Below are 53872 nucleotides of genomic sequence, written 5' to 3'. Positions count from 1 at the left end.
GTTAAGGTATACTTCGTCCCGGCCATAATCCCCGTCCGCAAATGGGGGTACTTTTTCTTTCGGAAGGACGGGTGATTCAGTTCGGTAATAAACATGGTAGGCACACCGTGCAGGCCTGTACACTTTTCCTTTTCCACGATCTCCAGCACTTTTCCGGCATCAAAGGTGATCAAGGGAACCAAGGCCGCCCCGACACTGAACCCGGCAAGGGTGCCCAAGACGCACCCGAAGCAATGAAAAAAAGGCACCGGAATACAAAGGCGGTCTTTCTCCGTCAATTTCATGCACTCTGCAATATTGCGCCCGTTGTTGATGATATTGTGGTGAGACAGCATCACGCCTTTCGGAAATCCGGTGGTGCCGGACGTGTACTGCATGTTGATCACATCATCCGGATGCAAAGATGCCTGCCGGGCTTTGACTTCCTCTTCCCGGACCTCCCGCCCCATTTCAACAAGGTCCTTCCAGCAAAACATCCCGGGAGCCGGTTTGTCATCGAGCAGTATGACATTTTTTAATTTAGGCAATCTTTTGGATTTTAAACGGCCGGGCGGGCAATCTTTTAACTCCGGGCATATTTCATAAAGCATATCAACATAGGATATGCCTTTTACTTCCCTTTCCAAAATCAGCGTCTCCGTGTCCGATTGCTTCAGCAGATATTCCAGTTCGCGCACGCGGTAATTGGTGTTGACCGTAATCAAAACCACCCCGGTCATGCCGGTGGCAAATTGGGAAATCAACCATTCCGGTTGGTTTAAAGCCCAGATGGCCAGGTGGTGTCCTTTGCCCAGCCCCAGCTTGATCAATCCTTTGGCGGCTTCCATCACCTTTTCCTGAAAGTCCTCATAAGTCCAGCGAATGCCTTTTTCCGGATAAATCACCGCTTCTTTTTTCCCGTGCAGCTTCACTTGTTCGTCCAGCAAATCCCCCAGCGTGTAATGAACCAGTTCCGCCAAGATATGACCTCCCTTTTCAACAGCCGATTTCACGTGCAATGATATTGCGCTGAATCTCCGAGGTTCCTTCCCCGATCTCGGTCAATTTGGCATCGCGGAAATACCGCTCCACTTTATAATCGTGCATATATCCCCAGCCGCCGTGAATTTGCACCGCTTGATTGGCGACTTCCATGGCCACTTCCGAAGCAAACAATTTGCAGATGGAAGCTTCCTTGGTAAACCGTTTTCCCTGATCCTTCAACCAGGCAGCTTTATATACATAAGTCCGGGCCAATTCAATTTTCATGTGCATATCCGCCAATTTATGTTGAATCGCCTGAAACTTGGACAGGGATTGGCCAAATTGTTTCCGTTCTTTCGCATACTTCAAAGCCAATTCATAGGCCCCTTGCGCGATACCGACCGCCATGGCCCCGATTCCGATGCGGCCCCCGTCCAAAGTGATCAAAAACTGTTTAAACCCCTGTCCCCTTTCCCCCAGAATGTTTTCTTCCGGAACATGCACATCCTCCAAAACCAATTCGGTGGTATTGGAACTGTGTAACCCCAACTTCTCATAATGATCAAGCACTTGAAACCCGGGAGCATCCGTCGGAACGATAAACGCAGTGATTTCTTTGCGGTCCCCGGATTGACCGGTCACGGCGGTCAAGGCCAGATACTTTGCATAACTGGCATTGGTGATGAAACATTTGCTGCCGCTGATGACCCACTCGTCCCCTTTTTTGACGGCGCGGGTTTTGGTTCCTCCGGCATCGGAACCGGCATTGGGTTCAGTGAGTCCAAAAGCTCCCAGGGTCTTTCCTTCACACAACGGAACCAGATATTTCTCTTTTTGCTCTTTGGTTCCAAAGAGATAGAGTGGAGCACATCCCAATGAGATGTGAGCAGAATAAGTGATTCCGGTGGAAGCACAAACCCGGCTCAATTCCTCCACGGCAATGGCAAAGCTGATCGTGTCCGCACCCGCTCCCCCGTATTCTTCCGGAAAAGGCAACCCCATTAATTTAAGATTGGACATTTTCTGAAAAATATCCTTGGGAAAGCGCTTGCTTCGATCCCTTTCATCCGCTCCCGGCGCCACTTCTCCTTCGGCAAAGTCACGCATCAAAGATCGGATCATTTGTTGCTCGGATGTCAATTCGTAGTTCATGTTTCCCCACTCCTTCGGTCCGAATGACAGCGTTTTCATTTTTATTATAAATTTTTTTATTCTATTTATTCAATCATTTTCGGTTATTCGCCCCAAACCGGCCCAAAATTGTCCGAAACTTATTTGCAATGAGGGTTGAAAAGGGATAAAATTGAATCAACAAAAAAGAAACGCACCCGGTTGGGTGCGTCAAACCATCAAATTTATTCGAGGAAATCTTTTAAACGTTTGCTGCGGCTTGGATGACGCAATTTGCGAAGAGCTTTGGCTTCAATCTGGCGAATCCGTTCCCGAGTCACGCCAAAGACTTTCCCGACTTCTTCCAACGTGCGGGTGCGTCCATCATCCAATCCAAAACGTAAACGCAAAACATTTTCTTCCCGTTCCGACAAGGTATCCAACACATCTTTCAACTGTTCTTTCAACAACTCATAAGCCGCGGCATCCGCTGGTGCTTGTGCATCGTCATCCGGAATGAAATCGCCCAGATGGGAATCATCTTCTTCTCCGATCGGCGTTTCCAATGAAACCGGCTCTTGGGCAATTTTCATGATTTCCCGTACTTTTTCAGGGCTCAACCCCATTTCTTCGGCAATTTCTTCCGGTGTCGGCTCCCGGCCGAGTTCTTGCAACAATTGACGGGACACGCGAATCAATTTATTAATGGTTTCCACCATATGAACCGGGATCCGGATGGTGCGGGCCTGATCGGCAATGGCGCGGGTGATGGCTTGCCGGATCCACCAGGTTGCGTACGTGCTGAATTTAAATCCTTTACGGAAATCAAATTTTTCAACGGCTTTGATCAGCCCCATGTTTCCTTCCTGAATCAAGTCCAAAAACAACATTCCCCGTCCGACATACCGCTTGGCGATACTCACCACCAGGCGCAAGTTAGCTTCAGCCAGCCGCTGTTTGGCTTCCTCATCCCCCTGTTCAATCCGTTTCGCCAATTCGACTTCTTCTTCCGCAGTCAGCAAAGGAACACGGCCAATCTCTTTTAGGTACATCCGGACAGGGTCATTGATTTTGACTCCCGGCGGAACATTTAAATCATCATCCACAAACTCTTCGTCATCAACCTCGGTTTCATCAAAATCAGCGTCGTCTTCTTCATTGACCACTTCGATTCCCTGATCGTGCAGGTGTTCAAAAAACTCATCCATTTGTTGGGAACTTTGGTCGAAAGGAGACATTTTTTCCATGATCGTTTTATAAGATAAAACACCCTGCTTTTTGCCTTTTTCCACCAATTGTTCTTTGGCTTGATCCAAAGTTAGTTCCATTTCATTTTGTTTGTTCGCCAAGTTCCTTTCCTCCTCCTTTCTGATGAACTCGTTTCCTAAATCCGCATATGCAACTGATTACGCAACTGCGTAACTTCCTTTAACAACTTTGCGGCTTTGACGGGTTCATCAGCACGCGATAGTTGTTCAATCTGTCTCTCCTTTTCTTCAATCTGTTTCAGGAGAGGAACATCTCGTATATGGTGAACACAATCCCTCAATTCCTTTTCCGAAATCTCATCGGGCAACTCCATGAAAGCAAGTTTTGCCGCCACTGATTCCAGTTCGGGATCGGTCAAGGTACGGATAAAGGCCCCGGGATCTTCCGGACTGTCCCGGTCATAGTAAGAATAAAGATAAGCTGCCAAGACGGCATAAATTTCTGTATTGAAATCAGCTCCCAAATGGGTTTTTACCCATTCCGTCACTGATCTGCTTCTCATCATATGGGCAATCAGGTACATCTCCGATTTCTCGGCAATCGACCGGGGTTGGGCACCTCCGATCAAATGTTTGCCAATCTCCTGATACCCATTATTCCACTTGGAGCCATCTTTATCCCTTTTGCTTTTCTGCTTTATCCGCTTTGCTTTCCGCAGTTCATCTTTCAGGGCATCCAATGAAAGATGAAACTCTCCGGCCAACCGGCGAAGATAGTGATCCTGTTCAATGGCTTGAGGCAACCCGGCAATGACACCGACCGCTTCGGCCAAATATTTCATGCGTTCGTCTTCATCCTGCAAATCATATTTTTTCTTTAGGATTTCCAATTTAAATGCCGTTAATGGCATGGCCGCCGCCAAAATCTCTTCTTTAAACGCCGTTTTCCCGAACCGCCGGATGTATTCGTCCGGATCCAATCCCACGGGCATTTGCGCGACTTTGACCGTGCATCCTTCATTTTTTAACAGCTCGATTCCTCTGAAAGCCGCATTCTGACCGGCTTCATCGGAATCGTAACTCAAAATGACATGATCTGAATTTCTCTTCAGGATTCGTGCTTGGGTTTCGCTCAGAGCCGTTCCCAACGTCGCAACACCATTTAGAACCCCTGCCTGCCAGGCAGAGATCACATCCATGTATCCTTCAAACAGAACGGCTTTGGAATGTTTACGTATGTGAGAACGTGCACGATGAAGATTATATAAATGATTCCGTTTATGAAATAAGATTGTATCAGGACTGTTTAAATATTTCGGTTGTCCGTCTCCCAATGCCCGCCCGCCAAAGCCGATCACTTTTCCCTGGGCGTCATGAATCGGAAACATCAGGCGATGTCGAAAACGGTCATAATATTTTTTATTGTATCCTTGTTCACGCGATGTGATTAATCCAACTTTTTCGAGGATCTCTTCGGAAAACCCTCTTTTTTTAAGGAATGACAGCAGAAATTGAAAAGATGAAGGTGCATAACCAAGTTGAAACTCTTTGACAGCCTCCGGCTGAATTTCCCGTTGCTTGAGATATTCTCTGGCAATGCGGCCATACTTTGTGGAAAGGAGCACATAATGATACAACTTTGCAGCCAGATCGAGAGCTTTTCTCATTTGCCGGCGCATTTGTTCCTCTTCATCGGAAAGATCTTCCGCCACCGGCTTGGGAACCGGAATACCGGCTTGTTCAGCCAAATGCGTCACGGCTTCGACAAACGTGTATTGCTCCAGCTCCATGACAAATTTGATCACATCTCCGCCTTTGCCGCAACCGAAACAATAAAAAATCTGTTTATCAGGCGCGACTGAAAAGGAAGGAGTTTTCTCTGAATGAAAAGGGCACAATCCAAAATAATTCTTACCGCTTTTTTTCAGGGAAACGGTCTGTTCAATCACATCGACAATATCATACTCTTTTCTGACTTGGTCAATGACTTCATCAGGAATCCTTCCTTTCATATCCATCACTGCTTTCTAAAGAATTCCTAATAAAAGGTATGGATGGATTGATTCCCCTGCACGAATGTTAACTATTCGCCAACATTCGGCAAACTCCTCCTTCAATCCTCTTTTTATAAAATGGCAATATCTGCAAATAGTGCTGTGACCTTTCCCTATCCCCTTATTCTACATTAAAAATCGCTTCTCCTTCTACGTGCCTTCTTTTAAAAATCAGGAGGATAAAAAACCAGGGGAATGAATTCATCATCATATCATTGCATTTTATTATAATTTTGTAAAGAAATCTTTTTAAAGAAAAAATACCCAACGTGTGGGTATTTTTTTAAATAAATTTATTCTAGTACTACTTTCATATTCTTGCAAGCTTATTTCTCCAAAAGGACGGCTTGTGCGGCGGCAAGCCTGGCCAACGGAACCCGGAAGACTGAACAGCTGACATAATTCATCCCGACTTCATGGCAAAACCGGATGGATTCTTTTTCTCCGCCGTGCTCCCCGCAAATGCCGGTCTTTAAGGCAGGTTTTGTTTTTCTTCCTTTTTCCGTCCCGATGCGAACCAGCTGCCCGACACCTTCTATGTCAAGGCGGATGAACGGGTTATCCGGCAGGATTTTCTGATCCACATAGGTATGCAAGAATTTGCCTTCCGCATCATCCCGGCTGTAACCAAACGTCGTCTGGGTCAAATCATTGGTTCCGAACGAGAAGAAATCGGCTTCTTCCGCAATTTGGTCTGCCGTCAAGGCAGCTCTCGGAATCTCGATCATGGTCCCCACCTGATATGAAACGCTTACATTTTCATCGGCCATGACTTCTTCCGCCACTTGTTCAACCAAGGCACGCATCCGCTTCAATTCCTCCACATGCCCCACCAGCGGGATCATGATTTCCGGCTGTACCCGGATGCCTTCTTTGACGGATTCCACTGCCGCTTGGAAGATCGCTTCCGCCTGCATGCGGTAAATTTCAGGATGAATGATCCCCAGTCGGCATCCCCGGTGCCCAAGCATCGGGTTAAACTCATGGAGGGAACGCACTTTTTTCAGCAAATGTTCTTTTTGGCGATACGCTTCGGTGCCTTCCTGTCCGGCCACTTGCATTTTGGTGATTTCCACCAACAAGTCCTCCATATTCGGCAGGAACTCATGCAGCGGAGGGTCCAGCAACCGGATGTTGACCGGTAATCCGTCCATCGCCCGGAAAATTCCTTTAAAGTCTTCTTTCTGCATGGGCAAAAGTTCATCGAGGGCCTGTTGTCTTTCTTCCTGGTCATCGGCCAGAATCATCCGTTGCACGATCGGAATCCGTTTGGGATCCATAAACATATGCTCCGTGCGGCACAATCCGATTCCTTCCGCACCCAGTTCCCGTGCTTTTTCCGCATCTTCCGGATTATCGGCATTGGTGCGCACCTTCAGCCTTCTGATTTCATCCGCCCATTTCAGCAATTCCCGGAACTCGGGAGTCAATTCGGGATCCTTCATCGGAACTTCGCCGATAAACACTTGCCCGGTTCCTCCGTCGATGGACAAAACATCCCCTTCCCGGAGGGTCACATCCTCCACGGTCACCGTTTTTTGACGCAGATCGATTTTCAACTGTTCACATCCGCATACGCAGGCTTTTCCCATTCCCCTGGCGACCACGGCAGCATGGCTTGTCATCCCGCCGCGGCTTGTTAAAATTCCTTGTGCCGCCAAAACACCGTGAATATCTTCCGGCGTCGTTTCCGGCCGGACCAACAACACCCGTTTGCCCTCTTTGGCCCAGGCTTCCGCCGTGTCCGCGTCAAAAACAATTTGTCCGGAAGCCGCTCCGGGCGATGCGGGCAATCCTTTGGCCCATGCAGTCAACTTGGCATTGTGGTCGATCCGGCGGTGTAACATCTGTTCCAATTGTTCCGGTTCGACCCGCATCAGGGCCTCTTCGCGCGAGATGATTCCTTCCCCGGCCATCTGAACGGCAATTTTCACCGCGGCTTGCGAGGTTCTTTTGCCGGATCTCGTTTGCAGAATGTATAATTTTCTATTTTCAATCGTAAACTCAATATCCTGCATATCCCGGTAAGCGCTTTCCAATTGGTTGCAGATGCGGACCAACTGCTCATAAACATCCGGCATCTCTTTTTCCAGATCAGCGATCGGTTTGGGAGTGCGAATGCCGGCCACCACATCTTCCCCTTGCGCGTTAAACAAAAACTCTCCGTATAACTCTTTCTCCCCGCTGGAAGGGTTTCGGGTGAAGCAAACCCCCGTCCCTGATTCATTCCCCGTGTTCCCGAAGACCATGGTTTGCACATTGACGGCCGTTCCCAAATCATCCGGAATTCCGTTCATTTTCCGGTAAATTTTGGCCCGGTTGTTATTCCATGAAGAAAACACGGCCACAATGGCTTGTTTCAATTGCTCCATCGGCTCCTGGGGGAAAGGATGTTTGGTTTCCTTCCAAATCAATTCTTTAAACGCGCGAATCACTTCCTGCCAATCCTCTGCATCCAATCCGGTATCCAGTTCAACCCCTTTTTTCTCTTTCACCTTTTGGATGACTTGTTCAAATTTGTAATGATCCACGCCCAACACGACATCCCCGAACATTTGGATAAACCGACGGTAACAATCATAGGCAAAGCGGGGATTGCCGGTTTGTTCGGCCAGGCCGGCTGCCGTTTGGTCATTGAGCCCCAGATTCAAAATCGTATCCATCATGCCCGGCATGGAAAATTTGGCGCCAGAACGGACCGAGACCAGCAACGGGCGCTTGGGGTGGCCCAATTTTTTGCCGGTTTCTTGTTCCAGACCGGCTATCGCTTCTTTCACCTGTTCCATTAATTCTTCTTTTAACCCTTCCCCGCTTTTCAAAAAGTCATTGCACGCTTCGGTGGTAATGGTAAATCCAGGCGGAACGGGCAGACCGACTCGGGTCATGTCGGCCAGATTCGCCCCTTTTCCCCCCAACAAATCTTTCATGTCCCTGTTTCCTTCGTGAAACCGATAGACCTGTTTCAAACCCACGGCTATTGTCCTCCTTTTTGAATGATGTCCAGAATGAGATTTGCTGTTTCTTCCACGGCTTTGTTGGATACGTTAATCACCGGGCATCCCAGGCGGCGAATCACCCGTTCTGCATAATCCAGCTCCTCCAGGATCCGCTCCATGCTCGCATAGTTGGCACCGGAAGCCAGCCCCAATGCTTTCAGCCTTTCCGTCCGGATGTGATTCAATTGTTCCGGATCAATGGTCAGGCCGATAATGCGATGTGAGGGAACTTGCAGCAGTTCTTCCGGCGGTTCCACTTCCGGAACGAGCGGGACGTTGGCCACTTTAAAGCGCTTGTGGGCCAAATACATGGACAGCGGTGTTTTCGAGGTCCGGGAAACCCCCACCAAAATGACATCGGCTTTCAACAGGCCCCGCGGATCTTTGCCGTCATCATATTTCACGGCAAATTCGATCGCTTCCACTTTGCGGAAATAATCTTCGTCCAACTGATGGATCAGCCCCGGCTTGTATTTGGGTTCATGCTGAAACAGCTCAGACATGCCTTGAATCATCGGCCCCATGATATCCACATAAGGGACTTTTTTGCGTCCGGCCTCTTCAATCAGGAGCTTTTGCAATTCCGGAACCACCAAAGTAAAAGCAATCAGCGCATTTTCCTCTTTGGCGGCTTGTACCGTCTCCATGACGGTATCCGCATCGTTCACATAAGGGATGCGGCGGATTTCGATTTCTCCCCCGTTAAACTGGCTGGAAGCAGCTTTGACCACCAGTTCTGCTGTCTCTCCCACGGAATCGGAAACGACATATACGACTCGTTGTTTTTCTGACATATAAGGTCATACTCCCTCCCTTAATTTCTTCAAGGTTGTCCAAGCTCAACGAAAACTTTGACCAGCGTCGTCTTGCTGATCCGGCCGATCACTTCCAGTTGCTGTTCATCCCCGTCGATCGGGCGAACCACCGGCAAAGAATCCACTTCATGGCGCATCATCTGTTTCGCCGCATAGTAAAGGGTATCTTCCGGCTTGCAAGTGACGATATTCGGCATCCGGGTCATCACGACCCCGATGGGCATCGATTGCAAATCTTGCTTTCCCATCGCCGCCTGCAATAAGTCTTTCCGTGACACAACACCGACCAGATTGCCTTCTTTTTTTATTACGTAGAGCGAACCGACATCTTCCAAAAACATGGTACAAATCCCGTCATAAACCGATGTGTGTTCCTGTACGACCACCGGGCGGGATTTGTAATCTTTCACCTGCAAATGGCGGATATGTTCCCCCATCAGTTGGTTCGCGGTCTTTCCCGAGTAAAAATAGCCGACACGCGGTCTGGCTTCAAGAAAACCGGCCATGGTCAAGATGGCCAGATCGGGCCGCAATGTGGCTCTGGTTAAGTGAAGTTTGTCGGCGATATGTTCTCCTGTAATCGGACCCTCTTCCTTGACAATCTCCAGGATTTTCTCTTGACGCTTTGTGAGCTCGATTTTTTCACACCTCCCGTGAAAGCCTTGCTTTTATTAATTGTGACATACTTTTGATCAAAAATCCATGTTTAGTATATAACATTTTTCATTCTTTTTACCAGTGTAATTTTTATTGCTTTTTGAGTTAACATAAGGGTAGATTTGAAACCCGATGATGGAGGACACACCATGTTATTCAACCATCCGATTGCAGTCAGTTGTTCGTGTGATTATTCTTGTTTTCATCATGCCAAAGCCCGTGATGTACGGTACATTGAAGTTCAACTTCCTGAAAAACCCTTTGACCCCGGCCAATTCCGGGACATGATCAGCACCGGCGGACTCCGGCCCGTCGCTTTTCGGATGCCGCCTTCCGCAGGGCTTGGAACGGGGAAATTCAACCCCGGAGACTGGGAAAAATGGCTCCATCTCTTGCATCAATCCACTGATGAAGAAGGACGCCGCCTCATCTGCAGCGGCCGGAAAGTTCCGCTCGGCATCATCTTTGAATACTTGGATCGTCACCCCGCCGACTTTTCCGCACTGCAAGATTTCAAAGATCAATATGTGAAAACCATCGCATCCCAACTGGAAGAGATTCAAAAACTCTGCCGTCCCCTTGGGTTTGAACTGTATTTGGAAAATGCCCCGATGGGGGGAGAACATTACTTTGAACCGGGACGCGCCGATTTATACCCGGCTCTGCGAACCCCCTGCCATTTGCTGGAAATCGCCGAAAACACGGGTGTGCGCCTTTGTTTTGACACCGCCAACGCCTGCATCACGTCCAATGTGCTCACCTACATGCACCGGTCCCGGAGTATGTTTGCAGGGGCAACCGAGCAAGAAATCACCCATGCAACCAACAATTGGGTGGATTTTTATCAACAGATCCAACACCATGTGGGATTGGTCCGCCTTTCTTATGCTCACAGCTGGGGGGACACCAAAACCACGCATCACATCCCGTTCCCTCCGTCTGCTTACGGGGAATTGATTGAATTTGCCGAGCGGATCCGGGAGGAAACCCCGGTCATTCTTCCGGGGGAATATTTGGAGGAAATGATCCAAACCCTCCATCATTTGAAAAAAAGCTGAGCAAAAAAAGAAACAGCTTTGAAGCTGTTTCTTTTTTAAGCGAAAACGATCTGGTTAAAATCAGCAAACCGGTGAATCAACCGGGTGATGTCACTCAGCAAGGCGAGACGGTTTCTTTTGATTTCCTCTTCTTCCACCATCACCATCACCCGGTCAAAGAAGTGGTGAATATCCGGTGCCATTTGCGCCAAGGCTTCATACATGGCACGGAAATCTTGTTGTTTTTCCGCTTTCTGATAACCGGTTTTCACTTCTTCCAACCGGCGGTAAAGCGTTTTTTCGGCATCTTCCCGGAAAAGGGATGGATCCGGCGTGGAATCCCCGGCATTTTTTGCCAATCGCGCAACACGCGTAAACCCTTCGACTTCTTCTTTAAACGCTTCCCGTCCGACTTGCCCCATCAATACCCGGGCTTTTTCCACGACATGCACGGGCCGGGAAAGATCGGAGGCCAATACCGCATCGATCACGTCATACCGGATTTCTTTCTCCTGCAATACCGTACGCAGGCGGAGCGCAAAGAATTCATGCAGCTCTTTTTCCAGTTCACCGGGACGCTTTTGGAGCAAACCGGCTTCTTCCAGCTGCGCCAAGGAAAGTTGCCACAATTGTTTTAAAGAAAGCGCGTGGTAATCTTCGGCCAACAAAATCTGGATGATCCCCTGCGCTTTTCTGCGCAAGCCGTAGGGGTCTTGGGATCCCGTCGGCTGAATTCCGATTCCAAAACTGGACACAATCGCATCCATTTTGTCAGCAAGCGAGAGCAATCCGGCAATTCTCCGGCCCGGGAGGGCATCTCCGGAAAAACGGGGCAAATGGTGCTCATACACGGTTTCGGCCACTTCCGTTTCCTCTCCGGCATTCAGCGCGTAAGTGCGCCCCATGATGCCTTCCAGTTCGGGAAATTCCCCGACCATCTGAGTCACGGCATCAAACTTGCAAATTTGTGCCGCCCGTTTTAATTGAGACCGCTCTTTTTCCGAGAGGCTGATCCTGTCTGCCAGTTGTGCGGCAAGGGCTCCGAGCCGGCGCACCCGGTCCCCCAGGCTTCCCAATTCATCCTGATACACAATCTGATCCAATTTTTGCACGGCGTCGTCCAACGCAAGTTTTAAATCTTCTTCATAGAAGAAGCGGGCATCCGACAAACGGGCACGAAGAACCTTCTCATTTCCTCTGGCCACCGTTTCCAAATACTGGTCGTTCCCGTTGCGGACGGTCACAAAATAAGGCAATAATTGTCCGTTTTTATCTTCCACCGGAAAATAACGTTGATGTTCCCGCATGGTGGTGACCAACACTTCACGCGGCAGAATCAAAAACTCTTCATCGAATTGCCCGTACAACACCGTCGGGTATTCCACCAGATGGGTAATCTCCTTCAACAAGCCTTCTTCTGTCGGAATCACCCAGCCCTTTTCTTCCTCCAACCTTTTCAACTGGTTCAAGATGGCATTTCTTCTCGCCTCCACGTCGGCCAAAACAAATTGCTGATTCAGCACTTCTTCATAAGCACCTGCTTCCGGAATCACCGCTTCGCTTCCCAAAAAGCGATGCCCCCGGGTTTGATTGCCTGCCGTCAATCCTGCCCACCGGACGGGAATGATTTCGTCCCCCAACAGACAAACCAGCCAGCGCACCGGACGAATAAACCGCACCCGCGAATTCCAGCGCATGGTCTTTGGAAAATGGAATTGATTCATTAAAGACGGAATCCCTTCCAGCAGCAACTCGGCCGTCCGTTTTCCGGGTTGGTGGATTTTGGCAAAGACGTAGTTTTCCCCTTTTACTTCTTTGAGAACGAGTTGATCAGGATTCACCCCTTGTTTTTTGGCAAATCCCTGAGCCGCTTTGCTCCAGGTGCCGTCCTCCAGCTTGGCGATTTTTTCCGCAGGCCCTCTCACTTCTTTATACACGTCTTCCTGCCGCTCTGAAACGCCTGTGACACAAACGGCCAACCGGCGCGGGGTGGCATAGGTTTTGCAATGGTTGTATTGAACCCGGTTTTCTTTCAGCCAGCCGCTCAACTTGTCTTTCAGCTGGGCCGCCGCATCATCCACAAACCGGGCCGGAATTTCCTCGCAACCGATTTCCAGCAGCAAATCCTTGCTCATTTGCTTCTTCCCCCTTCTTGTTTTAATAAGGGATAACCCAATTTCTCCCTTTGCTCGACGAAAGCTTTGGCAATTTTCCGGGCCAGATTTCGCACCCGTCCGATATAACCGGTCCGCTCCGTCACACTGATCGCTCCCCGGGCTTCCAGCAGATTGAAGACATGCGAGCATTTCAGCGCATAGTCATATGCCGGGAAAACCAATTGGTCCTCCAAGGCCCTCATCGCTTCTTTCTCAAAGTCATCAAACTGGCGGAAGAGCCACTCTTTATCGGAGACTTCAAAGGTATATTTGGAATGCTCATATTCCGGCTGGCCAAACACATCGCCGTACTTTACGCCATCCACCCATTCAAGGTCAAAGACATTTTCCTTTTCCTGAATGTAAGAGGCCAAACGTTCCAATCCGTAAGTCAATTCCACGGAAACCGGATCCACATCCAGACTGCCCACTTGTTGGAAATATGTAAATTGGGTCACTTCCATCCCGTCCAGCCATACTTCCCATCCCAGTCCGGCCGCGCCGAACGTCGGGTTTTCCCAGTTATCTTCCACAAAACGGATGTCATGCTTGGACGGGTCAATCTCCAACGCTTCCAAGCTTTTCAAATAAATTTCCTGGATGTTGTCCGGTGCCGGCTTTAACAGCACTTGAAATTGATGGTGCTGGTAAAGGCGGTTGGGATTTTCCCCGTAACGGCCATCCGCCGGACGCCTAGAAGGTTCCACATACGCCACGTTCCACGGTTCCGGACCCAACGCCCTTAAAAAAGTCATCGGATTTAATGTTCCGGCCCCTTTTTCCGTGTCGTAGGGCTGGGCGAGGATACAACCATGCGAAGCCCAGTAATCTTGCAATCGTTTGATCATCTCCTGCATGTTCACAGCTTTCCACCTCCGTCAAATTTCCACCTAAAAAACCTCTCATCCCTGACAAAACCCGTGGTTTTCTCATAGGGACGAGAGGTTTTCCCGCGGTTCCACCCTATTTGACCCGGACTTGGTCCAGGCCCGCTTTTTTATCATACAGCGCTTAAGAACTGCCTTCACCAATTGCCCGGACCGGGCTCCCACCATCCCCGGCTCGCTGCTTACACAGACAGATTTGGCTACTCCTTTTCTCTCATCGCGCCGATCTTCAAATTTTAATAATGGTATAGCAAAAATCCTTTCAAATGTCAATATCCATAAAAAAATCCGGAAAACTCACGTCCAGATTTTTTTGAACTGCTCCAGCAGTTGCAAGGATTTCAGCCGGACTGGCAAATACTCTTCAACAAATCCCCGGATCATTTTTTCCAACTGCTCTTTGGTCTCCGGTTTCACATCGATTTTACCGAGCCGGTGCGGATCGACTTGTTGCAGGATCCGCAAGATCCGGATGCTTGCCACCGATACCAAAATCCCGTTTTGGTCCTGATCCTGACAACGTTCGCATAACCAGCCGCCCTGACGGATACTGAAACGGACAGGGTGCCGGCCGGAACCACAAGAAACACACCGGTCTGTCACCGGAGTGTAACCCGCCGTTTTCAACACGCTGAGTTCCAAAATAAAGGTTAAGATATCAGGATCCTTTTTTTGTTCCAAATGCTCCAACAAGGAAGTCAACAAATCGTACAAAAAAGGATCCGCTTCTTTTTCTTCCGTCGTTTTGTCGATCAACTCCAGCCAGTAGGCGCCATATGCCGTCAACAACAGATCGGAACGCAACAAGTGATGAGAAGAAATGAGATCAGCTTGCGACAGCGTCGCGATGTTCCCGTTTCCAAAACTGACAAAATGAGCCCGGGTGAACGGCTCGGTCACGGCTCCAAAACGGCTTTTGGTTTTCTTGGAGCCTCTGGCCATAAATGAAACTTTCCCCTGGTTTTTCGTATAAACGGTTAAAATTTGATGGCTCTCTCCGTAATCGCGAGCTTTCAGGACAATTCCCTCATATTTGTTTAACACCGGTTAACCGCCCTTTCCCGTGTCAGCCGCTTTCCTCCTCATCCCGCTCTTTTTGCGCTTTTTCTTCTTTCTCTTTTATGTTTTCGAGGCTTTTGAGCAAGAGATATGCATCAATACTGCCAGTCACTTCAAAGCAACTCCATAAGAAATTGCGCAACCAGCATCACCCTTTCCGTTGATTACAACTTTAGGATGACCTTTTGAGCGGGAGAGTATAAGAAGGAAAATTTGTCATTTTTTCAGATCTCTTCTTCCGTGTAACCCAGTTGACGCAACATGATGTCTTCGTTGGTCCAGTCTTTTTTCACTTTGACCCACAAATCAAGGAAAATTTTCACACCCAGCAAACGCTCGATTTCAACCCGGGCACGCGTGCCGACTACTTTCAGCAAGGCTCCTTTTTTGCCGATCAGGATGCCTTTTTGCGAAGGCCGCTCGGCATAAATCGTGGCCAACACATCCACGATGTCCTTCCCGGGTCTCCGCTTCATTTCCTCGACGACGACCGCCACCGAATGCGGAATTTCTTCCCGGGTCAGTTCGAGGACTTTTTCCCGGATTAATTCACTGACGATAAACCGTTCCGGATGATCGGTCACCTGGTCGGACGGATAGTATTTCGGCCCTTCCGGCAGATATTGAAAAATCTGTTGAATCAGCGTTCCCGTATTATTTCCGTTCAGCGCCGAAATCGGCACCACTTCCGCAAACGAAAAATCTTTGCGGTATTCGTCAATGAGTGGCAACAAATCATCCGGATGCACTTGGTCGATTTTATTGACCACCAAAAAAACCGGCGTTTTGACATCCTTTAAATGGTTCATGATAAATTCGTCCCCGGGGCCTTTTCCGGCGGACGCATCCACCAGAAACAGGATCAAATCCACTTCTTCCAAGGCATTGTGCGATGCCCTGACCAGCATTTCCCCCAATTTGGATTGCGGTTTGTGAATCCCCGGTGTATCCAGGAAAACAATTTGTCCGTTTTCTTCGGTGTAAACCCCCCGGATCTTGTTGCGGGTGGTTTGCGGTTTGTCGGACATAATGGCGATCTTCTGCCCGATCACATGATTCATCAATGTCGATTTTCCCACATTCGGGCGCCCGATCAAGGCTACAAATCCTGAACGAAATTCACTTCCCAAGACAAATTCCCCTTTCAAAAATTGCTTGGCCCTTCTTGTAAAAGAATGGTTGCCAAGCAATGGTCTTTTTCTTTCTCTATTTTCACCGGAAACAGCCGGTTCTTACAAGAACTGCGCGCCAATCAGCGCCACCAGAATCCCCAGCAAGACGCCAAAGAGCACCGGTACCCGCGAAGAACGGAAACGGAGGCGGGTGCCGATCAACATGGCAAAAAGCACAAGGACCAATAAGGTGATCAGAAAGTGACCGATGACACCAATCAGTAATACTGAAACACAACCGGCAATGGATGCGACCATACTGGGCTCCCAATTTCCGCGATCCACACGTTGCAGCCAGCCTTTGATAAAAAGCGTGAGGAAAAAGTCAAATACAATGATGACCGCAAGACTGATATTGGCCGGGATCGTCTTATGGTTGATGGCCAAGGTGAACAAAGCATCCAGATGCGGATAAAAAACACTGATTCCGATGATCACGGCAAATCCGGCGGTAAGAAGCACCGCACCGGCTGCGACATCTTTGGCCACTTTGGCAAGCGGATGATATTCACCGGTGATCATATCGACAACGGCTTCAATGGCCGTATTGATCAATTCAGCAAACAGGACGAGGACGATTGCGACAAACAAGACCAGCACTTCCACTTTGTTCATCGGAAGCGTGAGGCTCAACAAAAGAACCCCCAATGCCACCAAAAAATGAAACCGCATGTTCCGTTGCGTCACAATCGTGTATTTTAATCCTTCCAAAGCGTAGACAAAACTGCGTAACAGTTTGGTCACTTTCATGAAAGACATCCTCCCTTTTACCGGTGCAACCCTGCTTGCTGTAAGATCTCCTCCTGTCTTTGGAACATTTCTTTTTCTTCTTCCGCCGTTTCATGATCATATCCCAACAAATGTAAAAAGCCGTGTACGGCCAGAAAGCCCAGTTCCCGCTCAATGGAATGGCCGTATTCTTCCGCCTGTTCCTTTGCTTTGGGGTAAGAAATCACAATATCCCCGAGCGGCACGGTTTCTTCTTCTTCCGTGATCACCCAATCCTCTTCCGGTTCCCACAGGGGAAACGACAAGACATCGGTGGGACGGTCCACTTGGCGGTACTCCTTGTTCAATGCATGGATCTGTTCATTGTCCACCACCGTGACCGCCACATCCGCCGGAGGCAGGTTTTCTGCCCGGGCGGCGGCCCGGAGCGCTTTGAATATCACCGAAAGCGACTCTTGTTCGGCTTCGTTTAAAGGAAGTTCCACTTGCAAATCAATGACTAAACTCATTCTTTCTTGACTCCTTTGGTATTTCCTGTTTCATCCGGATATTCGATGCGCGAATGAAAGATTCCCTGCAAGGTTTCGCAAACCGATTTTTCAATCAGGTCAAGCTCCCTCAGGGTCAGGTCACATTCATTGAACTGTCCGTCTTCCAACCGGTCCCGGATGATCTTTTTGACCATGTTTTCAATGCGGGACGGAGTCGGTTTGGACAGCGACCGGACAGCGGCTTCCACACAATCGCAGATTCCGACAATCGCGGCCTCTTTAAATTGGGCCTTGGGCCCGGGGTAGCGGTAATCTTCTTCACGCACATTTTCCATTTGTTCTTTGGCTTTATAATAAAAATACTTGATCAAGGTGGTTCCGTGATGTTGGGCGGCGATATCCTGAATCGGTTTGGGGATCTTGTGGGACTTTAATAACTCCACCCCGTCTTTGGCATGGGAAATAATAATGCTTTTGCTTAAATTGGGCGATATTTTGTCATGGGGATTTTCCCTGGACAATTGATTTTCGATAAAAAATTGCGGACGCTTGGTTTTGCCCACATCATGATAATAAGCCCCCACCCTCGCCAGCAATCCGTTGGCGCCGATTGCTTCGGCCGCCGCTTCCGACAGGTTTCCGACCATCACCGAATGATGGTAAGTCCCCGGACTTTGAATCAGCAACTTTCGCAGCAACGGATGATTGGGATTGCCGAGTTCAATGAGACGCATCGGGGACAAAATGCCAAAAAGCGTTTCCAAATAAGGGAGAAAACCCATGGTCAAAACAGCCGAAAAGATCCCGCCCAACATGGCAAAACCGATCGACTGCAACAATTCATTCAAGGTTCCCTCCACCGGCATCATAAACCAGATGGCCGCCACCGGTATCACGGAAGCCAGCGAAGAAATCAGCCCTGCTTTCAAAATGGCGCTTCTTTTTCGCACATCGCCCAGCGCAAACGCCGCCGTCATCCCGCTCACCAGCGAAACCAGACCGTATCGGAAATCAAACAGCAAATGATTATCCCCGTTAAACAACACACTGCAGAAGATCGACAAAAAGACCGTGCAGATCAAAGACAAGCGTATGTTGAGCAGCAAAGTGATCAACATGGATCCCAATCCGACCGGAACCAGATACCCGATTTTGCTCCATTCGAGATTTTGTCCGTAAGACACCACTTTCATCCCGATCAGCGTGAGCAGCAAAATGCAAAACAGCAACAACAAGTTCCGGTTATTGTGGTGATTATCCGGATCAAAACGGTAAATGTAATAATACAAAAGACCCATGATGGTAAAGACAAACAAAAGGATTCCCAGATGTGTCTGCAATTGGGTGTCTTTTTTCAGCAGGCCCAATTCTTGCAATTTTCGATACTGGTCATCCGTCACCACTTCTCCGTATGCGACGATGATTTGTCCTTTATTGATGGGAATCGGCTTGATCGCTTCCTGCACTGCCTGCTTTTGCTGTTCGGTCTGATTCTTGTCATAAAATTCATTGACAACCAGGCTTTTTTTCGCCAGTTCACTCACCAGGGCCTGCTCGTCATTGTTCAGGGTGTTGACGCTGAGATACAAGGTTTGATCCACTTTTTCCTGCATTTTTTTCAGTTCGTCTTCCCGGACCCCGTCTTGTAAGATTTCAGACACAATCTGGCGGGTGGTCAAACGAATCACTTGCAGTCGGTCCAGCGAAACATTCAGCAGTTTTTGGTAAAACCCGTCCGAAAACTCCAAGGAAAAAGTGGCTTCAAAATCATTTTTTAATTTCTCCCGCTTTTCATCCGCATCCGCCGGATTTTCCAAAATTTCTTTGGCCATCACAAAGATGGAATCAATCTTTCCGATTTGCTGCATGGTAATGTGATCATCTTTGATGTACACCGGCTCCACGGATGCAGCCGCTTTTTTCCTTGCCTGATTGGTCGCATATTCATCCACTTTGGTAACAGGGGACACCACCGTTGCCGGACTGGGCTTCCCGAGGGTGATATCATATTGGTCCGGCAACACATGATGGATTAACAATAAATAGAACGCGATCCCGAAGATCGCGTACATCAGAATCTTTACACGCCAGCTTGTTTTCCAATCCTTTAAATGAAACCAATGGCTCACACCAGAGGTCGGTTCTTTGCTCTTCATTGGAACCGGCTCCTTATCTGTTCTCCTCTTCTTTTGAATCGGCTTCATAAGCATCAATGATTTTCTGTACCAAGGTATTGCGGACAACATCAGCTTGTCCCAAATAAACAAAGCTGATTTCCGGAATCGATTTCAAAATCCGTTCGGCTTCTTTCAAACCGGACTTTTTGCCTCTCGGCAAATCAATTTGCGTCACATCTCCCGTGACCACCATTTTGGAACCAAACCCCAAACGGGTCAAAAACATTTTCATCTGTTCAGGGGTCGTGTTTTGCGCTTCATCCAAAATCACAAACGAATCCTCCAAGGTTCGGCCCCTCATGTAAGCCAACGGGGCGACTTCAATCAACCCCCGCTCCATCATTTTATTCATTTGCTCGGTGCCCAGCATCGTATACAAGCTGTCATAAAGCGGACGCAAATAAGGATCCACTTTTTCCTGCAGATCCCCGGGCAAAAATCCCAGATTTTCTCCCGCTTCGACAGCCGGGCGGGTTAAAACGATCCGTTTCACCCGATGGGCTTTCAGTGCCGACACGGCCATCACCACAGCCAAGAACGTTTTACCGGTTCCGGCCGGGCCCACACCAAAGACAATGTCCGATTTTTGAATGGCCGTCACGTAATGGCGCTGTCCCAACGTTTTGACCCGGATGGCTTTTCCTTTTTGGGTCACGCCGATTTCTTCCTGGTACAACTCCAGCAATTCATCGGCCAACCCCTGCTCCGCCAGACGGTGGGCATACACTACATCCCTTTCGGTCACTTGCATCCCGCGGCGAATGAGGGTGAGCAGCACCCGGAACAATTCCTCCAAAATTTCAACATCCCCGGGCTGCCCTTGGATCAACACCTCTCCTCCGCGCGAAATAATCCGGGCATTGGTGTTTCTTTCAATCTGTTTCAAATAAGCATCATGGGGCCCAAAAAGACTCAAGGCTTCTGCCCCGCTGCGCAAATGAATTTTTACGGTTTTGTTCTCTTCACGTGGATTTTGCAATGGCTCATTCTCCTTGCAGAATCGGTTGGATTTTAGCGATATTTTCAATCACATCAAAGTGTACTTTCAAATAAACTTTACCATTCTCTTGGCGCTTCTGCAAAACTTTTTGCCCCAAAATCCGCCCGTCCGGCCCGATTTTTTTAAGTAAATCCTCCTTGGCGTGAACCAGCCCTTCCTGAACGGCTTCATCAACGGACAACCGTTCTTTCATCCATTCCATTTCCAGCTCTTCTTGTTCCACCCAGCCCACGGGAAGTTCCCACCGGCCCAACTTCAGGAAGTGAAAATGATCCATCACCTCAGTGGATGAATACGGCGGTTTCCTGTGAAAAGGATTTTTCACCACATGGGAAAACAGATAAGGATAAACATGTTTTTCGCGGTGTCCCGTATATACTTTTCTTTTTCGTTCCAGCGGGATCTCGACGCTGGACTCATACCAGACCTCTCCCCATACTTTTCCCTTTGCACCCACTATTTTTTTCGATTTTGAATTATTTAAATCCCCGTAGATTCCCGATACCAAAATTTGGCCTTCTTTGACGACATCGTTCACCTCGACCAACGGATTGCCCCGTTCCACTTTCAGATCGTAAATCAGGGCGTTTTTGGTGGCGACCAAATGCACGGGGCCGGCATCGCGGTTTGGTTCGCCGGCCGGATCCTTCTCTTTTTTTTCCACCACGGTCACCACCACCCGTGTCCCTTCAATGCGGACACCGACCCAGGAAGCCTGCGGCAATTGGGACAGCAAACGGTATTGGACTTCTTCCCGGTCCGGCAAACGCATCTTCCATTGGCCGGGATACACGCCCTCTTTTTTTAATAAAGCTTGTACGTGTTGCACGGGGATTTTCTCCGTTCCTTCCACTTTCACATTCCAGACCAGCGAGGTGAAGAAAAGAATCAAGACAAAAAACAAAACAGCACCCGCAACGAAGAACTTCCTCCTTTTCAATCGCTTTAAGAAAAAAGGAAGCCCTTCTTTTTTCACAATCCTCACCCGGCTGCCCGATTTACGCGCAAACCGGTAGAAAGCGAGAAACTCCGACAGTGGCACTTCTAACCGGAGGCGGTGCCCGTCCAGCCATTCGATGTTTTCCAGTTCCATCCCTTGCTGAACCGCCTGGTTGATTAAAGAAGTCAAATGTTCCCCTTCGCAAATACATTCGATTTTTCCTTTGAAATTGGATGGTAAGATGTTGGATGACACGCCGGGTCCTCCTCTTATTCCTGAAATTGAAAGCCCATAATTTTTCCTTCAACCCATACCACTTCAGGCTGAATGGCTTTGATTTTTAATTGCTTTCCTTCGATCTTCAAGATCCCGGTTTTGGTCTTCAGCAGCAATTGATCGGCATTAAATTTCTCAATCTCCTGATAATTTTCCACTTGCATGGTCATCGAGCCGATGATCTCAATCCGCGGAGCATCACTGGTCACATGAACCGGTAAATCCAACCAATCCGAAGCCCATTTGCGCATGGTTTTTCAGCCTTCCTCTCCACCCGCTCCATCTTTTGTACCATCCTTATGCTTCGATGTTCTCCGTTATGTTTCGATCCCTCCCACCAAAAAAGCATGGGAACCTTGTATCACCCATGCTTGTCAACCCGTTTATTTATTCAATTGTTTTTGCGCTTGTGAAATGAGCCGTTTTGTGATCTCACCGCCGACGGAACCATTGGCACGGGCCGCCGTGTCAGAACCCAACTTCACTCCGAATTCCGAAGCAATTTCTTCTTTGAATTGGTTTAACACCTGCCGGGCACCCGGAACCAGCAACCGGTTGGAACGATTGGCCACCTTCTTCACCTCCTTTGTTTTTTTAGTATGAGTGGACGGATTGAATCCATGACAGAGATTTATTTCCTCGGTTGGGATAAAAAAGAAAAGCCCGTTCCCCGCAAGGAACGGACTTCTTGATTGAAATGCACCTTAAAAACGGCGATACCGGAACCAAGAAAAGGGTTTTAAGGCCCGGGGCGCTCCCAAAATTTCACTCATCAGGAATCCTTGACGGAGCTCGGAACGGGTCAGCCAAAGCGACGACTCCGGGGCATCTTTCCGCTCCTTTCTCTGATTCCCTTCCATCTTCTCCTTCACTTCTTCAAAGATCATTCTTTATCTCCACCATTTTCCTTGAGATCATCTCCGCGCAGGGAACGGCGCATTTTGGTGTCGGCTTCAATATTTTGCAACATGTAATAATCCATAAAGCCCATTTTTCCGGAACGCAACGCTTCGGCCAAAGCCAACGGAACCTGGGACTCCGCTTCGATCACTTTGGCTTTCATCTCTTGAACGCGGGCTTTCATCTCCTGTTCCGCGGCCACCGCCATAGCCCGACGTTCTTCGGCTTTCGCCTGGGCAATCTTCTTGTCGGCTTCGGCTTGGTCAATTTGCAAAGCAGCGCCGATGTTCTTTCCGATATCAACATCCGCAATGTCAATGGACAAGATTTCAAACGCTGTCCCCGCATCCAAACCTTTGCTTAAAACGGTGTTGGAGATCATGTCGGGATTTTCCAAAACTTCTTTGTGGTTTTCTGCCGATCCGTTGGTGGTGACAATCCCTTCCCCCACGCGGGCAATGATGGTTTCTTCACCGGCGCCTCCGACCAGACGGTCGATGTTGGCACGCACCGTCACCCGCGCAATCACCTTGACTTCGATTCCGTCTTTACAAACCGCAGAAACTTCCGGGGTTTCAATCACTTTGGGGTTGACGCTCATCTGCACGGCTTCCAGCACGTCCCGTCCGGCCAAATCAATGGCAGCCGCCCGTTCAAACACCAGGTCGATATTGGCACGTTGCGCCGCAATCAAAGCATCCACCACACGATCCACATTTCCGCCTGCCAAATAATGCGTTTCCAATTGGGAAATATCCACATTCAATCCGGCTTTACGTGCCTTGATTAACGGATTGACAATGCGGGCGGGAATAATCCGGCGCAACCGCATTCCGATCAGGGTCGTCAAACCAATGTAAACCCCCGAGGCCATGGCCGTGATCCACAGCATGACCGGAACAAAGGAAAAAAACAGGGAAATCGCAATGATAATCAATATAACCGAAAACAACGAACCATAATCCATACCCATTCTCCTTTTTGTTGTTAATGGTCAGAATCCAAATCCTTCACACGCTTCACAACCACACGCATTCCTTCAACATGAATAACTTTTACTTCTTCTCCGCTTGGTATAATTTCTCCTTCACTGACAACATCTTCCTTCCGGTCGCCAAACTTGGCAAAACCGGACGGGCGCAACGGAGTCAAAGTGATTCCGACTTGCCCGAGCAATTCGTTCCGGTCTTTTGAAGACGTATACCCTTCCTCATTGGATTGGGACGACCGGAGCACCACACGGTTCCATTTCACTTCCCATCCCAAAAAACGGATCAGGATCCACACGATCACCGCCGTGAGCAGGACCGCTCCGGCCACAATCCAAATGGCCTCGCTCAAAATGGGAACGGCATTGAAAATGGAAACCGCCACCAAAATCAATCCAATCATTCCAACAATCCCCAGTGTCGGCAAAAAAATTTCCAACAAGATCAAAATGATTCCGGCGATAAAAAGCAAAGGTTCGCTTGCACCGGCCGTTCCGGCATGAATATAAGTCCCGAAAAAAACGGCAAAACTCGCCAAACCGATCAATGCGCCAAGTCCGACTCCCGGGGAAAACAACTCCACCAGCAAACCCACAAGCCCGATGGTGAGGATGATCATCATCACCGCGGGATTCATCAAAAATTCCGATAGTTCCATCCCGGCTCGCCCTCCCATTCCGGTACAAAAAACAGCGTGTTTGGATAAACACGCTGCAATCATTACTGAAGTGCTTCTTGCACCAGGCGATTGACCAATCTTCCTTCTGCCCGTCCCTTCACTTTGGGCATGATCGCACTCATCACTTTGCCCATGTCCGCTTTGGAACCGGCCCCCACTTCTTCAATGACTTGTTGCACCAAGGCTTTCAATTCCTCTTCGGACATTTGTTCCGGCAGATAAGCAGAAAGGATGTCAATCTCCGCTTGCTCTTTCTCTGCCAAATCGTCGCGTCCGGCGGCTTTGTATTCAGCCAGTGAATCTTTGCGTTGTTTCACTTCACGCATGATGACACTGATGATTTCATCATCGTTTAACGGACGCTTTTTATCGATTTCTTCTTTTTTTATCGCTGATTTTAACATGCGAATGGTGGATAATTTTTGTTTATCCTTATTTTTCAGTGCCATTTTCATTTCTTGATCCAACTGATTCGTCAAACTCAAAAAATGCCACCTCACTAACGGCGCTTTCTGCGTGCCGCTTCCGACTTCTTTTTGCGTTTTACACTCGGCTTTTCATAGCGCTCGCGTCTTCTGTATTCGGCCAAAATCCCGTCTTTGGCGCAAGAACGCTTGAAACGACGCAAAGCGGCATCGAGTGATTCGTTTTTGCGAACGCGAGTTTCAACCATGCTATTCCCTCCCTCCACGGGTCAGCTAGACCGCTTTGGGCCGGCAGCCTAACAAAGGAAAAAGACCCACACATTTCAAGCAAAAAAACAAGAGAGCGGCCTTCCCCCAGAGGAGGGTCAGCACAACAACACCTGCTCAAAAAATCAACCAACGATGCCCAAAATAAGGTTCCCAAGACAGTTGCCCGAGAACCACCGTTGGAGACACAAATAATCATTTTATATTATATCTTAAAAGAATGGTTCCTGTCAAAATCAACCCGGAGGCCAGGTCAGAGTCCGTCCGCCCAATAAATGGAAATGAATGTGATAGACGGTTTGTCCGCCTTCTTTTCCGACATTGTTTACGATCCGAAATCCTTTTTCATCCAAATGATACTCTTTGGCGATTTTTTGAATCGCCGCCATCACTTTCCCCGCCAACATCTGGTCTTCTTCCTCCAAATCCATGATCGTCGGAATATGTTTTTTCGGAATGACCAGAATATGCGTCGGAGCGGCCGGGGAAATGTCATGAAACGCGTAAACATATTCATCTTCGTACACTTTTTTGGAAGGCAATTTCCCTTCCACGATTTGGCAAAAAATGCAATCTGCCATACAAGTTCCCTCCCTACTTTTTCAGGGCAATCTATGTATTCACCCATTTTTCCCGTTTGGCATACACTATATCAGCCTGAAAGGAAAAAAGGGGTGAAAACCATGACACAACGCAATCATTCATCGGCATCCCAACTGCGGAAACTGATCCGGAAAATCGTCCGGGAAGAAATGAGCCAATTCTTTGCGGAGTCAAAAAAAGAAAACCATTCCGCTTCCCTTCCGGAACAAAGCGAAGACGGGCCGACCATCAAACCGCCGCGCATGGCGGAAGATCCCCATACGGGCACTTGGGCCATTTTCGGGACACCGGAACTGGCACCGGTCCAAACCCAATCGGAACATCCCCGTGCTTTGCCCGGCTTTCCGGAATTGTACCGCCCGGACTTCACCGGTTTTGACGCGCCCCCGTTCATCCCGAAACATCCCCGGGAAAAGCCGGGAGACCCGTCCGTTAAAACGGCACCGAAAGAAAGAAAAGCATAATGCACCAGCCCTGTTGCAGGGCTTTTATTTATTTTATCGGTCATTCCCTCCGGATGTCCACATATAAATCAAATCAAGGAGGGAAACAAGCTGATGCCGATTCAATTGTTGGTTCCGTTCGGGTTTGGTCTTTTTATTTTTTTATGGGGACTTTCCAAAATGCGGACAGGCTTGGAAAACCTGGCCCGTGACCGCTTGCAGTCCGTGTTGCTGCAATTTACGAAAACACCGGTGCGCAGTTTTTGGACCGGAACAGTCACCACCGCCTTTTTGCAGTCCAGCAGTGCCGTGACGGTATTGACCATCGGTTTCGTCAATGCCGGCATGCTCACATTTTCCCAATCGTTGGGAATCATCCTGGGAAGCAACGTGGGAACCACCATCACCACCCAAATCCTGGCCTTGAAAATCGAAGATTTTGCCATCTTTCTTTTGGTTATCGGCGGCGGCCTCACTTTGCTTTCCAATCCGTTCCTCAAAAACACCGGCTCGGTCTGTCTCGGGTTCGGAGCCATCTTTTGGGGAATCGAATGGATGCAAAGCATCACGGAATCCCTGAAGGAACAAGGATGGGTTTCCTGGCTCATCCATCACGGCGGAACCCCCGTTGTTTCGGGGCTTGCCGCAGGCATTCTGATCACGGCGCTGATTCACAGCAGCAGCGCCTGCATCGCCATGGCCATGGGATTTTATGCCGCCCAGGTGATTCCGCTTCCTTTTGCCATCGCCGTTGTGTTCGGAAGCAACATCGGCACTTGCGTCACGGCACTCATGGCGTCCATCCGCACCATCCCTGCCGCCAAACAAGTCGCCCTTTCCCATCTGATCTTAAATGTGGCAGGCGCCATCTTGTTCACCCCGTTGATACCCGTCATCGCCCGGCTGGCACCATATTTGTCCGGCGATCCGGCAACGCAAATCGCCCACATCCAGACCTTATTCAATCTCATTTGTTCCATTGCGGTGCTTCCGTTTTGCGACCCATTCGCCCGCTTCATCACCTGGCTCGTTCCGGAAAAAGCAAGCCTTTAGCCCGCATTGGTCAGGATTTTAACGGCCTGATCCATGACCTCCTGATTATTCGAATAGCCGTGATGCACTTGTTTTGACAACGCTTCTTCCAGCGTGAGCCATGTGACATCATCAATCTCTTCCAACTGGGGGGTTTCCGTCCCTTCCAACGCTTTCACCAAATAATAGTGCACCGCCTTGTCCGTTTCCCCGTGCTGCGGATGTTCATATGTATACTGCACGGTCACCAGGGGACGCAGAATTTCCCCTTTGATCCCCGTTTCCTCTTCGATTTCCCTCAAGGCCGTTTCCTCAACGGTTTCGCCCGGCTCTTGTTTTCCTTTCGGCAACGTCCAATGGTGAAAACGGTCTTTAATCATCAAAATCTCGTATCTTCCGTGTTTTTCCCGAAACACAACACCGCCTGCAGAAATCTCTTTCAATTTCCATCCTCCTTTTGAAAAAAGGTAAGAAAAAAGGTTGTCAACCCCGACCGGTTAACAACCTTTTTCCATCCTGACCTCAACCAACCCGGGCCGGACGGGGCACTTCATCCACCACACGCACGAAAGTGCCGTAACAATACTCCGGATCCACACGATCAATTTTCACCCGGCAAACTTTTCCGACCCATTCCGGATCAGCCGGGAAAGCCACTTGCAGGTAGTTATCCGAATAACCCATATAAAGCCCGCTGTCCGGGTCCTCTTTAAACGGTTGTTCCGGAATCACTTCCACCACTTCGCCCACAAAACGGCGGGCATACTCCACCGTCAACCGTTTGGACAGTTCAATAAGCTTGCGAACCCGTTCGTGTTTCACTTCTTCCGGCACTTGGTCCGGCATGCGGGCGGCAGGGGTTCCGGTTCGTTTGGAGTAAGGGAAGACATGCAGCTGATACAATTTCAAGTCTTCAATAAAGCGATATCCGCGCTCAAATTGTTCTTCCGTTTCTCCCGGGAAACCGACAATCACATCGGTGGTGATCGCCACATCCGGCATGGCTTCATGCAACTTCATGATTTTTTCCCTGTATTCTTCTGTCGTGTATTTGCGGCGCATCCGTTTTAACACGGCGTCATCTCCCGCCTGCAACGGAATATGCAGATGGCGGCACATTTTTTCGGATGCGTTCAACACCTCGATCACCCGGTCATCGATTTGACTGGCTTCAATGGAACTGATCCGGATTCTTTTCAATCCTTCAATTTGATCCAGATCCCACAACAAATCAGCCAGCTTGTAATCTTCAAAGTCATCCCCGTAACCGCCTGTGTGAATTCCGGTCAGGACAATCTCTTTATAACCGGCATCCACCAACTGGCGTGCCTGTTTCAGGACGTTTTCAGGCTGACGGCTGCGGGACAACCCTTTTGCCCAGGGAATAATGCAGAACGTGCAGAAGTTGTTGCATCCTTCCTGGATTTTGAGATATGCCCGGGTTTGATCCGAGAACGAGGGTACATCCAATTCTTCAAATTTGCGTTGTTTCATAATGTTACCCACAGCGTTGATCGGTTCACGTTCCCGCATGTATTGTTCCACATAATCAATCAGCTTTTCGCGCCCTTGTGTCCCGACCACGACATCCACCCCGGGAATCGCGGCCACTTCGGCGGGAGAGGTTTGGGCATAACATCCGGTCACCGCGATGACCGCGTCGGGATTGCGCCGGATCGCCCGGCGGATCATTTGCCGGCTTTTCCGGTCTCCCGTATTGGTGACGGTACAGGTGTTGATCACATAAACATCGGCTTCCTCTTCAAAGTCCACCCGCTTGTAATCCGCTTTTTTAAACATTTGCCAGATGGCTTCGGTTTCATATGCATTCACTTTACAACCCAACGTGTGAAAAGCCACGGTTTTCATTGTGTTTCACCTCCCAATTCGTGTCTTGCAAACAACATGCAAGAAAGAGCAACCAGCGGTGCTGTCTCGGCTCTCAGAATCCGGTTTCCCAATGTGACCGGCACGGCTCCCCTGGCTTTGGCCTCATCGATTTCGGCTTCGGTAAACCCGCCTTCCGGTCCGGTCACCAGCATGATGTCATTCGCTTGCGAGCCGGCCATCGCTTGACCGATGGGGACTCCCCCTTTTTCATACGCGATGAGGACAAGAGGAACCCTTTCCATCTCAGCGAGAAATTCTTTCCATGACAAAACGGGCAAGACGGCCGGCACTTTACCGCGATGCGACTGTTCGGCCGCTTCTTTTGCAATCCGTTGCCAACGCTCCCGCTTCTTTCTTTCCTTTTTATCATCTATATGGATCAACGAACGTTCAGAACAAAAGGGCTGAAAGGAAACAGCACCGATTTCGGTCCCCTTTTGTATGATCCATTCCAGTTTATTGCTTCTCACCAAAGAAGGAGCCAAGGTAATCCTGGTTTTCGGTTCTCCTTTCGAAGGCCGCTTGTCCACCACTTCGCAAAGGACTTCGTTGCGGTTGATTTCCGAAATGGAGCAAAGATAATCCATTCCGTCTTCTTTGCAGACGATGATTTGATCATCGGGCTGAAACCGCATCACGTTGCGAATATGGTGCACTTCTTCCCCTTTCAACCGAACGAATGAACCTTGAAATGCGTCTTCAGATACAAAATATCTTTGCATTTGACACTCCTGCCATTTTACCATTTTTTTGCGACAATGGCTACCCAGCCATCCATATGAATCTTTTCCAGTACTTGAAGCCCGCACGAAACCAGGGACTGCTGCACTGCATCCGCTTTTTCCTCAATGATCCCCGAGCCGATAAAAATACCGCCGGGCACCAGGACACGCGGCAAATCAGGAACCATCGGCAAAATCAATTCCGCCAACAGATTGCCGACGACAACATCCGCCGTTTGGGACACCCCTTTTAACAAATCGCCTTTTTCCACCCGGATCACGCTTTCGACCGGATTGAAGCCAATGTTTTCTTTTGCCTTTTCCACGGCCAGGGGATCATAATCCAACGCCAATACTTCCTTCGCTCCGAGCATGGCGGATACAATGCTTAAAATGCCGCTTCCGCAGCCCACATCAATCACCTTGGCATCGCGCGGCAAATATTTTTCCAAACACTGAATACACAGCTTGGTGGTCGGATGCGTCCCGGTTCCAAAAGCCATTCCGGGATCCAGCATGACAATTTTTTCATCCGGGCTTTCCGGCTCATATTCTTCCCACACCGGCTTGATGGTGATCGTATCGGTCACCCGGACCGGTTTGTAATAGGTTTTCCATTCGTTTTCCCAAGACTGTTCATTCACGCTTCGGATTTCGACCGATCCCTGACCGGGGGACAAGCCGAATTGCTTCAACGATTCCAGTTTCTCCTTGACTTTTTTCACCAGGGCTTCCGGATCGACCGATTGCAAATCAGACAAATAAGCTTTAATGACCACGCCTTCTTCCGGATAATCCTCCGGAGTCAATTCGATGATTTCCCCGTAACGTTTTTCAAAATCCTGATTTAAGACGTTCGAATCTTCGATGGCAACCCCGTCGGCCCCCATCACCTGCAAAAATTCACTGATGGCTTCTGCCGATTCGTGGCTTGTACGGACACTCACTTCCAGCCAATCCATCCACTCATTGCTCCCTTCACATCAAAGAAAAAACGGGCGAAATTGCCCGTTTCTCTCTCTACTCGCCTCGAAATGCCTGTTTCATCTTATCGAAAAAGTTTGTGCTTTGTTCCTGTTTGATATATTCGCCGCATAAATGGCTGAAATGACGCAAAGCTTCTTTTTGTTCCTCTGTCAATTTGGTTGGTGTAACCACACGGACTTTTACGCGCAAATCCCCTTCTCCGTATCCGCGTAAACGGGGAACACCTTTTCCGCGAAGGCGAAACTCGGTTCCGGTCTGTGTGCCGGCAGGGACTTTCAGTTTGGCACGGCCGTTTAAGGTGGGAACGATCACTTCATCTCCCAGTGCAGCCTGTCCAAAGGTGATCGGCAGTTCACAGACCAAATCGTCGCCTTCTCTTTTGAAGAATTCATGCGGTTTGATATAAACGGTAATGTATAAGTCCCCTGCCGGTCCGCCGTTTTGGCCGGGTTCTCCTTCCCCGCTCACGCGCAGTTGCGCACCTTCGTGAATCCCGGCAGGAATTTTGACGTTGATTTTCTTTTTCCGTTTCACTTGGCCGGTTCCGGAACATCCGCTGCATTTTTCACGGATGATTTTACCCGATCCGTTACATACCTGACAAATCCGCCGGTTCACAATGCGACCGAAAGGCGTATTTTGTACCACTTCGGATTGCCCGGTTCCTTGACAGGTGGAACAGGTCTCCGGTTGGGTTCCGGGTTTGGCCCCTGAACCATGACATTTTTCACACGTTTCGGTCCGCGGAATCGCCACTTCCATATTTTCCCAAAAACCGCATCTTTAAACTCCACTGTCAAACGGTATTCCAAGTCAGCCCCTTTGCGGGGAGCATGCGGATTGGTGCTGCGGCGGCCGCCGCCGAAAAACATGTCAAAAATGTCTCCAAAACCAAAATCGGCTTCAAAACCGCCGGCGCCCCCGAATCCCTGGTTGGGATCGGCATGTCCAAAGCGGTCATATTGCGCCTTTTTCTGCGGATCGCTCAAGACTTCATAAGCTTCTTTAATCTCTTTAAATTTCTGCTCCGCATCTTTCTCTTTGTTTACATCCGGGTGGTATTTACGCGCCAATTTCCGATAGGCTTTCCGTATTTCACTTTCCGAGGCGTCACGACTCACGCCAAGCACCTCATAATAATCGCGCTTGCTCACCGGGTCACCTCCCCTTCATTGATGAAACGATTTGGTTTTGACCTTTCACAAAAAAAGGGAAAGTCAACTCAAGGCAGAGCCCCGACGCTGACTTTCCAGTCGAGGAGAACTCTTCCTGCTCCTCCTTACTTCTCATCCTCTTTCACTTCTTCGTATTCGGCATCCACGACATTGTCATCTTTTTTCTGACCGGAGTTGTCACTGCCCCCTTGGCTTTGTTGGGCACTTTGTTGTTGCATTTGTTCGTACAGTTTGATGGAAAGTTGTTGCACGGCTTGTTCCAGTTCTTCAATGCCTTTTTTGATGGCTTCGTCGTCATCTTTTTCCAAGGCTTTTTTCAACTCATCTTTGGCTTTTTCCGCTTTGTCTTTATCTCCGGCGTCCACTTTGTCGCCAAGATCTTTCAAGGTTTTGTCCGTGGTGAAAATCAGCTGGTCGGCTTTGTTTCGAAGCTCCACTTTTTCTTTTCGTTTTTTATCTTCTTCTGCATGCAATTCGGCATCTTTCACCATCCGTTCAATCTCTTCGTCGGACAATCCGCTGGAAGATTGAATGGTGATGGCTTGACTTTTTCCGGTTGCTTTATCTTTCGCCGATACATTGACAATCCCGTTTGCATCAATTTTGAAGGTGACTTCGATTTGCGGGATGCCGCGAGGTGCCGGCGGAATGTCGGTCAATTGGAAACGTCCCAATGTTTTGTTGTCCGCTGCCATTTCCCGTTCCCCTTGCAGAACGTGAATGTCCACCGTGGTTTGGTTGTCGGCAGCCGTGGAGAAGATTTGAGATTTCTCCGTCGGGATGGTCGTATTCCGTTCAATCAATTTGGTGAAGACGCCACCGAGGGTTTCGATTCCAAGGGAGAGCGGGGTGACATCCAGAAGAACCACGTCTTTCACATCTCCGGACAAGACACCGCCTTGAATGGCTGCACCCATGGCCACCACTTCATCCGGATTGACCCCTTTGCTGGGTTCTTTTCCGATCAATTTTTTAATGGCTTCCTGAACGGCCGGAATCCGTGTCGATCCTCCAACCAAAAGAACGCGGTCAATGTCTTCCGGTTTCAGGCCGGCATCATCCAAGGCCCGGCGGGTCGGAACCATCGTTCTTTCAATCAAATCCGAGCTCAGCTCTTCAAATTTCGCTCTGGTCAAGGTGACTTCCAGATGTTTCGGTCCGGTTTCATCAGCGGTCAAAAACGGCAGGGAAATCGTCGTGGTCAACACACCGGACAAGTCTTTTTTCGCTTTTTCCGCTTCATTTTTAAGACGTTGCATCACTTGGGTGGAATTGGGGTCTTTCCGCAAATCAATTCCGTTTTCTTTTTGGAACTCTTCGATCAGATAATCAATGATCACCTGGTCGAAGTCGTCCCCACCCAATTGGTTGTCTCCGCTGGTGGCCAAAACTTCAAAAACCCCGTCGCCCAGTTCCAGGATGGAAACGTCAAAGGTTCCCCCACCGAGGTCAAACACCAACACTTTTTGGTCGTCGGTGTTGTCCAAACCGTAAGCGAGTGCGGCGGCTGTCGGCTCGTTAATGATCCGAAGCACTTCAAGCCCGGCAATTTTTCCTGCGTCTTTGGTAGCCTGACGTTGACTGTCATTAAAATAAGCCGGCACGGTAATGACCGCTTGCGTGACTTCTTCCCCCAGGTAGCTTTCAGCGTCTTGTTTCAGCTTTTGCAGGATCATCGCCGAGATTTCTTGCGGGGTATATTTTTTTCCGTCAATATCCACTTTATAGTCCGTTCCCATGTGCCGTTTGATCGAAACGATGGTTTTGTCCGGGTTGGTGATCGCTTGCCGTTTTGCAGCTTCCCCAATCAAACGTTCCCCGGATTTCGAAAAGCCGACAACCGAAGGAGTGGTGCGCCCTCCTTCCGCATTGGCAATGACCACCGCTTCTTTTCCATCCATAAACGCAACACAGGAGTTGGTTGTACCCAAATCAATTCCAATCACTTTACCCATAAACTGCTACCTCCCACTTCAGTGACAAATATGAAGATAGATCTCATCTATTTACTGACTTTCACGATTGAAGGACGAATGACGCGGTCCAAGTAGCGGTACCCCGGTTGCAATTCTTCAACCACCATTCCGGATTCCACATCATCCGCTTCAACCTGCATCACCGCATTGTGTTCATGAGGATTGAATGGTTTCCCTTCGGTTTCAATTAAAGTGAGTCCTGCTTGGGACAACACATTTAAAAATTGCCGGTACACCATTTCTATGCCTTCTTGAAGCGCCTGGACATCCTGATTGGAATCGGCGGCATCAAGCGCCCTCTCGAAATTGTCAAGGACCGGCAGTAAGTTTTCCAAAAAAGGAACCACACTGTATTTCAACGCTTCCTCTTTTTCCTTGCGGGCACGCCGGCGGTAGTTTTCGTAATCGGCCAACGCCCGCAAGTACAATTCTTTGTTTTCTTCTGCTTGTTTTTTCCAATGATCTGCAGATTGTCTGGCATCTTCCAACTCAGCCTGCAACTTCTCTAGCAATTTGTCGCCGTCTTGTTCTTCTTCGGAAACCGCCTCTTCCTTTGGTGGTTCCTTTTGGATATGTAATTCTTTTTCTTCCCGGTTGGGCTCCTGCTCTAAACGGGCTTCTTCCGGTTGATGCTGGAGCTCATCTTTTTCTTGATCCATCTTAAAAATCCTCCTAAGTTTTTGAAACGGGGTCTTCTTTCATTTTCACAATGGCATGAATTCGCAAGATGGCGATCGCAACCTCACCGGCTGTTTTCAGCGCATGTGCTTTCACCAGCAACGGATCGACCACACCCATTTCAATCATATCGACGATCGTGCCACGATCGCAATCCACACCCAAGGAGTCGGATTGGCGTTTGGCTTGAAAAACTTTGACAGACTCGATCTTTTCCAACGGATTAAAGCCTGCATTGGCCACTACTTGTTTCATCGGCTTTTGGAGTGCTTCCGCCACGGCAGACACGCCGAACCGTTCCGTTCCCTGGATGGTTTCCCGGTAAAGTTCCACATGGCGGGCAATAAACAACTCAACGGCGCCGCCTCCCGGCACAAAACCGCCCCGGATGGCAGCCTGCACCGCCGATGCCGCATCTTTGGCAATGCGTTCCTGCTCTTTAATCACATCTTCCGTGGTCGCCCCGACCACAATGGTGGCATACGGCTTGCCTTGCCCGCCGGTCACGCTCACACATTGAAGCTCGTTGTCACCGGCAACCTCTTTGCACACACCCAAAAACGGCTTCATGCCGTCCGGCAAGCTGCGGCGCAAAGCGCTCCGCTTCACAATCCTCGCCCGGGTGTGCTCCGCAACTTTTCTCAGATCATCCTCTGCCACGTTTTCCACCACGACGATCCCTGCATCCGCAAAAACACTCTCTGCATACGGATCAACGGAACCTCCTGCCACAATCAGCCCCACATTTAAATGAATGATGTGTTCCAACATCACATAAAACTCTTCTTTTAATCTTTCTTGTTTGTTGTTCTGATCATCCGACGCGAAATCTTCCAAGTCCTGATCCGGTTCCAAGGAATCCGCCAAAACGAGCACAAGCGTCTCTCCTTTTTTCCGCTGCACCTCACTGTCCGTATGAGGCTGCTTGAGAAGGACCCCCGGAACCACCCGTGTCTCGCTGCGGGGATGGGCCATGACACAGGATGAAAACTTAAATCCTTTATCCAACAACTTTTCCCGTCCCAAGATATGCGCGGCTTCGGTCACCGCCATCGTGATGTCTTCATCCTCGCGGCAAGCGGTGAATGCAATCCGCTGCAGCCACTCATCATCTAATTCGTAGATGGGACGTGCTTTTTCCTGCATTTTGTGCAATGCAAACCGGATTCCTTTTTGTATCCCGTCAATGACTTTGGTTACAGGAACCCCGTGCGCCACTTGTTTAACCCCTTCATCCACCAGCGCGGAGGCCAGCAACGTGGCGGTTGTCGTTCCATCCCCCATCTCCTCCTGCTGCGCTTTGGCAACGTTGACAATCATTTTCGCAGCCGGATGCTCCGTCTTCATCAGTTCGAGGATGGTGACGCCGTCATTGGTGACCACCACTTCGTTTTTGGAGTTGACCAGCATCGTATCCAGCCCTTTGGGCCCCAAGGTGGAGGATACGGCTGAAGCCACCTCTTTCACGGCTTTGGCATTACTCTCCAATGCCGAGATCCGCGCATCCGGATTACGGACCAAAGACTCTTTTCCGGGCAACGGGTATTCCCCCTTTCTATACACAGGGACGGGGGATTCGGATCCCCCTCCCTCTCAAAACCATGATAATCCATTAATCGCCATTTTCAAAAAACGAATCCAAACGTCTTGAGAAATCTTTTGCCAACAACTGAATGATTCCGATCACCCGCCCGTAATCCATCCGGGTCGGGCCCAACACGCCGATGGTGCCAACAGGTTCCCCATTAATCATATACGATGCGGAAATGATACTACAATCCCTCACGGCTTCCAAATGGTTTTCATATCCGATGCGGACCTGCACCCCTTCGGAAGAAGTTTGGAGAAGGGATATGATCTCATCGTCATTTTCAAGGAAGTCGAGCAGGGATTTCATTTTATCCACATCACGGAATTCTGGTTGTTCCAAAATCTTCGTCGTCCCGCTGGTATACAAGCGTTCGTCCGGCTGGGCCTGCAGAATTTGATCCAGCAAGTCAGTCAGTTTTTCAAAATGGTCCACATGCCTTTGCAATTCGTCGGCCAGCTCTTTGACGACAATCTGTTTCAATTTGGAAATGGGAGAACCGGTCAAACGGAAGCGGAGGAAATTCGTCAACCGCTCAATCTCCGACAATGATACCCCTTCAGGTACGGTGATGTGCTGTTGGTAGACATGACCCGTATCCGTAACCAATATGGAAACTGCAGTCCGGTCGTTCAGAGGAACGATTTGCAGATGTTTCAATTTGCTTTCCGAAATTTTTGGCCCCAAGATAAAGGTCATATAATTGGTCAGTTGTGACAAAATTGAATTTGTATGTTTGATTGCTTGCTCGACATGATCCATCCGTGTGACATAATAATCATGCAAAGCCATTAAATCCTTCTTAGACCACATATACGGCTTCAACAAATGATCGACATAAAAACGATACCCTTTTTGTGAAGGTACTCTTCCGGCAGATGTGTGCGGTTGTTCCAAAAATCCCATTTCTTCCAGATCAGCCATGACGTTGCGAACCGTTGCGGCACTAAAATGAATTCCTTCTTTCTTGGAAACCGTGCGTGAACCAACCGGTTCAGCAGATAAGATGTAATCATCAATGACTGCCCAAAGGATCATCTTCTGCCGCTCGCTTAACATCTGCCTCCCCTCCTTGTTAGCACTCCTGAAGGACGAGTGCTAAAAATACTATTTTTAAATTACCAAACGGCTGAAATGATGTCAACGGATGCCTCTATAATTCCACGCCGTTGAGAAATGAGGCGAACACCTCATTTCCAAACAAAAGACCTTTTTCCGTCAAGGAGATCCAATCTCCCTCCATTTTGATGAATTTTTGACTTTCCAAATTCCTCAAGACCGTGCCAAACACTTCTTCCGGCCGGCAACCGTACCGGCGGGCAAAACGGGAACGTTCCACCCCTTTTAACAGGCGGAGGCCCAGAATCATGAAGTTTTCCATATCTTCTTCCCGGTGGACCTGATACGATTCTTTCACCGGCAAATCCCCCTGCCGGATTTGGTCGATATAGGCCCGGACCCCCGTCACGTTCGCATAGCGGGTGGAACCGACATAGCCGTGCGCCCCGGTCCCCAAACCATAGTATTCTTCATTCAGCCAATACGTGGTATTGTGCCTGCTCTCCCTTCCGGGCTTGGCAAAGTTGCTCACTTCATATTGGATATACCCCTTTTCCTGCATAAACGAACGGATCAATTGGTACATCTCAAACTCTTCGTCTTCTGTCGGAAGCGGCAACTCCTTCCGCTGGTGCAAGTGATAAAACACCGTGCCCTCTTCGATTTTCAGGCTGTAACAGGAAAAATGCCCCGGATCGAGAGACATGGCTTCATTTAATGTATGTTTCAGATCATCGACGGTTTGCGTCGGGAGACCGAACATCAGATCCAGTGAGATGTTGTCAAAACCGGCCTTGCGGGCAGCGTCGACACTTTCCCGGATTTCCCCGGCGCTGTGAATGCGCCCGATTCTCTTTAACAGATCCGGCCGGAAGGTTTGCGCCCCAAAACTGATCCGGTTCACGCCTCCTTCGCGCATGACGGAAAGCAGTTCGGGACTGGTGGTGCCGGGATTGGCTTCAACGGTGAATTCCAGCCGGCCGGACCAATCCGGAAAATGAACTCGCAAATCCCGAAGGAGCTTTTCCATTTGCTTCGGAGTCAACACGGTCGGGGTGCCGCCTCCGATAAAAATGGTTTCAATTTCTTGCGGTTTGGTTGCTGTTGTCACCATCTCCATTTCCCGCTTCAACGCATCCAAATAATCATCCACCGGCTGCCCGCCCACGACATAAGCCGTAAAGTCACAGTAATAACATTTATTTGTACAAAAAGGAATATGAACATAAACCGATTTGGGCGGCAAAACCCCCACCTCCTTGATAAAAGCCGCAAGCGTTTTACCCGCCTGCGGCTTTTCCTCTTTATTTCTGTTCGTCAATCTTCAGCACGGCCATGAAGGCTTCTTGGGGAACCTCCACGCTTCCCACGGATTTCATTCTTTTCTTTCCTTCTTTTTGCTTTTCAAGCAGCTTTCTTTTGCGGCTGACGTCACCGCCGTAACACTTGGCCAATACATTTTTGCGTACGGCACGGATGGTTTCCCTTGCGATCACCTTGTTGCCGATGGCCGCCTGCACGGGCACTTCAAACATTTGCCGCGGAATCAGGCTTTTCAGCTTTTCCACCAACGCCCGGCCGCGCTGATAGGCACGATCCCGGTGAACGATAAACGACAAGGCATCCACAATCTCTCCATTGAGGAGAATGTCCAGTTTCACCAGATTCGATTCCTTGTAACCGACCAATTCATAATCAAAGGAGGCATACCCTTTGGTGTTGGATTTCAACTGGTCGAAAAAGTCATATACAATCTCGGCCAAAGGCAACTCATAAACCAGGTTGACCCGGTTTTGATCCAGGTAATCCATATTGACGTATTGTCCCCTTTTATTTTGGCATATCTCCATCACCGCACCGACATAGTCGTTGGGAACCATGATGCTGGCTTTCACATACGGCTCTTCCACCCGGTCGATCTCCTGCACTGGCGGCATCAAGGTCGGATTTTCAATTTCCAACATCGTGCCGTCAGTTTTGTGAATCCGGTATACCACACTGGGAGCGGTGGTGATCAATTCAATTCCAAATTCCCGTTCAATCCGTTCCTGGACAATCTCCATGTGCAAAAGCCCCAAAAAACCGCAACGGAAGCCAAAGCCGAGCGCTTGTGACGTCTCGGGCTCAAAAGACAAGGAAGCATCATTCAATTCCAGCTTTTCAAGGGCTTCGCGCAAATTGTCGTAGTCGGACGAATCCACCGGATACAACCCGCAAAAGACCATCGGATTGATGCGCCGGTAACCGGCCAACGGCTCTGCAGCCGGGCGGTCCCGGTCGGTGATTGTGTCCCCCACCCGGGTGTCGCGCACGTTTTTGATGTTGGCACAGACAAATCCCACTTCACCGGCCTTCAACTCATTGGTGATCACGGGGCGCGGTGCGAAAACGCCGACTTCGGTCACTTCAAACGTTTTGCCCGAGGCCATCATCCGGATGCCCATGCCCTTTTTGATCGATCCCTCAAAAACACGGGTATAAATAATGACGCCTTTATAGGAATCATAAACCGAATCAAAAATGAGCGCCCGAAGCGGAGCGGATTCATCCCCTTCCGGCGGGGGAACCTTTTCCACAATCTGCTCCAGAATCTCTTCAATCCCGATGCCGGCTTTCGCCGATGCCAATACCGCATCACTGGCATCCAACCCAATCACGTCTTCAATTTCCTGCTTCACGCGCTCCGGGTCCGCACTGGGTAGATCGATTTTATTGATAACGGGAATGATTTCAAGATCGTTTTCCAAAGCCAAATAAACGTTGGCCAGCGTCTGCGCTTCCACCCCCTGGGAAGCATCCACCACCAGCAACGCTCCTTCACATGCCTGCAAAGAACGGGAAACTTCATAGGAAAAGTCCACATGTCCCGGCGTATCAATCAGGTTCAACACATACTCTTTCCCATCCCTGGCTTTGTAGGGGATACGCACGGTCTGCAACTTGATGGTGATTCCCCGTTCTCTTTCCAAATCCATCTGATCCAGGAATTGATCTTGCATTTCCCTTTCGGACAAAGCACCCGTTTTCTCCAAAATCCGATCTGCCAACGTCGATTTCCCATGGTCAATGTGGGCGATGATTGAAAAATTTCGTATCTGTTTCTGATTCTTGTTTTCCATTCCCGTTCTTTTCCCTCCTGCAAAATGCAAGACTGCATTCCTAAATTATATCAGCAGACACAGGAGGATTCAACGACATAAAAAAAGCACAAGGACCGCGGTCCCCATGCATCTGCCGGGATGGGAGACGGAAAAAGCTATGATCTTGTCCAGGCAAACAACCGGTCGGCCAATTCGCGCAACAGTTCGCGGATCATCGTGCCGACCTGATTTCCGGTCTCCGCAAGATAATTGGTCCCTTCCCTCATTTCCCGCCCGGTGCTTTTTTCCGGATTTTTTGCACCGGCTTTCGCCGACGCTTCTTCGGACCCGATGGTTTGGCCGAAGACGGAGATTTCGATTTTCCCTTCCTGCGGAGTGATTTGAATGGCCCGTGGCGCCCCTTCAATCCCTTGCATTTTTTGCATATTCCGTTCCGCAACGTCCATCCCGATGAAAATGCCGAAAACCAACATGGACAAAAGCCCGATGATCTGCACCCAAACCCGCATGTTTCTCCACCTCAAACTGATTTAAGATCCTTCTTGCTGCATCACCGGCGTGGCATCATGAATCCGCTGCGCCAGCACTTCCGCCAACACTTCGACCGACCGGTATGCTTCTTCGAAGGTGTTATCCACCCCTCCCACTTCCACAAGCATGCTGTTGGGGGATAAAGACTGGTTATATTCACCGTTGTTCCCATTTGTCCGTTCTTTAATAATCACCGCCCGGGACAAACCGGGATATTGTTTGTTGATTTCTTTGTGCAACTCGCGGGCCAGCTTCAGATTTCTCTCAAAATGCTTGCTCGATTTTCCCACGACAAAAGCGAACCGGGCGTAACTTTTCCCGTTATATGTTTTGGTGGTTTTGTCCCTTCGTTGCGCATCCCTGTGTAAATCGATCAAATAGGTGATCCCTTCGTGCTGCCCCATCACGGATTGCACCATTTTCCTCGATTGCTTGTACGCTCCCGAATCCCAGGTGTATTTCCGTTCAGCCGTGACCGCCCCGATGCCCATCTTCTCGAGCACTTGGGCCAGATGTTGAGAGACGAGCGTGATGTTTTTTTCGATATGCGATGCTTTCTGCGGATTTTTTTCTCCCAACTCCGGCAAGTAAGACTCCCAAAAATGCGTTGAGTAAATCAAAACTTTTTTCTCTTTGATTCCGCTTTGGGTTGTGCTGGTGCGGTCCTGATCCGGTTTTTCCATCGCCTTGATAATCTCTTTTTCCAATTCGGGAGGAGGCGCCGATTCAATGGGAATCGATGTGTAATCGACATCAGCACTTGCCACGTCAATTTCGCTGTCAAAAAGTGCGTACATCGGCAACTCCCGGCCCAGAAAGGTACGGGGATCTTGTAAATTCATGCTGGTCAACAGTTCAAATGTCATGCGGGATACAATCCCGTCCAATCCGGCCGAACCGATTTCTTCCTGAAAATACGGGATGTTCTCCCCCATCACCATGGCCAGGGTTTTGGCCGATATGTGGGAAGCCACCCGGCTGAAATCCGAACCCTGCATACTGTTTTCGGCCTGAACCATGACCCAGGCTCCCACAAACGAAAACAACACCGCGATGGCCAAAAATAAAAAAACCAAGACTCTTCTGGTTCGCGGACGTGCCAAATTTAACGTCATAAACCTTCGATACCGATGATTCATCCGGTTCACCCTTTGCCAGCTTGTCTCTCATCCCTAAGCTATGAAAAAACCGGCAAAAGTAGAACCTATGAGACTTAAAAAATACAGGAGAAGGGTTGATAGAAATCCAAACCGGCTTCTCAAAAACTCTCTCAAAGCATAAAAAACAGAAGCCTGTCCGCTCACAAGCTTCCGTTTTTGTTCCCGTCCGCCGTCTTCAACTGATGTGCGAAGCCACATTATCCATCGTCACCGCATCATGCAAGGCACAATTGACGCCGTTGGCAATCATTTTGGCCACATTGGCAATAAATGAATCCACTTCTTTGGGAGTCACGATCAGGTTCTGTCCCAACGGGGAAAGAACTTCATGAATGAGCTGACGTTTTTCCTGTTCATCCAGACGGCCGAACATTCCCAACACTTCCCGCGCGGTGCCGGAAGGAAGCTGATAGTTTCTCAAATCCTTCACCGTCGGGCGGTTGTAAGGATCCAGCGGATTGTTTCTTTCGCCATGAATTTCCCTTCCCAGATGGGAGGTGACAAAATCAATCGTGTCATAGGCAATGGTCACCGCATCCACCACAGTGGGAACCCCGATGGCAATTACGGGAACCCCCAACGTTTCCCGGGTTAACGCTTTTCGGTTGTTTCCGACCCCGGATCCCGGATTGATGCCGGTATCCGCCACCTGAATGGTCGTGTTCACACGGGTCAGGGCACGCGAAGCCAGCGAATCAAAAGCAATGACAAAATCCGGTTTGGCCTTGTCCACCACTCCCCGGACAATGTCGCTCGTCTCCAGTCCGGTCAGTCCCAACACGCCCGGGGACAACGCGCTGACCGACCGGTATCCTTCCTGGACGGATTCCGGTTCCAGCTCAAACAGATGACGGGTAATCATGGTGTGCTTCACCACCAAAGGCCCCAATGCATCGGCCGTGACATTCCAGTTGCCCAGCCCGACGATCAGGCAAGAATCTTTTTTTCCGATCCCGGCTTCCTCCAAAAACCGGGCGAACTGCTCAGCAAAATGGCCCGCCACTTTCTGGCTGAAGACGGAATCTCTCGATCTGAGTTCCGGAGCTTCAATGGTTAAATAAGTCCCCGGCACTTTTCCCATCTCTTCCGCGCCCCGGTCATTTTCAATCCAAATCCAACTGGTGGTGATCCCGTCCTCCGTCTTTTCCTCGATCCGGACCCCCGGAATGGAACCGTCCCCGCTCCTGTTCCTTTTGGTTGCCAATTCATGCGATTCACGCGCCAAATCGGTCCGGATGTTATACCGGCTCAAATCCACTTGATGACCTTGTGATGGATCCTGATTCATGTTTCTTTTCTCCTTCCATTCACTTCCTCCTGTTTTTAGTTTGCTTGATGTCATTGGATTTATTCTTGGGGGATTGTTGCTTTTTGCCCTTTCCCATGCTAGAATATTGCATGTTGCATTTTAGGGATGCGGAATCCTTGTACGGGAGGTGAATTCATTGGCAAACATCAAATCGGCAATCAAACGTGCGAAAACCAACGAAGAGCGCCGCAAACGCAATGCTTCCCAAAAATCGGCAATGCGTACGGCTGTGAAAAAGTTTTTGACCGCTGTGGAAAATCAGGACAAAGAACAAGCACAAGTTCTTTTCGGTCAAGCAACCCGCAGCCTGGACAAAGCTGTCACCAAGGGTTTAATCCATAAAAACGCAGCTGCCCGCAAAAAATCCCGTCTTGCCAAAAAGTTGAACGCTTTGGCCTGATGCACGGTTCCATAAAAACGACCCCTTTGACCGGGTCGCTTTTTTATACAAAAAAGATGCCGCCGGTAATTTTCCGGGGCATCTTTTTTCATGTCACAAGATTCCCATGGCATCTTTCATTTTGCGCAGGGTGTCCTCGGCCACGACTTGGGCTTTTTCTTTTCCTTCAGCCAATACCTTGTCCACATAATCGGTATGCCGGATTTCCCGGTACCGCTCTTGAATCGGCGCAAGATGATCGACCGTCACCTCGATCAAATCCTTTTTAAATGCACCATACCCCACCCCTTCGTACTGTTTCTCCAGTTCCGGGATGGACTTTCCGGAGAGCAGGCTGTAGATCGACAGCAAATTGCTGATCCCCGGTTTGTTTTCCACGTCAAAACGGACTTGGTTGTCCGAATCGGTCACTGCACGTTTCAATTTTTTCTCAATGGTTTTCGGATCGTCCAGCATCGCAATGTAATTCATTGCGCTTTCCGCGCTTTTGCTCATTTTTTTCTTTGGTTGATCCAACCCCATGATGCGGGCCCCCACTTTTCCGATCAGCGGTTCGGGAATGGTGAACACTTCCGCATAATCCCGGTTGAATCGTTGTGCCAAATCCCTGGTCAGTTCCAAATGCTGCTTTTGGTCTTCCCCGACCGGCACCTTGTCAGCCTGGTACAGCAAAATATCCGCCGCCATCAACACCGGATACGTGTATAATCCGACCAGTGCCGATTCCGATCCTTTGCCTTTTTCTTTAAACTGAATCATCCGGTCCAATTCCCCGACACGGGCGACACATTGAAGCAGCCAGCTTGCTTCCGCATGGGCTTTCACTTGTGACTGGGCAAACAGGGTCACTTTTTCGGGATCCAGCCCGACCGCCAGATACAAAGCGGCGACATCTTTGGTTCTTTCCAAAACCTCCTTGGGATCTTTCGGAATGGTGAGCGCATGCAGGTTCACAACGCAAAAGTAGCATTCCGCTTCATTTTGCAACCCGACAAACTGCCTGATGGCCCCGAGATAATTTCCCAAATGCAACATCCCCGTCGGTTGCACTCCGGACAATACTCGCGTCATCCAAAATCACTCCTTTGCATCCAAAAAATATTCATATAAAAAAACCCGCCCCCAAAAGGGACGGGTTTTTGCCCGCGATACCACCCTTGTTCACCTGAAAAACCAAGGTGCACTCAACAGATAACGGTCTCCCCGTTTTTCCCTACTGAGGGCGCATGCCCCGTTCGGGAAAAAAGCTCCAAAGTCCATTCACACAGGTCCCTGATTGGCTTGCACCACCCGCCAACTCTCTGAACAGTTCCCCTGTGCTACTCCTCTTTTTCAACGCTTTTTGTCCATATCCATTTGTACCTGACGATTGAAAAATATTTTCCTAGAACGATCTGGAAAAGTCAAGTATATATTATTTACAAGCTTCTTAAATTGTGCTAGTTTTTTTATCATACAAGGAGGGACGGCATGATGCATTCTATCCCCGTGAATGTCAAAGTCATTGCACCCATTTTTGCTTTCATCATGGCACTGACCGTGATTTTCGTGCGAATCAAAGCGGCTGACAAACCGACCAACGCCAAAAAAATACTCATTCCGCCGCTTGGAATGAGCACAGGTTTTTTGATGTTCCTGTACCCGCCTGTGCATATCCCCTGGTCTTGGGCCATCGCGTCTTTTTTGGTCGGGGCTCTTTTTTTGTCCATTCCGTTGATTCAAACGTCCAAATTTGAAATCATCGACGGACAGGTTTACCTGAAACGTTCCCGGGCGTTCATTTACATTCTGTTGATCTTGTTTGTCATCCGCATGTCCCTGCACACATACATCGAACATTTCATCAGCTATTACCAAACGGCCAGTTTGTTTTTCATTCTGGCATTCGGCATGTTGTTGCCTTGGCGGATCGCCATGTATATCCGATATAAAAAACTTTTGTCCACAGAAAAAGATGCATCCGGAAAACCTATGCCCCAAAAATCTCCCTGATCGCGGGAGATTTTTTTGTTTTATTCGATTGAAATTTTCGAATATCTAAAAAAACTATCCACTTGTGACTAAACTTGCTACAATATTACAAGTAGATCGATATTTCTTTTTAAAAATTGTAAACGATCTCAAGGGAGTGTGTCTTGTGTCTAAAAAAGTGATTGTAGCGGGTGGAGGTTTGGCCGGTTTAAGTGCAGCAGCCCGACTCGCTTACAATGGATATGACGTGACATTGTTGGAAAAAGCACCGAAACTGGGCGGGCGCGCCATCACCATTCCGTTGAAGGGATTCAACTTTAACTTTGGCGCCCATGCCATTTATGCCCGGGACAAATCCGTTTTGCGTCGTTATGAAAGCGAAATCGGATTGGAAGTGGACTGGAAAGACTTTTCCCCATCCAAGGCTTATTACGATCTGGGGTCTTATACAACCTTAATGCCTGCCACATTGGAAGGGCTTTACCGCACCAAAATTTTGGATTCGCAAAACAAATGGCGTTTCGCTTATGAAGTGTTCAAAACCATGGCTTCCATCGAAAAAGGGGAAGAAGGCATCCCCATCGGGCAATATTTGGAGAAAGAACCTCCCAAGGTCAGGGATTTGCTGTTGACCATCGCATCATCCAACTTCTTTACCAATGAGCCCGAAAAAATTCCTTCCCCGCTGTTTTTCCAATATTACAAACGCTTATTCTCCACCCAACGTGCCGTCAGTTACATCGGGGGAGGCTGGCAGGCGATTGTGGAATCCTTTAGCAAAATCATTGAAGATCACGGGGGAAAAATCATCACCAAAGAAAAAGTCAGCGGCATCGAACTGGATGGCAACCGAATTTCCAAAATCATCGGGAAAGAAACCACTTACACAGCCGATGAGTACATTTTGTGCATTCCGCCGAAAGAGTTGCACCAGCTTTTTGCCGACACCCCGTATGAATCGACATTCGAAATTTACCGCAACTACTCGTCCACCCAAGTGGTCGTCTATGATGTGGGCTTGAAAGAACGGATCCCGAGTCCGTATACCTATGTATATCAAAAAGAAAAGAAAGTGTTTATCACAGACATTTCCTACTATGATACAACCTGCATCCCGGAAGGCGGACAGTTGATGCAAGCCATCGCCTATCTCAATGACGAAGAAGCGGCCGCGAACAAGGCCAATGAGAAAGTGGCGGACATTGAATCTGTTTACGATAAACACTTCCCCGGCTGGCGGGATCAGCTCGTCGCCAAACGAATTTCGAAAAAAGCGGTTGTTCAGGAAATTAAATGTATTCATGACCAAAAACTTTTGCCGGTGAAACTGTACAGTTTGGATAATGTGTATTTCGCCGGAGACTGGTGCCAGGGCGAAGGGCAACTCTCCGAACTTTCCTTCTCTTCGGCCTATGAAGTCACCAACCGGATCATGAATAAAACCACCGCGTCATAAACAAAAAGGCCGGCGCCTTCATCGCCGGCCTTTTTCACCCGGTTCAAGAAATGAGCAGGATAAAAACGGACCCCAACAAGGTCATGCCCAATACAACACAAGCAAAAATAACGGTAAACAAACTCCGCTCTGCCGCATGAACACGGATTTGTTCCTCTGACAACCGGTCAAAGCGGCGGGCATGGGCAAACAAACTCAAATTCCCGATCAGAAACACTCCCACAATGAAGACCGCGATATACCAAACCGGGATCCCTTCCAAAAAGTACAAATCCTGGCGAAACCAAGCCTGCCCCAAGAAAAATACCCCCAGCACAACAGCCAAAATCACCGATGACAGGTGATATTTCTTCCAAGTCTCACCCAGTTTTTCTTTCTCGTACCGGATCAATTCTTTCATCCCCGGAAAAAGAAGCAACGTCGGGTGAAAAGTTTTCAGCCAAAAGCTGCTGATGGCAACAAGGAAACACAAAACGCCCAAAAGCGTGTAGATCACAAGCGATGACAGTTGTGCCAGCGCCAGCAAAGCCAGGATCCCCAGATAGACGAGAATGAGCACATTGGTATAAATCCGCTGCTTTTTGCGCAGTTCATTCCGTTTTGCCGGATCCATTTTGATCAACTCCTTCCACAGCTACCCCTTCTCTTTAGTATCTTAGCACTGCTGTGTTGATGAAGGAAACAGGACCGGCACATCTTCTTCAAGCAATGGAGTGATGAATGGAGAACAACAACCGTTCCACCGCCAGTTCCTTATCCGCTTTTCCGGATTTGATCTCCTGGTCGGTGGTGATGGCGGAAATCAAAAATTGCCGCAGTTGGCTCTCTGTAAATTTGGCGCCGTTTTTCAAAGCCAGTTTTACCGGATACGGATGGACTTTCAGGAAACCTGCCATCTCTTTTTCGGGCATCCCTTTCTTCACCAGTGTTTTGACTTGCAACATCAGCCGGATTTGCCGGATCATCAGCGCCAGAATCCGGATCGGCTCTTCTTTTTGAAACAGCAAATCCTGCCAAACCATGAGCGCCTGATCGATTTTCCGCTCGGCCATCTTTTCCGTCAGTTTAAAAATGTTATGCTCCAATGTCCGCGGGACAAGCTCTGACACCGTTTGCCGCGTCACCGTTCCTCCCCTTCCCGCATAAGTGACCAGCTTCATACATTCTTGATTCAACAATTGCAAGTTCTCTCCGACCAAAAAGACCAACTCTTTCAAGGCGGAAGGATCAATGGCGACTTGATGTGCTGCAAAACGCCCTTTTACCCAATCCGTCAATTCCTTCCCTTTCAGAGGGGGAAACGAAAGGGTAAAGGCTTTTTTCTGCAAGGCCTTTACCACTTTTTTTCGCTTGTCCAATTGCTCGGAATAAACCGTCAGCACAAGAATACTGGATGGAAGGGGATCTTCCAGGTATTTCAACAGGGCATCCGCATCATGCTGGATCCCTGCAGCCTTTTTTTCGCTTGTGAGGAAATGCGCATGATGCCCGACGATAAACCGCCGGTCTCCGAAAAAAGGAAGGGTTTCCGCTTCCTGGACCACCGTTTGCACCGGCGTTTCCTCCAGATCAAAAATGATGCTGTTGCCAAACGGATCATCGGCAGGCATCCAATTTGTTTTCATCCACCGAACCGTTTCCTCGATCAAAAAAGACTCGGCTCCGTAAAGCAAATATACCGGATGCGGCCCTTTTCTTTTCAATTCTTCCAAACGGGAATGATCCACTTGTTCCACCTCTCACCCTAATGATGAACTTCTTCCTTTTTCACCACATCAATGGTGATCGATTGAGGAGCTTTTTGATCTTGCAGAATGGTCACTTTCAAGGTTTGATCGGTCAACCACTCGATTTTTTGCAAACGCACATCCATCGGCGCAAAAGAACGCTCATATTGAACGGTTCCGTCCGCTTTGGTGACAACCAGCGTTCCTTGTCTCCATTTTGCCTGATAGGTTTCATCCGGCGACCAAACTTGCGCACCGGAATCTTCGGCCGGTGCCGGACCGTCCGTTTTTTCCATCAGGACATTCACTTCTTCCTTCGGAGTGGAATCTCCCATGAGTGTTCCGTTTTCTTTCTCCGCCGGTTGGAAATTCATCCATGCATACATACCGATAAAACCGATCGCCACCGCTGCCGCCATCGCCTTTGCCGCCAACGGCCATCCAAACCGGTGACGGACGGAAGATTCTCTCTCCGGACGCTCCTCTTGATCGATTCGAGCCAAGACATCGCCCACAATATCGCGGGGTGGATCCACTTTGGGAAGAAGGGACAGCTGACGTGAAACCTCCATCAGCTTCTCAGCGTTCTCGCGATCTTTCACTGACTCTGCCAGATGTTTGTTTAACATCTTTTTTTCTGCTTCTGACAAATCAGCGTCCAGATCACGTTGCACCCATTCGATTATTTTTTCATCCGCCACAGGTAATCCCCTCCTTCCTGATATTCGGACAACCACTTTTGCAATTGTTTCCGTCCCCGGAACAAATGAGATTTCACCGTATTTAACGGCAGATTCATGGCTTCTGAAATTTCCTTGTAATTATAGTCCTGGACATACCGTAAAATAATCGCTGTTTGCTGGGGCATCGGAAGACGCCGGATCGCTTGCTTTAAATCGGAGATGATGGCGCCCTTTTCGATCTCTTTGCCTGCATGGTAATCTTCCTGAACAAAATCCTCCTCCATGAACACCACCTTCTTCCGTTTGCGAAACATATCCATACACACATTGGTGACAATGCGTTGCGCCCACGTGTAAATCATGGCATCCCCTTTATACGAAGGCAAATACCGATACACTTTCAGCAATGCTTCCTGGGTTGCATCCAGCGCATCCTGTTCATTCCCCATGATGTAGTAAGCGGTGCGATAGAGCGGCGTTTCCAACTGTCGCAAAATTTCAACCAGTGCTTTTCGCTCCCCTGCCTGTGCCCGCTGAATCAATTCCGAGTCAAGCAAAAAAATAACCCCCCATATTTATTGACCTATTTTCCTACATGTTAGTTGCAAACAGGAGATCTATGTATACAAAAGTAGTATAAAGAAAAAACGGATTCATTTTAAATGGAATATCTTCCGGGGTTCATTCCTTGACGGCACTTACGGTCATCCCCTTCTTCCCGATCTCAAAGATCACGGCTCCTTGTTGGTCGGTCCGCCAAATGGAAATGCCCCTTTTCTTCAATCGTGAAATCACTTCCGGGGCAGGATGCCCGTAGGTGTTGTAACGTCCGGCCGAAATCACCGCATGCTTGGGCTTGAGCACGTCCAGCCAGGTTTCATGGGTGGAAGCCCCACTGCCGTGATGGGCGACTTTTAAAATGTCCACCGCCGGCCAACGCCAGCGTCGAAGCAACCGTTTTTCCGTCTCCGTTCCGATGTCTCCGGGAAACAAAACATGGATGCCGTGAACGGAAAACAAACAGACCACCGAATCCTCGTTGGTGGCTTCCCCTTTGCCTCCGGTCCGGACCGGGTCCGGATGCAAAAACGTCAACCCCGTTCCCTCTTCGATTTCCCAAGTGCGGCCCGCGGCGGCCACATAGACCGGAACTTTTTGTCTGTAAAGTTCCGCCATGAGTTGCCGTTCCTCCTCATTGGCAGGCAAACGGGCATTGCGCACCACTTTTTGCACCGGAAACCGCCGGATCACATCCATTAATCCATTGATATGATCCTGATCTCCGTGCGTCAGGATCAACCAATCGATTTTCCGGATGCCTTGTGATTTTAAGTAAGGCACAATCACATCCTCGCCAGCCCGAAACGGATGCTTTCGCCTTCGCCATGCTTCATGATGATCGTAACGCACATGGCCGCCTCCATCCACCAAAACGGTTTGGCCGCTTGCCGTCTCAATGACCGTGGCATCCCCTTGGCCCACATCCAGAAAAGCCAGGCGTGCCAAAACGTCTTCTTTTCCCGGTTCCGCCCACAAGAGCAGGCCGAGTGCCGCCGCGCTTGCCGCAAGAAAAACCGTTTTTCCGCGCCGGAGCCATGACCAAAGCGCCATCGCCGAAAAGAGGTAGTAAAGGAGGATCCACCACTTTGGAGGAGATGGAAATGCCGGACAAAATGCCTTCCATGTGCTCAGCCACTCCATCCCTCCCTGCATCATCCGGATCCCCGTTTCCATCACACCGGCCGCCCCCATGCCCCCGGTCTCCCAGATCCAGCTCAATCCCAAAAGAAGCAAAGAAACCGGAAGCACGACAAAACTGACGACGGGAGCAAACAGCAGATTGGCGGGCAAAGACAAAAAAGAGTATTCATGAAAGTGATAAATTACCAATGGAAAGGACAACCATTCCGCGATCAGATTGCCTGCGACCGGATAACGTAGCGGTGAGGGGAGCCATGTAAGCAGTCCGGACACTGGTTCCGTCCAGACAATCAATCCGGCGGTCAGCAAAAAACTGAGCTGAAATCCGGCTTCAAACAATTGATAGGGATTCCACACCAACAAAAGACAAAAAGCACTCCCCAAAAAGGACAAACTGTCCCCCGGCTTTCGAAAAATCAAGGCAATCATCGTCAACCCCGCCATGACCGCCGCACGGACCACCGGGGCCCCAAGACCGGTGAGAACCGCATAAACCGGCAGTAATCCGATGACAATCCATGCCGCCTTTTCTCTGGTCAGGCCGATCCATTTTAAAATATAATATACGATCCCGGTCAGAACCGTAACATGCAATCCGGAAATCGACAACAGATGAATCAAGCCCAACCGGGTGTATTGCCGTTCCCATTCCGGATCCACTTCCAACCGTTCCCCCAGCAGCAAGCCGCGCAAATAACCGGACACCGGCTCGTCATACATTTTTTCCAATTGACCGGCCAACTTCTTCCGCCAGGCATCCACCCATCCCACCGGATGCGGCGGGGCTTCTTTGACCATCACCAAAGAATGCAAACCCTTTCCTTTTCCCGTCCAATGAATCTTTTGCCGGTATAAATATGCCCGGTAGTCCATTTCCCCCGGGTTGGAACGTGGAGATGGTTTTTCCATCCGGATTGGAAGCCGGATCCGGGAATAACGGCGCAATTGTCCGGCCTTTTCCGCTTCTTCTTCTGTTTGCAGAGAAAGGAAAACCCGGATTTTTTCCCGGTTTCCGTTGATCACCCGATCCTTTTGTTGCAAGCGGGCCAGTTTCAGGTCAAAGCGGAGCACATCCCCGTCCACGACAGGCGAAGAAACGATGGTTCCGGCAGCAGTCATTTTTTCCCCTTCCACCGTTGCCGGAATTTGGCTCCGGTTTTGCCCGTCCACCCAAGAAAAATGCGCAGCAGCCAAAAACAGCGCCGACAAAAAAATCCAAACCGGCCGCCCTTCCCGAAAGAGGTAATCATAGCAGACGCCCGAAAGCAAGAAAGAAACGGCCATTCCGAGGAACAAAGCCGCATGGTTCCCTATCCGGTCCGCCAACAAAATCCCGGCTCCCCAGGCAATTCCTGCAACCACAAAAGGACGCCGCAATGCCCATCTTCCTTCCTTTCTTCCGTTTCCATTCATTTCGACATTTTCCGACGATTCCCTTTTGGCCGGTTCTTCCACCAAAAAACGCACGGATTCACCGTGCGTCCCCCACTGTTTCCTTCCAAATTTGTTCAAACTCTTCTTGGGTGATTTCCTTCGGAAAAAAGATTTCATACGGGTCTTGCGCGATCTCCTCCAGCGGCGGAACCGGCAACTTTCCCAATCCGGTCGGACCTGCCTCGATATCATCATAAGCATATCCGATGCTTCCGTCCCGGAACACTTCCACTTTCCGCACTTCGTACCGGTTTTCGTCCAGTTCGGAACAGATTCTCACGGGCAGGTCGTCATGGTCATGCACATGATCCACCATGATGTAAATTTTCCGGCTCAAGTTGGATCTTCCGCCTCCTTCAGCAAAAAACGTGCGGATTTCCCGCACGTTTCCTTTGCAAGATTATACTTTCGGCAGTGTAATGCCGGATTGGAACTGATATTTTCCTTTTTTCGTCCGGTAGGAAACTTCGCAGTCCTCATCACTTTCCAAGAAAAGAATCTGGCAAAGCCCCTCATTGGAGTAAATTTTGGCCGGCAGCGGCGTGGTGTTGGAAATCTCCAAGGTCACATATCCTTCCCATCCCGGTTCGAGCGGGGTCACATTGGTGATGATCCCGCAACGGGCATAAGTCGATTTTCCCACGCAAATCGCGAGCACGTTTTCCGGAATGCGGAAATATTCCACGGACCGGGCCAAGGCAAATGAATTGGGCGGAATAATGCAAACATCCCCTTTATAATCCAGAAAAGAATCTGAATCGATTGCTTTGGGATCAATCACCGGGTTTAAAGCGTTGTGAAAAATTTTATATTCATCAGCGACCCGGAGGTCATACCCGTAACTGCTCAATCCGTAACTGACCGCTTCTCCTTTCCCGACATTCCGGTCAATAAATGGTTCAATCATTTTGTATTGCTCTGCCATTTTCCGAATCCATTTGTCAGATTTGATCGCCATCGTTTTACGTACCCCTTCTAACATCAATTTTCCTTTCTCATTTTACATGATGATGGCTGAAAGAAAAACGCCTCCCGAAAAAGACGAATTATTTTCCAGAAAAAGAAACAACCTTTTCTTCTTGAAGGGCAGCGGCCAAATCGCCAATCAGGTCCTCCACATTTTCCAATCCGACCGAAAGCCGCAACAAACCGTCGGTGATACCGCGCTTTTGCCTTGCTTCCGGCGGCATGGAAGCATGGGACATCGCCGCGGGATAGGACAAAATGCTTTCAACCGCTCCGAGGCTGACGGCAACCAC

53 protein-coding genes, 1 pseudogene and 1 other annotated feature (1 of these 55 running past the window's edge) are annotated in these 53872 nt (G+C 49.2%); of the genes and pseudogenes, 6 read left to right on the top strand and 48 right to left on the bottom strand.

Annotated elements, in window-relative coordinates; all coding sequences use genetic code 11:
• From H1R82_RS08445 to ccpN, 7 genes are all read right to left on the bottom strand, one after another.
• A partial coding sequence (locus H1R82_RS08445; protein WP_181821642.1) for an AMP-binding protein occupies window positions 1-959 on the bottom strand: 959 nt, incomplete at its 3' end.
• Between the two features lie 16 nt (window positions 960-975).
• A complete protein-coding gene (locus H1R82_RS08440; RefSeq protein ID WP_181730925.1) occupies window positions 976-2115 on the bottom strand; it encodes an acyl-CoA dehydrogenase in 1140 nt (379 codons plus the stop codon).
• A 203-nt stretch (window positions 2116-2318) separates the two neighbouring features.
• Entirely contained in the window at window positions 2319-3401 is a 1083-nt protein-coding gene (gene rpoD / locus H1R82_RS08435) for an RNA polymerase sigma factor RpoD (RefSeq protein ID WP_181731216.1), read from the bottom strand.
• A 56-nt stretch (window positions 3402-3457) separates the two neighbouring features.
• Complete coding sequence (dnaG, locus tag H1R82_RS08430) at window positions 3458-5293, bottom strand: DNA primase (RefSeq protein WP_232333817.1); 1836 nt, start codon at window positions 5291-5293, stop codon at window positions 3458-3460.
• Between the two features lie 368 nt (window positions 5294-5661).
• Window positions 5662-8307, bottom strand: a complete 2646-nt coding sequence (gene ppdK / locus H1R82_RS08425; RefSeq protein ID WP_181730927.1) for a pyruvate, phosphate dikinase — start codon at window positions 8305-8307, stop codon at window positions 5662-5664.
• Between the two features lie 2 nt (window positions 8308-8309).
• Window positions 8310-9125: a pyruvate, water dikinase regulatory protein gene (locus H1R82_RS08420; protein ID WP_181730928.1), complete on the bottom strand. Its 816-nt coding sequence runs from the start codon at window positions 9123-9125 to the stop codon at window positions 8310-8312.
• 29 nt (window positions 9126-9154) lie between these two features.
• A complete protein-coding gene (gene ccpN / locus H1R82_RS08415) occupies window positions 9155-9784 on the bottom strand; it encodes a transcriptional regulator CcpN (RefSeq protein WP_181731217.1) in 630 nt (209 codons plus the stop codon).
• Window positions 9785-9952: 168 nt separating this feature from the next.
• Between ccpN and H1R82_RS08410 the strand changes: the two genes are divergently transcribed.
• Window positions 9953-10861, top strand: coding sequence for an IolE/MocC family protein (locus tag H1R82_RS08410; protein ID WP_181730929.1), 909 nt, complete (start codon window positions 9953-9955; stop codon window positions 10859-10861).
• A 35-nt stretch (window positions 10862-10896) separates the two neighbouring features.
• On the opposite strand, the gene glyS is transcribed toward H1R82_RS08410, so the two are convergent.
• From glyS to H1R82_RS08320, 18 genes are all read right to left on the bottom strand, one after another.
• Entirely contained in the window at window positions 10897-12975 is a 2079-nt protein-coding gene (glyS, locus tag H1R82_RS08405) for a glycine--tRNA ligase subunit beta (protein ID WP_181730930.1), read from the bottom strand.
• Window positions 12972-13859, bottom strand: a complete 888-nt coding sequence (glyQ, locus tag H1R82_RS08400; RefSeq protein ID WP_181730931.1) for a glycine--tRNA ligase subunit alpha — start codon at window positions 13857-13859, stop codon at window positions 12972-12974. The genes glyS and glyQ overlap by 4 nt, the downstream gene beginning before the upstream one ends.
• A gap of 321 nt (window positions 13860-14180) precedes the next feature.
• Window positions 14181-14927: a DNA repair protein RecO gene (recO, locus tag H1R82_RS08395; RefSeq protein ID WP_181730932.1), complete on the bottom strand. Its 747-nt coding sequence runs from the start codon at window positions 14925-14927 to the stop codon at window positions 14181-14183.
• 22 nt (window positions 14928-14949) lie between these two features.
• Entirely contained in the window at window positions 14950-15084 is a 135-nt protein-coding gene (locus H1R82_RS08390) for a YqzL family protein (RefSeq protein ID WP_181730933.1), read from the bottom strand.
• 82 nt (window positions 15085-15166) lie between these two features.
• A complete protein-coding gene (gene era, locus H1R82_RS08385) occupies window positions 15167-16072 on the bottom strand; it encodes a GTPase Era (protein WP_232333816.1) in 906 nt (301 codons plus the stop codon).
• Window positions 16073-16174: 102 nt separating this feature from the next.
• On the bottom strand, window positions 16175-16864 hold the full coding sequence (locus tag H1R82_RS08380) for a diacylglycerol kinase (RefSeq protein ID WP_181730935.1): 690 nt from the start codon (window positions 16862-16864) through the stop codon (window positions 16175-16177).
• Between the two features lie 17 nt (window positions 16865-16881).
• Window positions 16882-17352: an rRNA maturation RNase YbeY gene (gene ybeY / locus H1R82_RS08375; protein WP_181730936.1), complete on the bottom strand. Its 471-nt coding sequence runs from the start codon at window positions 17350-17352 to the stop codon at window positions 16882-16884.
• Complete coding sequence (locus H1R82_RS08370; RefSeq protein WP_181730937.1) at window positions 17349-19490, bottom strand: HD family phosphohydrolase; 2142 nt, start codon at window positions 19488-19490, stop codon at window positions 17349-17351. The genes ybeY and H1R82_RS08370 overlap by 4 nt, the downstream gene beginning before the upstream one ends.
• Window positions 19491-19503: 13 nt before the next feature.
• Window positions 19504-20490 (bottom strand): PhoH family protein, encoded by a 987-nt coding sequence (locus tag H1R82_RS08365; RefSeq protein ID WP_220214939.1) that lies wholly within the window; start codon window positions 20488-20490, stop codon window positions 19504-19506.
• A 4-nt stretch (window positions 20491-20494) separates the two neighbouring features.
• On the bottom strand, window positions 20495-21706 hold the full coding sequence (gene yqfD, locus H1R82_RS08360; RefSeq protein WP_181730938.1) for a sporulation protein YqfD: 1212 nt from the start codon (window positions 21704-21706) through the stop codon (window positions 20495-20497).
• Between the two features lie 14 nt (window positions 21707-21720).
• The gene (locus H1R82_RS08355; protein ID WP_181730939.1) at window positions 21721-21978 is read right to left on the bottom strand and encodes a YabP/YqfC family sporulation protein; all 258 of its coding nucleotides are present in this window, start codon (window positions 21976-21978) and stop codon (window positions 21721-21723) included.
• Between the two features lie 132 nt (window positions 21979-22110).
• Window positions 22111-22299, bottom strand: coding sequence for an alpha/beta-type small acid-soluble spore protein (locus tag H1R82_RS08350; protein ID WP_181730940.1), 189 nt, complete (start codon window positions 22297-22299; stop codon window positions 22111-22113).
• 132 nt (window positions 22300-22431) lie between these two features.
• On the bottom strand, window positions 22432-22614 hold the full coding sequence (locus H1R82_RS08345) for a hypothetical protein (protein ID WP_181730941.1): 183 nt from the start codon (window positions 22612-22614) through the stop codon (window positions 22432-22434).
• Window positions 22611-23600 carry a flotillin-like protein FloA gene (gene floA / locus H1R82_RS08340; protein WP_370527000.1) on the bottom strand — a complete coding sequence of 330 codons (990 nt, stop codon included), beginning with the start codon at window positions 23598-23600 and terminating at the stop codon, window positions 22611-22613. The genes H1R82_RS08345 and floA overlap by 4 nt, the downstream gene beginning before the upstream one ends.
• A 14-nt stretch (window positions 23601-23614) precedes the next feature.
• Window positions 23615-24274: an NfeD family protein gene (locus tag H1R82_RS08335; RefSeq protein WP_181730943.1), complete on the bottom strand. Its 660-nt coding sequence runs from the start codon at window positions 24272-24274 to the stop codon at window positions 23615-23617.
• 62 nt (window positions 24275-24336) lie between these two features.
• A complete protein-coding gene (locus H1R82_RS08330) occupies window positions 24337-24780 on the bottom strand; it encodes a GatB/YqeY domain-containing protein (protein WP_181730944.1) in 444 nt (147 codons plus the stop codon).
• 14 nt (window positions 24781-24794) lie between these two features.
• Complete coding sequence (gene rpsU / locus H1R82_RS08325) at window positions 24795-24968, bottom strand: 30S ribosomal protein S21 (protein WP_037994530.1); 174 nt, start codon at window positions 24966-24968, stop codon at window positions 24795-24797.
• Window positions 24969-25223: 255 nt separating this feature from the next.
• Entirely contained in the window at window positions 25224-25568 is a 345-nt protein-coding gene (locus H1R82_RS08320; RefSeq protein ID WP_181730945.1) for a histidine triad nucleotide-binding protein, read from the bottom strand.
• A 102-nt stretch (window positions 25569-25670) separates the two neighbouring features.
• Between H1R82_RS08320 and H1R82_RS08315 the strand changes: the two genes are divergently transcribed.
• Entirely contained in the window at window positions 25671-26054 is a 384-nt protein-coding gene (locus tag H1R82_RS08315; protein ID WP_181730946.1) for a hypothetical protein, read from the top strand.
• A gap of 93 nt (window positions 26055-26147) precedes the next feature.
• Window positions 26148-27086 (top strand): Na/Pi cotransporter family protein, encoded by a 939-nt coding sequence (locus H1R82_RS08310; protein WP_181730947.1) that lies wholly within the window; start codon window positions 26148-26150, stop codon window positions 27084-27086.
• On the opposite strand, the gene H1R82_RS08305 is transcribed toward H1R82_RS08310, so the two are convergent.
• The 14 genes and pseudogenes from H1R82_RS08305 to gpr all read right to left on the bottom strand — a co-directional run bounded on the left by H1R82_RS08305 (window position 27083) and on the right by gpr (window position 43220).
• Window positions 27083-27508: an NUDIX hydrolase gene (locus H1R82_RS08305; RefSeq protein WP_181730948.1), complete on the bottom strand. Its 426-nt coding sequence runs from the start codon at window positions 27506-27508 to the stop codon at window positions 27083-27085. The genes H1R82_RS08310 and H1R82_RS08305 overlap by 4 nt on opposite strands.
• Window positions 27509-27587: 79 nt before the next feature.
• Complete coding sequence (mtaB, locus tag H1R82_RS08300; RefSeq protein ID WP_181730949.1) at window positions 27588-28934, bottom strand: tRNA (N(6)-L-threonylcarbamoyladenosine(37)-C(2))-methylthiotransferase MtaB; 1347 nt, start codon at window positions 28932-28934, stop codon at window positions 27588-27590.
• Window positions 28931-29677 carry a 16S rRNA (uracil(1498)-N(3))-methyltransferase gene (locus H1R82_RS08295; RefSeq protein WP_181730950.1) on the bottom strand — a complete coding sequence of 249 codons (747 nt, stop codon included), beginning with the start codon at window positions 29675-29677 and terminating at the stop codon, window positions 28931-28933. The genes mtaB and H1R82_RS08295 overlap by 4 nt, the downstream gene beginning before the upstream one ends.
• A gap of 17 nt (window positions 29678-29694) precedes the next feature.
• Window positions 29695-30639, bottom strand: a complete 945-nt coding sequence (prmA, locus tag H1R82_RS08290; RefSeq protein WP_181730951.1) for a 50S ribosomal protein L11 methyltransferase — start codon at window positions 30637-30639, stop codon at window positions 29695-29697.
• Between the two features lie 58 nt (window positions 30640-30697).
• Window positions 30698-31818 (bottom strand): annotated as a pseudogene (gene dnaJ, locus H1R82_RS08285) (molecular chaperone DnaJ).
• 125 nt (window positions 31819-31943) lie between these two features.
• Window positions 31944-33794 (bottom strand): molecular chaperone DnaK, encoded by a 1851-nt coding sequence (dnaK, locus tag H1R82_RS08280; RefSeq protein WP_181730952.1) that lies wholly within the window; start codon window positions 33792-33794, stop codon window positions 31944-31946.
• A 47-nt stretch (window positions 33795-33841) separates the two neighbouring features.
• Window positions 33842-34474, bottom strand: coding sequence for a nucleotide exchange factor GrpE (gene grpE / locus H1R82_RS08275; protein ID WP_181730953.1), 633 nt, complete (start codon window positions 34472-34474; stop codon window positions 33842-33844).
• 13 nt (window positions 34475-34487) lie between these two features.
• The gene (locus tag H1R82_RS08270; protein WP_181730954.1) at window positions 34488-36032 is read right to left on the bottom strand and encodes a TCP-1/cpn60 chaperonin family protein; all 1545 of its coding nucleotides are present in this window, start codon (window positions 36030-36032) and stop codon (window positions 34488-34490) included.
• A gap of 73 nt (window positions 36033-36105) precedes the next feature.
• Window positions 36106-37140, bottom strand: a complete 1035-nt coding sequence (gene hrcA / locus H1R82_RS08265; RefSeq protein ID WP_181730955.1) for a heat-inducible transcriptional repressor HrcA — start codon at window positions 37138-37140, stop codon at window positions 36106-36108.
• Window positions 37141-37234: 94 nt separating this feature from the next.
• Window positions 37235-38386 (bottom strand): radical SAM family heme chaperone HemW, encoded by a 1152-nt coding sequence (gene hemW, locus H1R82_RS08260; RefSeq protein WP_181730956.1) that lies wholly within the window; start codon window positions 38384-38386, stop codon window positions 37235-37237.
• Between the two features lie 58 nt (window positions 38387-38444).
• On the bottom strand, window positions 38445-40259 hold the full coding sequence (gene lepA, locus H1R82_RS08255) for a translation elongation factor 4 (RefSeq protein WP_181730957.1): 1815 nt from the start codon (window positions 40257-40259) through the stop codon (window positions 38445-38447).
• A gap of 137 nt (window positions 40260-40396) precedes the next feature.
• Window positions 40397-40750, bottom strand: a complete 354-nt coding sequence (locus tag H1R82_RS08250) for a DUF3679 domain-containing protein (RefSeq protein ID WP_181730958.1) — start codon at window positions 40748-40750, stop codon at window positions 40397-40399.
• 21 nt (window positions 40751-40771) lie between these two features.
• Window positions 40772-41911 carry a stage II sporulation protein P gene (spoIIP, locus tag H1R82_RS08245; RefSeq protein ID WP_181730959.1) on the bottom strand — a complete coding sequence of 380 codons (1140 nt, stop codon included), beginning with the start codon at window positions 41909-41911 and terminating at the stop codon, window positions 40772-40774.
• Window positions 41912-42107: 196 nt separating this feature from the next.
• Window positions 42108-43220 (bottom strand): GPR endopeptidase, encoded by a 1113-nt coding sequence (gene gpr, locus H1R82_RS08240; protein ID WP_181730960.1) that lies wholly within the window; start codon window positions 43218-43220, stop codon window positions 42108-42110.
• A 157-nt stretch (window positions 43221-43377) separates the two neighbouring features.
• On the opposite strand from gpr, the gene rpsT reads away from it, so the two are divergent.
• Window positions 43378-43641: a 30S ribosomal protein S20 gene (rpsT, locus tag H1R82_RS08235; protein WP_037994564.1), complete on the top strand. Its 264-nt coding sequence runs from the start codon at window positions 43378-43380 to the stop codon at window positions 43639-43641.
• Between the two features lie 93 nt (window positions 43642-43734).
• On the opposite strand, the gene trpS is transcribed toward rpsT, so the two are convergent.
• Window positions 43735-44712, bottom strand: coding sequence for a tryptophan--tRNA ligase (gene trpS, locus H1R82_RS08230; RefSeq protein WP_181730961.1), 978 nt, complete (start codon window positions 44710-44712; stop codon window positions 43735-43737).
• A gap of 53 nt (window positions 44713-44765) precedes the next feature.
• Window positions 44766-44986: a binding site (T-box leader), on the bottom strand.
• 125 nt (window positions 44987-45111) lie between these two features.
• Between trpS and H1R82_RS08225 the strand changes: the two genes are divergently transcribed.
• On the top strand, window positions 45112-45633 hold the full coding sequence (locus H1R82_RS08225; RefSeq protein WP_181730962.1) for a CcdC family protein: 522 nt from the start codon (window positions 45112-45114) through the stop codon (window positions 45631-45633).
• Window positions 45634-45778: 145 nt separating this feature from the next.
• A complete protein-coding gene (locus H1R82_RS08220) occupies window positions 45779-47068 on the top strand; it encodes a phytoene desaturase family protein (RefSeq protein WP_181730963.1) in 1290 nt (429 codons plus the stop codon).
• Window positions 47069-47111: 43 nt separating this feature from the next.
• Here H1R82_RS08220 and H1R82_RS08215 read toward each other — a convergent pair whose 3' ends face one another.
• From H1R82_RS08215 to H1R82_RS08180, 8 genes are all read right to left on the bottom strand, one after another.
• A complete protein-coding gene (locus tag H1R82_RS08215; protein ID WP_181730964.1) occupies window positions 47112-47681 on the bottom strand; it encodes a hypothetical protein in 570 nt (189 codons plus the stop codon).
• Between the two features lie 88 nt (window positions 47682-47769).
• Window positions 47770-48795, bottom strand: a complete 1026-nt coding sequence (gene holA, locus H1R82_RS08210; RefSeq protein ID WP_181730965.1) for a DNA polymerase III subunit delta — start codon at window positions 48793-48795, stop codon at window positions 47770-47772.
• 17 nt (window positions 48796-48812) lie between these two features.
• A complete protein-coding gene (locus H1R82_RS08205; protein ID WP_181730966.1) occupies window positions 48813-49496 on the bottom strand; it encodes an anti-sigma factor in 684 nt (227 codons plus the stop codon).
• Window positions 49478-50035, bottom strand: a complete 558-nt coding sequence (locus tag H1R82_RS08200; protein WP_037994578.1) for an RNA polymerase sigma factor — start codon at window positions 50033-50035, stop codon at window positions 49478-49480. The genes H1R82_RS08205 and H1R82_RS08200 overlap by 19 nt, the downstream gene beginning before the upstream one ends.
• Before the next feature lie 124 nt (window positions 50036-50159).
• Window positions 50160-52691 carry a DNA internalization-related competence protein ComEC/Rec2 gene (locus tag H1R82_RS08195; protein WP_181821641.1) on the bottom strand — a complete coding sequence of 844 codons (2532 nt, stop codon included), beginning with the start codon at window positions 52689-52691 and terminating at the stop codon, window positions 50160-50162.
• Window positions 52651-52950, bottom strand: coding sequence for a DUF6881 domain-containing protein (locus H1R82_RS08190; protein ID WP_198053087.1), 300 nt, complete (start codon window positions 52948-52950; stop codon window positions 52651-52653). The genes H1R82_RS08195 and H1R82_RS08190 overlap by 41 nt, the downstream gene beginning before the upstream one ends.
• A 63-nt stretch (window positions 52951-53013) precedes the next feature.
• On the bottom strand, window positions 53014-53571 hold the full coding sequence (gene dcd / locus H1R82_RS08185; protein ID WP_037994582.1) for a dCTP deaminase: 558 nt from the start codon (window positions 53569-53571) through the stop codon (window positions 53014-53016).
• An 88-nt stretch (window positions 53572-53659) separates the two neighbouring features.
• Window positions 53660-53872: the 3' portion of a trans-sulfuration enzyme family protein gene (locus tag H1R82_RS08180; protein ID WP_181730968.1), read on the bottom strand. Its footprint extends 948 nt past the window's final position; only the last 213 of its 1161 coding nucleotides appear in the window; its start codon lies off the right edge, out of view; its stop codon occupies window positions 53660-53662.

It is taken from the genome of Thermoactinomyces intermedius (assembly GCF_013912365.1).
Lineage (GTDB): Bacteria > Bacillota > Bacilli > Thermoactinomycetales > Thermoactinomycetaceae > Thermoactinomyces > Thermoactinomyces intermedius.
The sequence above is the reverse complement of the archived record's forward strand: the minus strand, read 5'-3'. Positions and strand labels throughout refer to the sequence as shown.

Coding starts and splice junctions, on each gene's coding strand:
- H1R82_RS08440 (WP_181730925.1), bottom strand. CDS start 2,115: ATGAACTACGAATTGACATCCGAGCAACAAATGATCCGATCTTTGATG.
- rpoD (WP_181731216.1), bottom strand. CDS start 3,401: ATGGAACTAACTTTGGATCAAGCCAAAGAACAATTGGTGGAAAAAGGC.
- dnaG (WP_232333817.1), bottom strand. CDS start 5,293: ATGAAAGGAAGGATTCCTGATGAAGTCATTGACCAAGTCAGAAAAGAG.
- H1R82_RS08420 (WP_181730928.1), bottom strand. CDS start 9,125: ATGTCAGAAAAACAACGAGTCGTATATGTCGTTTCCGATTCCGTGGGA.
- H1R82_RS08410 (WP_181730929.1), top strand. CDS start 9,953: ATGTTATTCAACCATCCGATTGCAGTCAGTTGTTCGTGTGATTATTCT.
- glyS (WP_181730930.1), bottom strand. CDS start 12,975: ATGAGCAAGGATTTGCTGCTGGAAATCGGTTGCGAGGAAATTCCGGCC.
- H1R82_RS08380 (WP_181730935.1), bottom strand. CDS start 16,864: ATGAAAGTGACCAAACTGTTACGCAGTTTTGTCTACGCTTTGGAAGGA.
- ybeY (WP_181730936.1), bottom strand. CDS start 17,352: ATGAGTTTAGTCATTGATTTGCAAGTGGAACTTCCTTTAAACGAAGCC.
- H1R82_RS08370 (WP_181730937.1), bottom strand. CDS start 19,490: ATGAAGAGCAAAGAACCGACCTCTGGTGTGAGCCATTGGTTTCATTTA.
- H1R82_RS08355 (WP_181730939.1), bottom strand. CDS start 21,978: ATGCGCAAATGGGCTTCGGATTGGTTGGATTTACCGGTTCATGTGACC.
- H1R82_RS08345 (WP_181730941.1), bottom strand. CDS start 22,614: ATGATCTTTGAAGAAGTGAAGGAGAAGATGGAAGGGAATCAGAGAAAG.
- floA (WP_370527000.1), bottom strand. CDS start 23,600: ATGGGTATGGATTATGGTTCGTTGTTTTCGGTTATATTGATTATCATT.
- H1R82_RS08335 (WP_181730943.1), bottom strand. CDS start 24,274: ATGGAACTATCGGAATTTTTGATGAATCCCGCGGTGATGATGATCATC.
- rpsU (WP_037994530.1), bottom strand. CDS start 24,968: ATGGTTGAAACTCGCGTTCGCAAAAACGAATCACTCGATGCCGCTTTG.
- H1R82_RS08320 (WP_181730945.1), bottom strand. CDS start 25,568: ATGGCAGATTGCATTTTTTGCCAAATCGTGGAAGGGAAATTGCCTTCC.
- H1R82_RS08315 (WP_181730946.1), top strand. CDS start 25,671: ATGACACAACGCAATCATTCATCGGCATCCCAACTGCGGAAACTGATC.
- H1R82_RS08310 (WP_181730947.1), top strand. CDS start 26,148: ATGCCGATTCAATTGTTGGTTCCGTTCGGGTTTGGTCTTTTTATTTTT.
- mtaB (WP_181730949.1), bottom strand. CDS start 28,934: ATGAAAACCGTGGCTTTTCACACGTTGGGTTGTAAAGTGAATGCATAT.
- H1R82_RS08295 (WP_181730950.1), bottom strand. CDS start 29,677: ATGCAAAGATATTTTGTATCTGAAGACGCATTTCAAGGTTCATTCGTT.
- prmA (WP_181730951.1), bottom strand. CDS start 30,639: ATGGATTGGCTGGAAGTGAGTGTCCGTACAAGCCACGAATCGGCAGAA.
- dnaK (WP_181730952.1), bottom strand. CDS start 33,794: ATGGGTAAAGTGATTGGAATTGATTTGGGTACAACCAACTCCTGTGTT.
- grpE (WP_181730953.1), bottom strand. CDS start 34,474: ATGGATCAAGAAAAAGATGAGCTCCAGCATCAACCGGAAGAAGCCCGT.
- hrcA (WP_181730955.1), bottom strand. CDS start 37,140: ATGTTAAGCGAGCGGCAGAAGATGATCCTTTGGGCAGTCATTGATGAT.
- lepA (WP_181730957.1), bottom strand. CDS start 40,259: ATGGAAAACAAGAATCAGAAACAGATACGAAATTTTTCAATCATCGCC.
- H1R82_RS08250 (WP_181730958.1), bottom strand. CDS start 40,750: ATGCGGGTTTGGGTGCAGATCATCGGGCTTTTGTCCATGTTGGTTTTC.
- spoIIP (WP_181730959.1), bottom strand. CDS start 41,911: ATGAATCATCGGTATCGAAGGTTTATGACGTTAAATTTGGCACGTCCG.
- gpr (WP_181730960.1), bottom strand. CDS start 43,220: ATGAATCAGGATCCATCACAAGGTCATCAAGTGGATTTGAGCCGGTAT.
- trpS (WP_181730961.1), bottom strand. CDS start 44,712: ATGACGCGAGTATTGTCCGGAGTGCAACCGACGGGGATGTTGCATTTG.
- H1R82_RS08225 (WP_181730962.1), top strand. CDS start 45,112: ATGATGCATTCTATCCCCGTGAATGTCAAAGTCATTGCACCCATTTTT.
- H1R82_RS08215 (WP_181730964.1), bottom strand. CDS start 47,681: ATGGATCCGGCAAAACGGAATGAACTGCGCAAAAAGCAGCGGATTTAT.
- dcd (WP_037994582.1), bottom strand. CDS start 53,571: ATGGCGATCAAATCTGACAAATGGATTCGGAAAATGGCAGAGCAATAC.